Genomic DNA, 55,535 nt, shown 5'->3' with positions numbered 1-55,535 from the left:
GTGGGAGGGGACGAGCCGCAGGTAGCTGGCGACGGACGGCGCGCCCACCGCCAGCAGGGCCGGCAGCCGGGACAGGATGCCCGCGGCGAACGCCTCACCCTCGGCGGTGAGGCCGTACCTGCCGTCGCCGCCGGACATGAGGTTGACGCCGTCGCGCCAGAGGCTCAGGTGGACGTGCGCGCCGTTGCCCACTCCGTCCGCGAGCACCTTCGGCGAGAAGCTCGCGCGCAGGCCGTGGTCCAGGCTGACCGCCCGGATCGTCTCGCGAACCAGGACGGTGGTGTCGGCGGCCCCGACCGGATCCTCCGCCGCGACCGAGACCTCGTACTGCCCCGCGGCGTACTCGGGGTGGATCTGCTCCACCGCGACGCCGGCCGCCGACAGCGCGCCCACCACGTCGAGCAGGTAGCCGGCCCGCTCGGTGAGCCGCGTCATGCCGTACGCCGGGCCGCCGCACGCGGGGACGAAGTCGTCACCGGCACCGACGGAGGCCGCCCACTCGACCTCGAACGACGCCCGGACGGAGAAGCCCGCGGCGGCCAGCCGCTCGACCTCGCGACGGGCCAGGTGGCGGGCGTCCAGGTGATGGGGCACGCCGTCCTGGTCGTACCGGTCCGCGGGGGCCCACGCCCAGCCGGGAAGCGCGGTGAGCACGGCGAGGCGGCCGAGGTCCGGGTGCAGGCGCAGGTCGCCTACGGGGCCTCCGGCGAACCGGCCGCTCATGATGGAGTCGTCGAGCAGGAACGCGTCGAAGACGGGCGAGGCGCCGATGCCCCAGGCCGCCGCGTGTTCGAGCCGTGTGAGGGGCACCGCCTTGACCCTGGTGACGCCGCTGGTGTCCACCCATGTGACGGCGACGGCGGTCACGTCTCTGGCGGCGGGGTCTCCGGCGGCCTCCCGGGCGGAGGCCGCGCGTCGCGCACGTTCCTGCTCGTCCATTCCCCGCTCTCCTGTCACCGTGCCGGTACTGGAGTTATACGCTCGGTCGCAACGTCATTCTCCATCCCGGCCGCGTCGCGCGCATGGTCGGCGTCGAGAACGCCCGTCGCGTCTACCGCTTGGCCAGCTGCGGGTAGAGCGCGTCGAGGCCGGCGGAGAGCCCCGCCCTGACCTGCCGGCTGGTGTCGTCGGCGACGACCTCCCCGACGCCCGCCTCGATGCCGTCGAGTGCGGCCACGGCGACCTGCGCGGGGTCCTGCTTGGGGCCGTCGACATGGGCGGCCATGTCGGTGTCCATGTACCCGACGTGCAGGGCGACGGCCGCGATGCCGAGCGGCGCGAGCTCAAGGCGCAGTGAGTTGGTCAGCGACCACGCCGCGGCCTTGGCCGCGCTGTAGGCGCCGGACTCCGGTATGGAGATCCAGGACAGCACGGACAGCACGTTGAGGACCGCCCCGCCGCCGTTGGCGGCCAGGATGGGCGCGAAGGCACGCGTCATGCCCAGCGTGCCGAAGTAGTGCGTCTCCATCTCCAGCCGGATGTCGGCGAGGTCGCCGTCGAGCAGCCCGGCGCGCGTGGAGGAGCCCGCGTTGTTGATGAGCAGCGTGGCGTCGCCCGCGATGGCAGCGGCGGCGGCGACCGACTCGGGGTCGGTGATGTCGAGCCGGAGCGGCTCCACGCCGGGAAGGTCGACGGCCCCCGGGTCGCGTGCTCCCGCGTAGACCTTCGCCGCGCCGCGTGCCAGCAGGCCCTCGGCCAGATGCCGGCCGAGACCTCGGTTGGCTCCGGTGACCACCGCGACGGAGTCTCTGATGTCCATGGTCTTCCCCCATCTGAATTGGTTTTTCCAACCTAGCCGAGCTAGCTTGGAAATGGCAACCCAGTGGTACGATCGGCACGTGGCCGCTAACGGGAGTCGAAACGGCAGGACGGAGTCACCGTGCTCCATCGCCCGCGCGCTCGAGGTGCTGGGCGAGCGGTGGACCTTCCTGATCCTGCGCGAGGCGCTGTCCGGCCTGACGAGGTTCGCCGACTTCCAGCAGGCCCTCGGCATCGCGCCCGACGTGCTGAGCGACCGGCTGGCCACGCTGGTGAGCGCGGGCGTGCTGGAGAAGCACCCCTACCGCGAGCCCGGCACCCGGGTCCGGTTCAGCTACCACCTGACCCCGGCCGGCGAGGAGCTGCGACTGGTGCTCGGCGCCCTGCAGCAGTGGGGTGACGAGCACAGGCCGCGCGAGCTGGGGCCCACGATGGCGCGGCGCACCGTGGACGGCGGGCGCCCGGTCAGGGTCGCCTTCGTGGACGACACGGGCGTGGCCGTGCCCCTCGACCGCGTCGCCTTCGTCAAGACGGCCGCGTACCCGTCCTGACGGGTACGCGGCCACGCGTGGTCTCGGGTGCCGCTAGGCGGGGGCCGAGGAGGGGACGCGAAGCTCCGTGTCGTCGGCGCTTTCGAGCTCGATGGGGATGAGCGTGACCGGAACGCCGTTGAACACCGCGTTCCCGGAGGGCACGTCGATCACGGACTCGTCGGTCAGCGCGTTGGCGTTGACACCCGCGTGCTCCGCCGCGTGCAGTTGCCGGGTCCTGGCGTGTCCCCACCCGTGGGGCAGGCTCACCACGCCCGGCATGATCGCGTCGTTCGGTTCTAGCGGCACGACCAGCTCGCCGTTGGCCGAGCGTACGATCACCTGCTCGCCGAGCCCGAGCCGCGTCACGTCGTCCGGGTGGATGTGCAGGGTGCACCGGTTGCTGCCGCCGGTCAGCGTCGGCACGTTGTGCAGCCAGCTGTTGAGGGAGCGAAGCTGGCGCCGCCCGATCAGCAGGGTCTCCGGCGGGGGCACGGCCAGCCGTTCGCGCAGCCGTCCCGCCTCCTCGGCCAGCCTCGGCGGGGCCAGCTCCACCCGGCCCGAGGCCGTGGTCAGCAGCTCCTGCAGCCGGGGCTGGTGCGGGCCGAGGTCGATGCCGTGCGGGTTGGCCAGCAGGTCGGCCAGCGACAGGCCGTAGGGGCCGAGCCTCAGCATGGTGTCCAGCATCAGTTCGGGTCCGCTGTCGCCGTCCAGCGAGGCGCGCGCCTCGGCGACGTCCATGCCCTCGAACGGCGAACCGGGGATCTGCGTGGCCCCGGTGAGCATCTGGCCGATGATGAACTCGTCCAGCCCGGCCGGATCGGCGTCCGCTCCCTGACCCGAGACGATCAGGATGAGGCGTGCCATGATCTCGGCCTCCGAGAGCTGCCCGGGCTCCAGCGGCAGGATCGGCGGGGAGAACCTGGTGTAGTTGCGAACCGTCACCGTCAGCAGCAGGAAGTCGTAGTGCGGCATCTGCAGGATGCGCGGCGGCGGCAGGATGACGTTCGCGTGCCGGGTGGTCTCGTTGAGGTACGGGTCCACGCAGACCATGAAATCCAGGCCCGCGAGGGCCCGATCGAGCCGGGGCCCGCCGGGCGCCGACAGCACCAGGTTGCCCGCGATCGACACCAGCGCCCTGACCTGCCCTTCTCCCGGGGTCTCGATCTCGTCGGCGAGGGTCGCCACCGGCAGCTCCCCGATCGACTCCGGCAGCCCCCGCACGCGGCTGTGCCAGTGGCCGGTGCTGTAGGGCTCGGACGGGCGGAAGACGTCGAGGGTGGCGGCCTTGGTGAACATGGCCCCGCCGGGCCGGTCGAAGTTCCCGGTCAGGATGTTGATCACGTCGCCGAGCCACTGCGCCGCGGTGCCGAACTCGACGGTGCTGGCGCCGATGCGAGAGTACACGGCGGCCGTCGGAGCCGCCGCGAGCTCCCGCGCCAGCCGTACGATCTTCTCGGCGGGCACGCCGCACACCGGCGACACGATCTGCGGGGTGAAGTCCTCCGCCAGCCGCCGGAGGTCCTCCAGCCCCTCCACCTCGACGCCGATGGTGGCGAGGTCCTCCGCGAGGAGGGTCTGGACGATGCCGAACAGCAGGAAGGCGTCGGTGCCGGGCCGTACGAACAGGTGCTCGTCGGCGAGGTCGGCGGTACGGGTGCGACGCGGATCTACGACTACCAGCTTGCCGCCGCGCTTGCGCAGCGCCTTGAGCCGGCCGGGGAAGTCGGGGGCGGCGCAGAGCGAGCCGTTGGACTCCGCGGGGTTGGCGCCGATCACCAGCAGGTAGTCGGTGCGGTCCAGGTCGGGCACCGGGATGGCCATCGGGTTGCCGAACATGTAACCGCAGGCGACGTGCTTCGGCATCTGGTCGATGGTGCTGGCGGAGAAGATGTTGCGGGTGCCGAGCGACTGGCTGAGCGGCATCCGGTACATGAAGCCGGCCATGGTGTGGAAGGTCGGATTGCCGAAGTAGGCGGCCACGGCGTCGCGTCCGTGCGCGTCGATGACGCTTTTGAGCCCTTGGTCGACCGTCTGGAAGGCCTCGTCCCAGGAGACCTCGTGCCACTCGCCGTTCTTACGCACCAGCGGGGCCCGCAGCCGGTCGGGGTCCTCGTCCAGGCGGCCGAGGCTCGCCCCCTTGGGACAGATGAAGCCCTTGGAGAAGGGGTCGTCCGGGTCGCCCTTGACCGACGTGACGTGCCCGGTGTCGTCGAGTGTCAGCCGCAGGCCGCAGACGGCGTCGCAGAGGGGACAGGTCCGGTGCACGGTTCTCATCGGCACTCCTGTGATCGTCGAATGGACTCATCATGAGCGGGTGCCGGAGACAAGGGGAACCCCAGCAATTAAGGTCCTAGGGGGTGATACGGGTCCTAGCGCGGGGGGTGACGGAAATCACTTATCAAGATCGATAAATGGTTCCGTCCCTAATCAGCGAACGTTTTCGTGACCAAATATGGCTTTCGTCCCGTACCGTGGGAGGCCGGGGGTTTCTATCGCGATATTGCGGGCAGTGCGGTCTGGTTACAGCTGGCCGATCAACCGTCCGAAAAGGAAGACAGGTGCCCGCCGACGACGCTCGCACTCTCCTGGCACGCCGGGGCGAGAGCGGCCGTCCGGGCTGATGACGACGGGTTTTGAGAGCACGGGAAGAAGGTCGTGATGACGAACGAGGTCACCGAGGGAAAGACCGCGGCGCGGGAGCTCGCGGCGCGGCTGCCCGGGTGGGCGGTCTGGTACGGCCAGCACACCCGGCGATTCTGGGCCATGCCCCGCTCGGCCGCCCCGGCCGGCGTGCGGCTCGCGGAGGCCGAGACCGCCGAGGAGCTGGAGGACGCTGTGCGCCAGATGACGGGCGCCGCCCCGAGGCAGGGAGCCCCCGCGCAGGGAGCGCCCCAGCAGGAGGCCTCGCATTCCGGCCAGGCCCCGATGGGTCCGCAGCACCACCGCGAGCCGGCAAGGCTCTGATCGCGCGACACGCGCCTCGACGCCGCAGGTGGGGCGCCGGGCGAGGCGCGGTCCGGTTTTCCACAGGGGGTGGCGGGGCGGGAGCCGGGGGCGGGGGCGTTCCGTATGCTCGGGCGGTGAGCATGCCGCGCACCCTCGTCCTGTGGGATATCGACCACACTCTCATCAACGCCGCCGGCACGGGCCGCCAGGCGTACGCCGACGCCTTCGAGGTGATCGTCAAGCGGCCTCTGGAGCATGTCGCCGACATGGCAGGCCGCACCGACTGGGCGATCACCGTCGAGACGCTGCGCATGCACGGCATCGAGGCGTCCGGTGACCTGCTCGACTCCTTCGGCGCGGCGCTGGCCGAGGCGTTCACGGCCTACGAGGCGGCCGTCAGGGAGCACGGCCGGGTCCTGCCCGGCGCGCGGGAGGCGCTGGAGGCGCTGTCCCGCCGTGACGACGTCGTCCAGTCCGTCCTCACGGGCAACATCCAGCCGATCGCCATCGGCAAGCTCACCGCCCTCGACCTCGACCGCTTCATCGACTTCGAGGTCGGCGCCTACGGCATGGACCACGAGGAGCGCCCCGAGCTGGTACGGCTGGCGCAGGGCCGGGCGACCGGCAAGTACGGCCAGGCGTTCGGCTCGGCGAGCACCGTCCTGATCGGCGACACCCGTCACGATGTGCATGCGGGCCACCTGGGCGGCGCCCGGGTCGTGGCCGTGGCGACCGGGTCGAGCGACCGCGAGACGCTGAGTGACGCGGGCGCGGAGCTCATACTCGACGATCTTTCCGACACCGGGGCCGTGGTCCGCGCGATCCTCGCGGTCAGTGATTCCTAGCCTGCGGCTTTCGCGGCGAATTTGAGTCATCTTGATCGTTTACATGAGAAAAGTGCCTTTGAGCTGGGAGGATAGGGCTTGTCTAGGGTCCAATCCGCGCCAGTTCAGAAGGCACTTTTCACGTGAAGACTATCGTCTCTCAGCGCAAGATCGTGGTGTCCGCCGACGGTTCGGGGCTCATCTCGCAGGCCGGCGGGCTGCTGCTGTTGGAGACGTTGCGCATCACCGGTCTGCAGCGGGCGCTATCGGATCGGTTGGAGCGGTGGCGGCCGACGCGGGCGGTCCACGATCCCGGCAAGGTCATCGCTGATCTGGCTGTCACTTTGGCGCTGGGCGGGGACTGCCTGGCCGACATCGCGATGCTGCGCGCTCAGCCCGAGTTGTTCGGCCCCGTGGCCTCCGATCCCACCGTCTCGCGGCTGATCGACCGACTGGCCGCCGACCCGATGCGGGCGCTGAAGGCCATCCGCGTAGCCCGTGCCGCCGCCCGTGAGCGGGCCTGGGCCCTGGCCGGGCATGATGCGCCCGGCGCAGAGGGCGAACTGATCCCGCTGGACATCGACGCCACCATCGTCATCGCCCACTCCGACAAACAGCAGGCCACACCAACCTGGAAGAAGACCTTCGGCTTTCACCCGATGACGGCCTTCGCCGACCACGGCCCCGGCGCTGCCGGTGAACCATTGGCCATCATGCTGCGCGCGGGCAATGCCGGGTCCAACACCGCCGCCGACCACATCGACACCACCACTTTGGCCCTGGCCCAGCTTCCCAAGAACCGCCGTCGCCGTGTGCTGATCCGCACCGACTCCGGCGGCGGCACCCATGGGTTCCTCACCTGGCTGACCCGGCCCGGCCGCCGACTGCCCTACTCGATCGGGTTCACCCTCACCGACGACATCGGCGCCGCGATCCTGGCCCTGCCCGCCAGTGCCTGGACGCCGGCCTACGACGCCGACCGGCAGGTGCGGCCCGGCGCCTGGGTCGCCGAGCTCACCGGCATGCTGGATTTGTCGGCCTGGCCGAAGGGGATGCGCCTCATCGTTCGCAAGGAACGCCCGCACCCGGGGGCGCAACTGCGGTTCACCGATATCGATGGGCACCGCTTCACCTGCTTTGTCACCAACACCCCAGCCGGTCAGCTCGCCGATCTGGAGCTACGCCACCGCCGCCGCGCCCGCTGCGAGGACCGTATCCGAGCCGCCAAGGACACCGGCCTGCGCAACCTCCCGCTGCATGACTTCTCCCAGAACCAGATCTGGCTGGAGATCGTCGCGCTGGCCTGCGAACTGCTGGCCTGGATGCAGATGCTCGCCCTGGAGGGGCACGCCCGCCGGTATGAACCCAAACGCCTTCGGCTACGCCTGTTCGCCGTCGCCGCCCGCCTTGTCCGCGGCGGCCGCAGGCTACGACTGCGCCTGCCCGCGCGCTGGCCCTGGGCCGGCCAGCTCACCGCCGCCATCGCCCGGCTACAAGCACTACCCGCACCGACCTGACCACCACAAAACCGCCCCAACAAGCACGAAAGGAGCCCGTCGGGCCCGTGGAACCCCGCCCACCCGGCGCGACAGCCGGGCCACTGGGCTGACCACAACGGCGAATTCAACTCCCAGCCGAACCGCTCAGCCGACCAAACGAAGATCGCGAAAGATCGAGGCTAGAGACTTCGAGGGCCTGTCGCCGGCACCGAAATGACCTTGAATTCGTCAGGCGCGGCGCGTCCGAAATGACCTTGAAATAGCCTCGGGTGATCGATTTCGGTCACCGTTCGAGATGACCTTGAAGCACCCTTCGAGGCGCAGCGCCTAGTGGCTAATTCGTGGCCTTCCGATGGCAGAAATCGTCATATCTATGTCATTGCCGCCACGCCCGGCCTGCCGAGACCATGGAGGGGTGACAGCGCGCCGTGTCGTCTTCGTCCTCTTCCCTGACTTCCAGATCCTCGACCTGACCGGCCCCCACGAGGTCTTCGCCCAGGCCGGGCGGTTGGCGCGCGCGTACGTGATCGAGACGGTCGCGGCGGTGGCGGGCCCGGTCCGGTCGCGGGGCGGGCTGACGATCACGCCGACCACGACGATCGACGCGTGTGAGGGGCCCATCGACACCCTCGTGGCCGTCGGCGGGCGCGGCACGACCGCCGCCTGCGCCGACGACCACCTCATGGAGTGGCTCGCCTCGGCGGCGCGGCGCTCGCGGCGGGTCGCCTCGGTCTGCACCGGGGCCTTCCTCCTCGCGCGGGCCGGTCTCCTCGCGGGAAGGCGGGCCGTGACCCACTGGTCGAGCTGCGACCTCCTCGCCCGCGAGCATCCCGACGTGTCGGTCGAGGCCGATCCGATCTTCGTCCGGGACGGGAAGGTCTGGACGTCGGCGGGGGTCACCGCCGGGATGGACCTGGCCCTCGCGATGGTCGAGGAGGACCACGGCGCCGAGGTGGCCCGCACGATCGCGCGGCAGCTCGTCATGTTCGTCCAGCGGCCCGGCGGCCAGGCGCAGTTCAGCACGCAGCTCGCCGCGCAGCGACCGGCGCGGACGCCGCTGCGCGAGGTGCAGGAGTGGATCGCCGAGCACCTGGCGGCGGACCTCACCGTGCCCGTGCTCGCGGCCCGCGCGGGGATGAGCGAGCGCAACTTCGCCAGGGTCTTCACCGCGCAGGCCGGGCGCACCCCCGCCGCGTACGTGGAGGCCGCCCGCGTCGAGGCCGCCCGGCGGCTGCTGGAGACCACCGGCACGACGGTGGAGGCCATCGCGAGAGCGTGCGGGTTCGGCACGGCCGAGACCATGCACCGCTGTTTCAAGCGGGCTCTCCGGATCACCCCGGGGCAGTACCGCAGCCATTTCGCCGTACGCGGCTCCGACTAGAAGGACCTCGCCATGCGCATCGTCATACCGCTCTTCGCAGGATTCACCGCGCTCGACGCGGCCGGCCCGTACGAGGTGCTCAGGATGGTCCCCGGCGCCGAGGTGGTGTTCGCCGCGTCCGGCACCGGGCCGGTACGGGACGGTGCGGGCACGCTGGCCATCACGGCCGACGCGGCGCTGGACGACATCGATTCATGCGACGTGCTGCTCGTCCCCGGCGGCCCGGGGGCCAGGAAGCTGCTGCACGACGAGTCCATGGCCGGCTGGATCGGGCGCATCGACGCGGCGACGACCTGGACCACGTCCGTATGCACGGGATCCCTGCTGCTCGGGGCCGCCGGCCTGCTCCGGGGCCTGCGGGCCACGACCCACTGGAGCGCCGTCGACCTGCTGGAGTCCTTCGGCGCCACCTACACCGCGGAACGGGTTGTGTTCCAGGGCAAGATCGTGACGGCCGCCGGCGTCTCCTCCGGCATCGACATGGCGCTCGCGCTCGCCGCGCGGCTCACCGACCGGACCACGGCCGAGGCGATCCAGCTCGCGATCGAGTACGACCCGCAGCCGCCCTTCGACGCCGGATCCCCGGCCAAGGCCCCCCAGGCCGCCAAGGACCTGCTCACCTCGGGACGCGTCTGAAGGTCTAACGGCACTGGGCGAGCATCGAGGCCTTGTCGGCCCTCGTGACCGGGAGGTCGTACTTGACCACGACCTGTGCGAAACGGGCGACGTAGGCGCAGCGGATCCTGCGTACCGGCGGGAGCCAGGACGCGGGGCCGGCTCCCCCCTTGGCCTCGTTGACGGGGCCGTAGACGGGGATGAGGTTGAGGGGGTCGTTGGCGATGCGCACGCGTTCGGCCTTCTTCCACCTCGAGGCGCCCATCTGCCATTCGTACGACAGCGGCACCACGTGGTCGACCTGCACGCGGTCGGCGTCGCGCTTGCGCCACTGGATCGTCTTGCCCGTGTAGGGGTCCTCCAGCGTCATCGCGACGACGACGCAGTGCGATCCGCTGCGATATCTGAGGTGCTCGCCGTCGCGCGCCAGCAGGTCGTCGCGGGTGCGACAGCCGTTGCGGGCATACGGGATGCCCTTGGCGGTGTCCGCCCAGTTCTCGCCGAACCGGGCGCGCGTGTAGCCCTGTTTGGAGCCTCGCACCCCGACCCGTACCTTCTTGATCAACCTGATGGCCATCGCCCTGTCGGGATGGGAGGTGATGGGCACCAGCCCCGGCTTGGTGCCGTCCGGGTTCAGCAACGGGCTCGCCCGCTGGACGACCCGCGTGGGGCTGTGGGTGTTCTCGCGCGCGGCGAGGGAGACGATCATTATGGCCCCCGCCACCACGGCAACCGTCCCGCGCGTGCTCAGCGCCGCCTCCCGGGCATGTACGGGTGATGACTCGCTCTATCAATCCCCATAAATATCTTGATTGACACCGAACTGGCCAGGGGCGGACACGGTGACGGTTGGCGCCGGAGCCGGCGATCGTACGCCGGTAAGGTCGTGAGGCGTGACGGACAAGGTGGAACGGCTGGCGGCCCGGCTGAGCGAGTTCGCCCGCGAGCGCGACTGGGAGCAGTTCCACACGCCGAAGAACCTCGCGATGGCTCTGGCGGGCGAGGTCGGCGAGCTGGTCGCCGAGTTCCAGTGGCTGACCCCCGCCGAGGCGGCGAACCTCGACGAGGAGACGCTCGCCCGGGTGCGGTCGGAGCTCGGCGACGTGACGAACTACCTCGTCCGGCTCGCCGACGTGCTTCAGGTGGATGTGGTGGAGGCCGCCCACGCCAAGCTCGACCAGAACGAGCGGCGCTACGACCCGGAGCTCTACCGAGGCTCCGCGAGGAAGGCTCCACCACTGCCCCCGTAGGTTGACACTTGGACGGATGTCAACCTACATTGACAGAACGGTGACGGTGCGCGTCCTTTCCGGCAGGTCAGGACACATGCCCGGAGCTGATGCCCCTGGCTACCCCGGGACCCGGTGCTCGGACCGGGCGAACTGCTCCACGATCGCCTTGCAGAACGCGGGCAGGTCGGCGGGCGAGCGGCTGGTGGTGAGCTGCCCGTCGATCACGACCTCCTCGTCCACGACCTCCGCCCCCGCGTTGCGAAGGTCCGTGCGGATGCTCGGCCAGGAAGTGAGCTTGCGCCCTCGTACGGCGCCGGCCTCCAGCAGCGTCCACGGACCGTGGCAGATCGCCGCGACGGGCTTGCCCGAGGCCACGAAGTCCTTGACGAAGCGGACGGCGTCGCGGTTCATGCGCAGTTGGTCGGGGTTCATGGTGCCGCCGGGCAGGAGCAGCGCGTCGTAGTCGTCGACCGAGGCGTCCGAGACGAGCCGGTCGACGGCGAACGTGCCGGCGGCATTGAGGTCCCACTGGCGGGCCTGGATCTCGCCCGGGTGTATCGACAGCAGCTCGCTCTTCGCGCCCGCTCCGTATAGCGCCCCTCGCGGCTGTTCCAGTTCGACTCGCTCGACGCCATCGGTCGCCAGGATGGCCACCTTCCGGCCCTGAAGTTCGTGAGCCATGCGACTCCTCCTCCGCTGGGTTGGCGTCCACGCCGTGGCGGAGTCCGCGACCCGTCGGCGGCGTGGAGACGGGGCGACCCGCCTCCACTTTCGACGCCCTCTGGAATCAGCTCCCATGCTAGCCCCGGCTGCCTTCGCTCTTGGCTCTGACCAGCGCGAAGGCGTTCAGAGGGAGACGAAGGTCAACCCCCGGTGCTTGAGACGGGGGATGACCGTGCGCAGCGCCCGGAGCGTCTCGGAACGATCGCCGCCCCCGTCATGGCACAGCAGGATGGCCCCCGGCCGGCACGCCAGCATGCTCTGGGCGATGCGGCGGGTGCCGGGGCGGGACCAGTCGCGGGGATCGATGTCCCAATCTATGGGGATCATGCCGTGGTCGTCGGCCGTGTGGACCACCCGGCTCGACCACGAACCACCGGGTGCCCGGAAGAACCTGGCGGCGACCCCCGTGGCGTCCGAGATGCGCCCCTGCGCCTCCACGATCTCGGCGGTGATCCGCTTGGGGGGCAGGCGGTTGAACGGGATCGGATGGTGCATCGTGTGGTTGCACAGCTGGTGCCCGGCCTGGACGATGCGCTCGGCCAGACGGGGGAACCGCTGCACCTGCATGCCGATGAGGGAGAACGTCGCCCGTACGTCGTGCTCCGCGAGAAGGTCGAGCATCTTCGGCGTCCACTCCGGATGCGGACCGTCGTCGATCGTCAGCGCGATGGCGTTCCCCGGCGCGGCGGGGGCCAGGTCGTGCAGGCTGTGCACGGGCTGGTGCCGGGCCCTCAGCCTGACCGGGGTCCACCCGGCGGGCGGAGGGGCGACCGGTGGGTGGACCACCGTGCGCGCCCGCGCCGGCGCGGGGGCCGGCGCCCGCGAGGACGAACGGACTGCATCACCCACCACCAGGGACGCAAGTGTCAAAGCACCCAGAGCCCACAGCGCTCGGCGGCGGCCGACCTCGCTTTCCTCCACAATCTCACGCTACCCAGGTGCCTCGATGATTTGACTGACCGACAGGAGCGATGACGGTAACCATGCGGTATAACCGGCAGAAGCGTCATGGCTACCATGCGGTAATAGTTACGGAACCGATCACGGTAACCACGTCACGCGGCCACGCAGGAGGCCGTACCCGACGAAGGCGACCGCGTCGATCAGGGTGTGCGCGACGATCAGCGGCATCGCCCGCCCCCACCTCTGGTAGAGCCGCCCGAACAGCAGGCCCATCACGAGGTTGCCGATGAAGCCGCCGAAGCCCTGGTAGAGGTGGTAGGAACCCCGGAGCAGCGCCGACACCGCCACCGCCCGCCACGGTCTCCAGCCGAGCCGGGCCAGCCGGTGCAGGAGATAGCCGCTGACGATCACCTCTTCGAGCACGGCGTTCTGGAGGGCGGCCAGGAGCAGGACGGGCACCCGCCACCAGGTGTCGGGAAGCCGGTCGGGCACGACGTCGAGGTTGATGCCCGCGTGGAACGCCGCGAGGTAGAAGGCGAGCCCGGTGCCGCCGACCACGGCCGCCAGCACCGCGCCCCGCAGCAGGTCACGCCCGGGCTCGCGCCGGTCGACCCCGATGGTGCGCAGCGACTCGCCGGACCGGACGAGAAGGTAGGCCACCAGGGCGACGGGCGCGACCGAGACGGCGATGCCGACGAGTTGGAGCGTCAGATCGAGCCAGGGCCGTCCCGGCGCCATCGTGCCGACGAGGACGGCGTGCTGGCCCTTCAACGCCTGGGGAGCGGTCAACGACCCGATGAGTGACACCAGCGACTGGAGGGCGCTGGCCCCGAGCGAGACGGCGAAGACGACGATGATCTCGGCTCCGATGAGCCGGGGAGTGAACGCCCGGGTGTCGACGGCCGGCAGGGGCGGAGAGTCGCGCATGCCCGCAGCGTAGACCGCCACTTAACGGCGCGTCCGAGACTCCCGTTTGACAGCCGGCTGAAAAGAAGATGGTCATGGTCTTGCAAGGAGGTGTTAAGTCGCGTGCAGGCGGGTGCGTCCACACTGTGCGCATGACGACGTATGGAATCACCACGTCCCAGGGCAAGTACACCCGGGTCAGCGAGGACCTGGCCATCGGAGCCACGGTCAGCGTGGTGGTTCCCGCCATGAACGAGGCGGAGAACCTGCCGCACGTGTTCGCGACCCTGCCGCACTGGATCGACGAGGTGGTGCTGGTCGACGGCAACTCCTCCGACGAGACGGTGGCCGTCGCGAGGGCACTGCGCCCGGGTCTGCGCGTCGTCACGCAGACGGGCAGGGGCAAGGGCAATGCCCTCACCGAGGGCTTCGCGGCGGCGACCGGCGACATCATCGTCATGATCGACGCCGACGGGTCCACCGACGGCCGCGAGATCATCCGCTTCGTGTCCGCGCTGGTCGCGGGAGCGGACTTCGCCAAGGGCTCACGATTCGCCTCCGGCGCGGGGTCGGACGACATCAGCCTCACCCGGTCCCTCGGCAACACGCTGCTGACCACGCTGACCAACGTGCTGTACGGCACCCGCTACACCGATCTCTGCTACGGCTACAACGCCTTCTGGGCCCGCCACCTGGACGCGCTGGCCCTCGACTGCGACGGCTTCGAGATCGAGACGCTCATGAACGTACGTGCGGCCCAGGCCGGTCTCGCCATCCACGAGATCCCGAGCCACGAGCACTGCCGGATCCACGGCACCAGCAACCTGCGAGCCGTGCGCGACGGCTGGCGCGTGCTGAAGACCATCCTGCGCGAGCGCGCCCGCCGTACGACCGCCGCCCAGAACCGGCCGGTGGGCACCATCTCGGAGCACGCCGCCGCCTGACCTTCCAGCCGAGCGGACGTGGCCTACCCCACGATGAAAGTGCCGATCACCCCGGTTGTGCTCAGCATGCCGATCACGGTGAGGACGGCGATCGCGACCCCGGCGCTGATCAGCCATCGGCGCCTCGCTGTGCCGGCGTTCAGGCTCGACAAGGCGAGCCAGGCCCACAGGAGCCCTTCCACCAGGAACCACGGCTCGTTGAACAGGAGATCCTGAAGATCGGCCGTGCGATCGTCGATCGTCGTCCAGAACGGCAGATTCAGCTGCATCACGCCGGCCAGGCTCAGGGCCCGCTGAATGCCGTTGATCAGGGCGTGCATGACGCACCCCACCGTCACCGCCCAGCACATGGCCAGCAGGACGCGTCGCCCGTGGGACCGGCGCCATAACGGCAGCGTCGCCACCGGTAGCACCGTGGCGACCAGCAGGATGCCCGCCCCGAACGCGTTGACCATCCGCCACTGCTGATACGACACGGGTGTGCCGAACATGCCGACGGTCCCGCCCAGCGCGTAGTAGGCCCGATAACAGGTGTAGAACAGGCCCCACGCACCCAGCACGATGCTGACGCGGACCCTCTTCGCCGCTGCGCCGGGCAGGCCGGTGACCTGCGCATCTTCCTCCACGACTGCCACGGTTTCCCCCGAACGTGTTCTAGACCGGGCGCCAGTATGGCGAAGCGCGTCTGAGACAGAGCTGAGAGGTGGAGGGCCAACGCCCCAAACGCAAGGCAAAGAGGTGCGAGCGAATTCGAACTCCTCTTCGAAGAGTTGGCCACGGCGCGCGGTATCGGTTGCGAGGCCTTCGAGAAGTTGATATTGCTTGCGCTAGCGAGCCCACCAAAGGGATCAAAGATCATTTTGGTGGGGGGTGGGTCGCTTGGTCAGATCGAGACAGCCGAAGCTGGTGCGCAGGCTGGAGGAGGCATCCAAGGTCGTCAGGGCCACGACCGGCCTGCTCAGGCAGATGTCGGGCCTGCTCCGCCAGCTCGTCATGATGGTCGGCTGGCTGGTGCTGCTGGCCGGTTCCATCCGCCTGCTCGTCGACCCGCCCTCGACCCTCTCGCCTGAGCACTTCGTCGCGCCCGGCGCCGGAGCGGCGGCCGTGCTCCAGGGTCTGATCAGGCTACCGGCGAGGTGGTGGAGGCCCGAGCCGCCCAGCCTCACCGATCTCGTGGACGCGGCAGGGGCCCCCGAGACATGACAAAGGCGGCGAGCGCCACCACCCGCGCAGGGGCGCTCGCCGCGTCCGTTGGCCAGGATCGCAGGGCTTCGCCGCGATGGGCGGGCCCTGCTAGGCCGGGTGAAGTCAGCCGATCTGGAAATAAGGGTTACGAGCCTTGAAAGTGCACTCGCCCACAAACTTGACCGTCTTGCCAGGTGCGATGTTCTTCCACCCGGTCTTGTACTGCTTCGAGCCGTTGCCGATCAAGTTGACGCACCAATAAACCAGACGCGCCTTACCGGTCGCGTTGCCCTTGTTCTGACACTTGCCCCAGACAGTGGTTTTGCCGGTTCCGGGGGCGTTGCAAACCACCTTCGCGGCCCTGACCGTGGACGCACTCGCATCCGCGGCCTGGGCGACGCCGCCGAACGGCGCCAGCACGGCAATCGCACCTGCCGCTACGACCAGCGATCGAGTTACCTTATTCATCGTTGATTTCCCCTCGTAGACGGATTGCGGCGCTTCGCGATCCAGAAAAGCTAAGCGTCGCGTCCGGCGATATCCCGGCGAAACGGAAATCCGGGATATCCACCATCGTGGCACGTGACCCGCCGACCAACCAAGGGATCTTTGTCCGAGGCCCGTCCAAGGCCTGCCATTTGAATTTTGGACAAATGACTCCGCAGGTCACAAAGCTACATGGACGTCCAGGAAAGCCGGGCGCCTGAGCGGGAACCGTGCCTGTCCCTGCGCGTCGATCACCTTCCAGTAGACGCGGCAGGCTCATTCGAAGCCTGCCCCCATCCACCCGAGTGCGCTTCCGGCGGATTAATGGGAGGCACCGGCCGATGCGGTGGTGCCAGGATGCCGGGATGGAGGCGATTCTGCGGGCCGCGGGTGAGGTAGCCGGTGTGGAGCTCTTTGACCCGGTCGATCTGGGTGGAAGCTCCCGCAGTGCGGTGTTGCGGTGCCGTACGGCCGAGGGTGGCAGCGTCATCGTCAAGGCGTTCACCACGGAGCCGGAGGCACTGCGCGCCTTCACGGCGGAGGCTGCCGGGCTGTCGCTGCGGCTGGCGGGTCCTGAGCTGCTGGGTGTGGACGCCTCCGTTCCCCTGGTGGTGATGAACGACCTCGGTGACGCGCCGACACTGGCGGACGTGCTGCTCGGGGACGATCCGAAGGCCGCCGTGGACGGCCTGCTCGCCTGGGCGCGCGGGCTGGGACGGCTGGCCGCCGGATCGGTGCATCGACGTGCGGACCTGGCACGCCTGTGGACCGCGTACGACAAGGGCATGTTGTCCTGGGGCGAGGAGCCGTGGATCGCGCGGAACGCGGCCGACCTGATCACTCTCCTACCGGCGTCCGGCATCGCGGTGCCGCCGGGGCTGCCCGAGGAGCTGGCGCGCATCGGGACGGCCGGCGGGCAGGAGTACCCGGCCTTCACCCCGGGCGACACCTGCCCCGACAACAACCTGCTCACTGTGGACGGGCTGCGGCTGATCGACTTCGAGGGCGCGTGCTTCCAGTCGGTCTTCATGACGGCCGCGTACTGCCGGATGCCCTTCTCCAGTTGCTGGTGCGTCTTCGTCCTGCCACCGGGGCTGGCGGAGGAGATCGAGCAGGCCTATCGTGCGGAGGTCACCGCGATCTACCCGGCACTGGCCGAGGACGCCGTGTGGCACGCCGGGGTACGCCAGGCCATCGCCGTCTGGACGGTGGACGCGACGGTACGCCTGCTCCCACGCACAGCGGACGACAAACCACTGCACCCGACCCGGCGCCCCACCCCGACGATGCGCCAAGTTCTGACCCACCGCTGGGAAATGGCGAGCACCCTGAACGACTTCCCCGCCTTCGCGGAAACGATGCGACTACTCCTGGCGAAGGTGGCGGGCGGGTGGAACGTGTCTCCGCTACCCGGGTACCCCGCGTTCGACGAGGCGGTACGCGATGGCGGCGAGCAGCGCTGACCAGCAGTGACAATGGGTCGATAGGGTGCAAAGCTCTGAACCGGGCGACCGGAACAGCACTCGTGCGCTGAAGAGCCCCTGGCGACTGCCGGGGGCTCTTCAATGTCTCCGCCACCAGGCTAAAAGTCGAACTCGCCCTTCTTCGCGCCATCGAGGAAGGCATCCCACACGCCGGCGCTCACGACGAAAGGCGCCTGCTCGGGAGCCTCGGTATCCCGCAAGCCGACCCTGCCACCGGACAGCGGAGCAACCTCTAGACAGTCGCCACCGTTGGGGCCGCTCTTCGTGGCCTTGCGCCAGGCCGCCTTGCTCAACTCGTCACTCAGGTCCATCGTCTTTCCGCCTCTCTGATCAACTCGGTGGACACATGCTGGGGATGTGCCTGGACTCGAATCGTGTCATAAGTAGCGTGGATGGCTTCAACATCCTCCGGACGGTTGGTAACTTGCCCGTTTAGCGCTGATTCGAGATACACCGTATCCGGACTTCCGGGAAGCTGCGCGATGACGAAGCCACCAAGGACGCCTGTAGTCACTCCAAGCGCCAGCGGAAGCACTTGTATGGTGATCCGGGGCGACGCACAGGCTTCGAGAAGTCGTTGAATTTGGTGACGCATAACTTCCTGCCCGCCGACTGGGCGATGCAGGACGCCTTCATCCAACACCACGCGGAGCATCGGCGGGACGTCGCGAGCGAGGACAATTTGTCGTTCCAATCGTGCCGCTACGAATTGCTCTAGCTCGCGGTCTTGTATGCCGGCCTTTCCGCGCAGGATCGCCCGAGCGTACTCCTCGGTTTGCAGAAGCCCTGGCACCACTAGCGGTTGCCAGGTGTGCAGGGTATGCGCCTCTTGTTCGACGCCCAGCCATCCACGAAACCAGTGTGGGCTCACCTCACCGCTGAGGTTCGCCCATAGACGGACGAGCTCTCCTCCAGCTCCGAGGGCGTCGTCGCAGCGTTGAGCGAGATCACGACTCGGCGTTCGCTGACCTCGCTCGATGAAGCCCAACAGGCTCCGGCTGAACCGCGTTGTCGCAGCCAGCCGGTCTTGCGTGAAATTAGCCTTTTTTCGGTACTTGCGAAGTTCGAAGCCGAAAAGGTCCAGAGGCCTTGAGGCCGAATTGCGCTCGAAAGGAACGCCCATTTCAACTCCGTCCGACGAGAGGTGGCTACACCGGCACAGAAATGACACACGCATGGCACGAACTGTCGCGGCAGTGTGCCTGGACTTTCGATGCACAAGTTAGCCGGACGGCGGCAATCTGTGAAGCGAAACAGAAAGCAAGAACACTACGAAAAGTGGCCTGCTCATAGCCAGAATCAAAGGTTATGTCCGAACAAGGGAGGCAAAGCGTGACCTTTGACACGATATTGATGCATCATCCGGCAGGCAGTCCGCCGGTCCGGCCGGAACAGGCTTGTCACCGATTGGTGAGTCAGGCAGTCCGTTGGGGCGTCAGCGACGAATACTTCCGGGCTCGGGGTGTCTCGTTCAGCAGACGCCGGCCTCATCGAGACGGGGCGGCGGCATGAGGAGGCGCGATACCGAGGCGCGAGCGCGCGGACGGCACCGGCGAGGGGTGCCGTGCGCGCAGGCCGAGCCTCAACGGTGGGACATGCCCAAACAGACCGCCGCCCGGCGACTGGACCAGATCGAGCCCGCGTGGGCCATTTGGTACGGCGTGGGCACGCGACGGTTCTACGCCGTCGCCACCTGGCCCGCGCCCGAACCCCTGATCGTCCATGCGCGCACCGCCGACGACCTCCGTGACCTGATACGCGAGGCCGAGTGCACCGTCCCGGTAAGAACCCCGAAGCACCAGCCCGAGGAGCCCTGAATGCCAGAAACGCCGGACGGTCCCCGTACCGTCGGCTGGGACGTGCCGGACGATCTGTCGATGGTGGGTAAGACCAGAGGCATGGTGAAGGACATTCTCACCACCTGGGCCTTCGAGAACCTCGCGGATGACGTCGTCCTGGTGGTCGGGGAACTGCTGGCCAACGCGATCACCTATGGACGGCCCCCGGTCAGGCTTTCCATGTCCGCAGGAGCGGACGGGCTCTGTGTCGAGGTCACCGACCACGGTCCCGAACGGCCTCACCACCTGCACCTCGGCATCGAAGCCATCCACGGCCGCGGCCTGACCATCGTCGAAGCCCTCGCCAACCGATCAGGCGTCACCCTGCTCCCCGACGTGCCTGGCAAGACCGTCTGGGCCCGCTGGCGCCTCCCACCCTCCCGCTAAGTGATCAGGAATTCGGGTCTTGAGTCGTCCAGTTCGGTGCGTGATACCGGGTCGGCGCCCCACAGAACGTCAGGCAGTGCGCCCGTCCGTGTCGGGCTGTCCCGCGAACCGTCACTGGACTACTTGTCTGGTTCAGATCGACGCTGAAGGCTTTCGACCAGCCGCCAGACGCTGGTGGACGGATTCTTCAACGGATCGCCAGCGTCAGGATCGAGTTTCCGCGCTCTACGGCACGCGACATCGGTCCCGTCTGCGAAGTCAGAGAACTTGGTATTGCTTTCGCTCCAAGAAGGGACGAGCTCTTTTAGTCTCTTTTTTGCGTCGTCGGCTTTTTGGAACGGCCTGGCACAGTCGACATGATGAAGGATCAGCCAGAATTCAAAGCATGGCGTGGACAGTCCGAGATCAACTGGGCCGCGCTTCGCTTCACGCATCATCTCAGCCGTGAGTGTTTCATCCAGCTCGGTATCTAAGACACACCATACGGCATCATACTCATCTGAAACCCGACTGACCGCTTCGTGGACCACGGCAAGGTGGTCCCCTTTGGGTTCATCCACATCGATTTGCGGGCCCCGCCGCGACCGCATGCCGGCGAAGTAGTCTTTCTCGGTCTTTCCCTCACAAAGGATCAAGAAGCTGGGTCGTTCCTCCCTTACGGCGCGTCTGTTTCGCGTGAGGTTCGTTTCAATGCTGACTCTCCTGGTCCTGCGCTCGCGAGGAGCCATCGTCCCCTTCTCCCCGCGTTGACAGAGCCGCGGCAAAGATCTCGTCATTGACGATCGGAACAGCACCATAGCGCCCGGCCAGGTATCTCCGCTCCCGGTTCTCATCCCGGCGAGGCTTGAAGTCGGACAATGGGAACAATTCTGTCAAGCCAGATTCGTTCTTTTCGGTGAACCAAATATGGTCGCGGTGCAGCACCTCCCTGCCCTGGATCCGGCCGAGCAGCGTGGCGTCATGGCTAGTGAAGATGAGCTGGGCACCGAGGGGATTGGTGGACGGGTCAGTGAACAACCGGATCAGCTGCGCTGACAGGTACGGATGCAGACTCGAATCGAGCTCGTCCACGACCAGGAGGCTCCCCCGGTCGAGCGACCGAAAGACAGGGAGGCCTACCTCGTAAAGAGCGCGCGTCCCCAGAGACTGATCCCGCAACCCTAAGGCGAACGTGCCTTTTTCGCCTCTGTGCTTGAAGACCAGATACTTGCGGCGTTGCACCAGAGATCCCTCAGGTACCCGCAGACGCGCGTACCGCTCGGCAACCTCGGCATCTGTCTCCTCAAGCACCTCCGCCGACTCGATTCCAGTGTCCGCGGCCTGCAGCAGCGTCGTGAGGCGATCAAGGTAGCCGAAACGGTCTACGGCAGCCGCCGTAGCGGTGGCGCCACGAGGGGGGTAGGTCACCATGGGCTTGCGATCGAGGACACTGGTGAACCAGTCGTAGACCGGCCGGACGAGCCCCTGCTTCGATCTGGCCGCCACGGACAGGAACAACACGTTCGACTCCGTGATCTCTTCCACCTGCCGCATGGAATCTGGAGAATGCTCCCCATACGAGTACTCATCCAGGCTTCGTTGGAAGATCTTGCGTTTCCGCTTCTGCGGATAGCTGTACATCCACTCCTCGACCACTTGGGCGTCATCGACCGAGAAGCCGTATGTGTACTGAATTCCCTCCAGAAGCAGATCGACCACGAACGTGGACGGCTCTTCACGTACGTTGGCATCCAGGGCAAACGGTTGACGATGGATCCCGGCGCCCGGCTCGCTCTCCCGCAGGGAGCCGTGCACCAGATCTCGCATGTAAACCATCGCGTCGATGACGTTGGACTTACCCGACGCATTGGGACCGAAGAGCCCGACCACGGGAACGGCTTCCCAATCGACGTCGGATGGACCATCGGCGCTATAGCTCGGTGTGAGCAACAGCTGTTGCTCACTGCGAAGCGATCGATGGTTGGCCACGCGGAAACTTAGCAACATCAGCCTGCTGCCCCCTCTCATACAGGGTTTCTACCCTCGTTTGCGTGGAAGAACCGCACGGACGAGCAGTGGCAACGGTACGCGACCGTCCATCCGATGCACTGGCAGAACCCCGATAACTCGCGAAAACTCAATCAGCGAACCCGACAAACTTCTCATTCACTGATAAACCTCCAAGTGTGCCGCCTTACGCGCACTTCCCCATGGAAGTCACCGCCCGGCACGCAGGCATGGAAAACCGAGTTCGTATTGGTCTGGCTAGCTGGAGTAGGTGGAGGGTTCATGAGCGACAGCGTTGACCGTCTCAGGAAGACCGGAGTGGTCCTGTCGACCGACGAGTACGGCGAGGAGTTCGGGGCAGCCTTCGAGGCGGCCACGGGGCCGCTGTGGAAGCTGGAGCGCGCGCAGAATTTCTATGAGCCTGACGTGGCGAGCTGGCGGGCCATGATGGACGGCGACTGGGGCGCGGCCTTGGCGCTGGCGGCCGAGATGGGCGCGGCGTTGAAGGACTTCTACACGGTCCGGCCCCCCGTCCACCGCGTGAGGATCGTGGAGCGACCGCCGACCCCGTACGTGCAGTGGGAAATGCACGTGCTGGCGGCCAGGGTAGGCGCGGGAGAGCGGGTCAGAGTGCTGCCGGCGGAGGCCGTGCGCGATATGGACCCACTGCCTGAGCTGTTGGTCTTGTCGGACTCACTGCTGTACGAGGTGCTGTACGACGAAGTCGGCGGGCACCTCGGCGGGCGGAGGGTCTCCGACCCCGCGGTGGTAGGGCCATGGCTGGAGCTGGTCAGGGATCTCTACGAGCGCGGCGAGGAGCTACTCGCCTTCCATGAGCGAGAGATCGCGCCGCTGCCCCCGCCCCGGATCACCGACGAGATGCGCGCCGTGCTTCCCGAGTACGGCTCCCATACCGAGACGTTCAAGGGCTAGCGCGCGGGGATACCACTTCTTCTCCGCCCTCTGACACACCCGAGAAGCCCCGCCGGAGCCGCCGGTTCCTTACCGAGAAGCAGCTCATCCGAGCGGTCGGGCTGCGGTCACGGAGACCGAGCCGTCATCTGCCAGGGAAATCGCCAGATATTTTTCGAATATGCGAGGGCTATGCCGCTTTTAACTGGCATATGGGTGTGGTTTAGTCAAGGGGAGGGCATGCTGTGTTAAACGGTCGCATGTGCGTGGCCTGGTGGCGAGGAGGGGCTGATGCAGCCCACGTTGATCGACCTCACGGATGGCGTGTCCCCCCGCGCGCGGATGCGCCTGGCGGGTGACCTGCGAGCGCCGGGCGAGCTCAGCGTGGCCGATCTGCGGGCCATGCCGCAACGGCAGGCGGAGGCGACGTTCCTCTGCCGTACCTCGGGGGTCCGGCGGCACCACTTCACAGGTCCGCTGCTGGTGGACGTGGCCCGCATGGCCGAGCCGACCTTCGATGCCTCCGGGCGCAAGGATCGGCTGCGGTTCCTGGTTTCGGTGCTGGGGGGCGACGGTCACCATGCGGTGCTGTCGTGGGGGGAGATCGATCCCGAGTTCGGCAACGCGGAGGTGCTCGTGGCCGTCCAGATGGACGGCCGGGACCTGGACGAGCAGGGGCCGCACCTCGTGGTGCCGGGCGATCGGTGCGGGGGGCGGCACATCAGCCGCATCGTCGAGATCCGCGTCTGCGCCGACGCGCACATGTGGAGCGACCGCCACTTCTGACGCCGAGCCTCTAGGACGTCGGGTCATATGGATATCCGCCCACCCGGCAAGGGATTGACGGCTGAGCCGTGTGTCGCCCACCCAACCCTTCACCTCACCGGACGGCAGGTGAACCACCTCGGCCGACCAAGGTGTAGGACGCTCGCGACCTCAGCCGACCAAGGTCTGCGACGTTCTGCCTCGCCCGTTGTGATACGCAGCGGCTAAGGGTTGGGCATGGCGTGCGGAAAGGATCCAGAGGAGAGCGGGTTCCCATCCGCCGCACTGGTGGAGACCACGATCTGGGTGGGCAGCACACGCATCACCCGTCAACCGGGTCACGGGCGGGCACAGAAGTCACCCACCCAAATACCGACCCCCCGACGCCGCGTCCCGGCAGGTGTAAGCGACCTGCAAGCGGTGCGTTCTATCAATTCATGTACGAGGGGAGAAACGTCTTTACAGGGAGACCCGCGATGACCGGACCAGACCGCTCAATGGAATCCGCACCGAAAAGGTTCGACTGGCGCAGGCCGCCCGCCTGGTTCGGGCTTCTCATAATCCCGGTCGCGGTGCTCGCGGCCTTTGCCCTGACGGAGAAACACGGCCCCGTGCTCGGCGTGCTCGCGGGCATCGTGTATGCGTCCCTCGCGCTCGTGCCGCTGGCCTTGGACCAGGTCACCAGTTGGTCGAAGGCACACCCATTTCTCGACAGCCTCATCCTGCTCCCGCTTCTCTTCTTCGCACTCGCGTACCTCACCCAGCTGCCGCTGATCGCCTGTATGTGGATTGCCGCTGCATGTGCGGTGCCGTGGCTCGCCCTCACCACCTTCCTGAGAAAGCGGCGGCAGGCCCGATCGGCGTGAGGTCACGAATAGGCCGCGAGCCTCGCGGCGCGTGAACAAGCATTCCGCGCGATGCATCACATTAGATATGCATCGAGCATGTGACGTGACTCGAAATTCAGCTCTCGCCTGGTTGGGCCATCCCGCGACGATCGCGGCCGTGATCGTCCTGCTGCTGAACGACCATTTCCTCAAATACGCATGGCCGGGTGTGATCACCGGAAAGCTGAGCGACGTCGCGGGCATGCTGGTCGCCCCGCCGCTGCTCGCGCTGCTGGTGCTCACGTTGGGCGGCGCTCGCATGGACCCACACGCCGACCGCGTCGCTTTGACATCGCTGCTGGCCACGGGGGTCGGATTCGGTTTCGCCAAGGTCAGTGCGGTCGGCGCCTCTCTGGCTTCCCAGGCGTGGTCCCTCATCGCCGGACCGTCCGAGGTCCTCGCCGACGCCACCGACCTCGTCGCGCTCCCGGCGCTCGGCTTCGCCTGGTGGGTGTGGCGGCGCACTCGACACACCGCGGTCACCCTGCGGGCGGCGGGAACGGCACGAGTGCTGATCGTGGTCCCCATCACGATGTTCGCCGTCGTCGCCACCGCGGCTCCCCTTTACTTCGACGCCAGGGCCGTCGGCGTGCAGGATGGCGTGATCGTCGTCGACACCAGTGCGGGGCTGTCGATCAGCCGGGACGGCGGCACCACCTGGAAATGGGCCGACGCGGAGGCGCCGCTACCGGGTTCCCCCACGATCCGGCCCGACACGCCCGGCCCTGCCCTGGAAGACGGAGCCGCGACGTGGCCCGTCTTCCGGTATCCGAAGCTCCGCAAGAAGGCGTGCGTACCGGGTCGGCCGGAGCATTGCTACCGCGTAGACCCTCCCGCCCTGCACCTGAGCGAGACCTTCGACGGCGGCAGGACGTGGACGACCGCGTGGCAGGCGCCCTCAGAGATGCGGCAACAGCTCATGAAGGCCTGCTCTCCGGACTACCACCATCTGTCCTCGGGCGCGGTCACTGTGCTCGCCCGGCCGGGGGGGCATGTCGTGGTGGTCGCGAACGGATGCGACGGAATCGTGGTCCGTGACATCTTTGGGGCCTGGCACCGGTTCACGTTCACGGTCAATCTGGAGCCCCCGCCCCCAGAGGCGTCCCGGCCGTTCATCAAGCAAGCGCTCCCCGCGCCGGAGGTGGCAGAAGGAACCCACTTCGTGCGCGACTCATTGATCATCGCCGGGGTGGCGGCAGGACTGGTGTGCCTGGCTGTCGCCGTGATCGGCGTCCGACGCCGGGCCCGGCGCATGTCTCCGCCGTAGCGTTGACGTCAGGATGTCTCAGGGCGCGAGGCCGCGGAACAGGTCGTCCCAGTCCGTGAGGAAGCGTTCGAGGCCGTACCGGGCGAGGGTGGCGGCACGTCCCGCCTTTCCGGCCTGGCGTGCGCGCGGCGGGTCGTCCGCGAAGGCTCGTAGCGCGTCGACCAGCGTGGCCGGGCGCGTCGACACCACCCCGGCCTCCGGTGGCACGGCCTCGACGGCCTCGGTGGTCGCGAGCGCGACGACCGGCAGGCCGAGGAGCATCGCCTCGATCAGGGACAGCCCGAGCGAGGTCCACCGGTAGGGATGCAGGTAGACCCTGCGCCGCGCCAGCTCGGCGTGCATCGCGGACTGCGGCAGGTCCTCGTGGACGGCGACCCGGCCGGCCGTACCCGGCCCGGTGGGAAGGCCGGCCGTGCCCAGGTCGGCGGGGAGGCTGGTCACCTTCATGCCGAAGACGTCGAGCGGGACGGCCGCCGCGAAGCCGGGCAGCAGGTCGGTGCCGGCCACCCGCCGGCGGCGGACGGGCTCGTTGACGACGACGCCCGCGCGTGCCAGCTCGCCTGTGTAGCGGTAACCGGGGTCGACGACCCCGTGCTCGATCACGTGGACGGGGGCCAGGCCCGAATCCCAGAACAGCGCGTTGAAGTGGGTGACGTGCACCAGGGGGATGTCGTCGCGGCCCGCCAGCGGATGCCGGGTGTGCGGGACGTCTCCGGCCGGGGTGTTGTGCTCGACGTAGACCGCAGGCACGTCCCGGCCGGGGCGGCGGCCGGTCCAGCGCTCCGCCAGCTCGATCTCGGGTGGCCGCTGCAGCACGACCACGTCGAACTCCTCGCAGGCGAGGCGTTCGCACGGCACCTCGCGCACGGTGTCGGGCCAGGGGTACGTCCTCGCGCGGCCACGGCCGTCGGGACAGCGGCCGGGCGTTAGCGGCACGACGTAGTCGTGGGCGCCCTGGACGAACGCGGTGGCCCACGACCCGTGCACGTGCCAGAACAGGATCCTCATCGAAGTCCTCGAACCTGGAGGTCATCAGCAGCGGGAGGGAAGCCGGGCGAGCGACGCGAACACAGGGCCATCTCCACGGCGAGGCCCAGATCGGCGGCGACCTCCCAGGCCGCGACCACCTCCGCGGGCAGCGTCTGGGCCGTCGGCACGAGGATGCCCCGCGCCCCGGCGGCGCGGGCGGCCTCCATGTCACGGCCGATGTCCCCGATCACGACGCAGTCTTCGGGGCGGACGCCCAGGGTGGCCGCGGCGCGCAGGACCAGGCCGGGCGCCGGCTTGCGGCACGCGCATCCGTCCGCCTCCTCGTGCGGGCACACCGCCCAGACGTCGAACGGGCCGAGAAGCTCCTCCACGCGCGCGTTGACACCCGCGAGCGCGGCCGGGGCGATCAGGCCCCTGGCGACACCCGACTGGTTGCTGACCACGCCGATCGGCACTGCGGCCTCGCGGAGCCGGTCGAGCGCCTCGCGGGCTCCTGGCACGGCCTCGACGCGCGCGGGCTCGGCGTTGTACGGCACGTCCTCGATCAGCGTGCCGTCACGGTCGAACAGCACCGCGGCCGGCGGGTGATCCATGCTCGACAAGCGACACCTCCGCGGGTCGTTCCCCCACGCCTTGGCTACCCGGGCCGTTGGGCGACAAAACCCCGCCATCCATTACTTAGCGTGACAAAGTTCAAGATTCCCGCCTCTCTACCTCGACTTATACGCAAAGCCGCGTTTGGGAGTCGCTGCTCTCGGTAACCAGACTCCCGCGGCCCTACGGAGGTAAGCCGATGCGGTTTCTGGGGATCAACGCCATATTTCATGATCCGGCAGCGGCCTTGGTCGTGGACGGAGAGGTCGTAGCGGCCGCGGAGGAGGAGCGGTTCAGCCGCCGCAAGCATGGCAAGCGCCCGGTGCCCTTCTCGGCGTGGGAACTGCCCGAACAGGCGGCCGCGTGGTGCCTCGCGCAGGCAGGCCTGCGACCCGAGGACCTGGACGGCGTCGCGTACTCCTACGACCCGGAGCTGGTACGGCTCGACCTGGAGAGCCCCGCCGAGCACGGCCTGGACGAGAACTGGGAAGAGCTCCGCACGACCTACGCGCGCCGCGCCCCGGCGTTCCTCGCCACCGCGCTGCCGGGCCTGGACTCCGCGCAGGTGCGCTACGTGCCCCACCACGTGGCCCACGCCGCGTCGGCCGGGCTGGCCGCGCCGTACCGCGACTCCGCCGTGCTGGTGTGCGACGGCCGGGGCGAGGCCGAGTCGCACCTTGCCGGGCACTACCGGGACGGCGAGCTGACCGTCCTCGCCGCACAGGAGCTTCCGCATTCGCTCGGCCTGATGTACGAGGAGGTTACCGCGCACCTCGGCTTCCTGCGGTCCAGCGACGAGTACAAGGTGATGGCGCTCGCGGCGTACGGCGAGCCACGCCACCTCGGCGAGCTGCGTGAACTCATCTACACGACCGGCGACGGCGGCTTCCGCGTGGAGCCGGTCGACTGGGGCGGCTACGCCAAGGCGCTGACCAGGGACGACCACGCGACGCGGGACCGCTGGACCGCCGACCACGCCGACCTCGCCGCCAGCGTCCAGGCCCGCCTGGAGGAGGTGCTCCTGGAGCTCGCCGGTTGGCTGCACGAGCGTACGAACGAGCGGTGCCTCACGATGGCCGGCGGGGTCGCGCTCAACTGCGTGGCCAACACCCGGCTGCTGCACGATGGACCGTTCGACGGGATCTGGGTGCAGCCGGCGGCGGGCGACGCGGGCACCGCGCTCGGCGGCGCGCTGTACCTGTCGCACCTGCACGGGGAGCCGGTGGCGCCGATGACCGGCGCCGACCTCGGCCGGGGATGGAGCGACGAGGAGCTGGCCGCGTGGCTCACGTCCGCGAGGGTCCCCTGCACACGGCCCGCCGACCTGGCGGGGGCGGTGGCCGCCGAGCTGGCCGCCGACCGCGTCGTCGCGTGGTTCCAGGGACGGTCGGAGTACGGCCCGCGCGCGCTCGGGCACCGCTCACTGCTCGCCCATCCCGGCCCCGCCGCCAACACCGAGCGGCTCAACGACGTGAAGGGGCGCGAGCAGTTCCGCCCGATCGCGCCGATGGTGCTCGCCGAGCGGGCCCATGAGATCTTCGAGCGCGGCCCGCTGCCGAGCCCGTACATGCTGTTCGTCCACGACGTACGGCCAGAATGGCGCGAGCGCATCCCCGCGGTGCTGCACACCGACGGGACGGCGCGCGTCCAGACCGTGGACCGGGCCACCGATCCGCTGCTCGCCCGGCTGCTCGACGCGTTCGGCGCCCGCACCGGGCTCCCTGTGCTGGTCAACACCAGCCTCAACACCGCGAGCCGGCCCATGGTGGACGACCCGCGCGACGCCCTTGAGTGCTTCGGCTCCTCGCCGGTGGACGTGCTGGCCATCGGACCGTACCTGGTGCGCCGGGAGGAGGTGTTCGCCTCATGATCACCGTCGTGATCCCCACCATCGGGCGGCGGAGCCTCAACCGGACCCTGGACGCGCTCGACCCGGACCTCGACGTCATCGTGGTGGACGACCGGCCCCGGTTCCACCCGTCGCTCAAGGTTCCGGGCGGCGTACGGGTGCTGCGCACCGGCGGTCAGGGGCCCGCCGCCGCGAGGAACCTCGGCTGGCGGGCCGCGGGGACGCCATGGATCGCCTTCCTGGACGACGACGTGGTGCCGTCGCCCGGATGGAAGGAAGCGCTGCTCACCGACCTCGCCGACCTCCCCGAGGACGTCGCCGGGTGCCAGGGGCGGCTGAAGGTGCGGCTGCCCGCCGGGCGACGGCCCACCGACGCCGAGCGGAACACGGCCGGCCTGATGTGGGCGGGCTGGGCCACGGCGGACATGGCCTACCGGCGTTCCGCGCTGGAGAGCGTCGGCGGCTTCGACGAGCGCTTCCCGCACGCCTACCGCGAGGACGCCGACCTCGCGCTGCGGCTGCTCAAGGCGGGCCACGGGCTCGCCAAGGGAAGGCGCGTCACCAGCCATCCCGTGCGCGACGACGGCTTCTGGACCAGCGTGCGCGCCCAGCGCGGCAACGCCGACGACGCGCTGATGCGGCGGGTCCACGGGACGGGCTGGCGGGCCGCCGTGGGAGGCGTTCCCGGGCGCCTGTCACAGCATGCCGTGACCACCGCGCTGGGGCTCGCGTCGTTCGCGCTGCTCACGGCCGCCGGCCTCCGCGGGGACACCGCCCAGCGCACCCGGCGCCTTCCCGTTCTCGGCGCCGCCGCCGGGGTGGGCTGGCTCGTGCTCACCGCCGAGTTCGTCTGGGCTCGGCTCGCTCCCGGACCCCGTACTCCCGAGGAGATCCTGCGGATGGCCGTCACCAGCGTGATCATCCCACCCGCCGCCTGCGCGCACCGCCTCCGCGGAGAACTGCGGGTGCGCCGGTGACCGGCACCACACCAGGGGACGGCCCCGCGCCGGGGGCCAGGGCCGTCCGAAGGGCCAAGACCGCTCGGCGGAAGGCGGGGACCGTTCTGGTGGCCAGGCTCGACAACGCGGGCGACGTCCTGCTGGCCGGGCCGGCGATACGCGCGGTCGCGGCGGAGGCCAGGGAGGTGGTGCTGCTCACCGGCCCGCACGGCGGCGCCGCCGCCCAGCTGCTGCCCGGCGTCGACCGGGTGCTCGAATGGCGTGCCCCGTGGATCGACCCCGACCCGGTGCCGCTCGAACGGCCGCACGTGGACCGGCTCGTCTCCCTGGTCGAGAGGACCGCTCCCGATCTGGCCCTGATCTTCACGTCCTTTCACCAGTCGTCGCTGCCACTGGCCCTGCTGCTGCGCCTCGCGGGCGTCCCCAGGATCGCCGCGATCAGCGAGGACTACCCCGGGTCGCTGCTCGACGTCAGGCACATCGTGGACGAGGCCGTCGACGTGCCGGAGGCCGTGCGCATGCTCGACCTGGCACGTGCGGCGGGGTTCGAGCTGCCCGCCGGCGACGACGGCGCGCTCGCCGTGCGCCGGCCCCTGCCCTCGGTGCACCAGTTCACCGGTCCGCCCGGCTATGTCGTCGTCCACCCCGGCACCTCGGCGCCCGCGCGGGCGTGGCCGGCCGAGCTGCACGCCAAGACCGTACGGGACCTCGTGCTCGCGGGCGCGCGCGTGCTCGTGACCGGCGACCCGGACGAGCAGGCGCTGACCGCCCAGGTCGCCGGGGCGTACGGCGCCGACCTCGGCGGGGTCACCACCTTTCCCGAGCTCGCGGCCGTGCTCGCCGGGGCGGCGGTGGTCGTGGTCGCCAACACCGGTCCCGCGCACCTGGCCGCGGCGGTCGGCACGCCCGTGATCAGCCTGTTCGCGCCGGTCGTGCCCGCGGAGCGCTGGGCGCCGTACCGCGTGCCGGTCGTGCTGATGGGCGACCAGCAGGCCCCCTGCAAGGGGAGCAGGGCCCGCGTGTGCCCCGTACCCGGCCATCCCTGCCTGTCGACGGTCACCAGCGAGCAGGTGGTCGACACGGTCTTCGCCCTGATGTCCCATGCGGCCGGGGCGCGACCGCGGGCCACGACCGGGGTCGCGAACGGATCCGCGGGCGAGCCGAGCGACGCGGGCAGTTCGAGCGGCGTCAAGGAGGGAGCGCGATGAGGATCGCCCTGGTGTCCGAGCACGCCAACCCGCTGGCCGCGGTCGGCGGGGTGGACGCGGGCGGGCAGAACGTCCACGTCGCCGGCCTGGCCGCCGCTCTCGCCACGCTCGGGCACGAGATCACGGTCTACACCCGGCGCACCGGCAAGGACGAGCCGGGCACGGCCTCTCTGGCGCCGGGCGTGACCGTCGAGCACGTGCCCGCCGGGCCGCCCGTGCCGGTGCCCAAGGACCAACTGCTGCCCCACATGCCCGCCTTCGCCGCATACCTGGCGCGGCGCTGGAAGGCGGAACGGCCCGACGTGGCGCACGCCCACTTCTGGATGAGCGGGATGGCGACGCTCACCGCGGCCGACGAGCTGGGCATACCGGTCGTCCAGACGTTCCACGCGCTCGGCACAGTCAAGCGGCGCTGGCAGGGCACGGCCGACACCAGCCCCCCGAGCCGCGTCGCCATCGAGTACGACATCGGGCAGCGCGCGTCGGCGATCATCGCCACCTGCACCGACGAGGTCAAGGAGCTCACCGCGATGGGCGTGCCGGTCGACCGCGTCGCGGTCGTGCCCTGCGGCGTCGACCTCGGGCTGTTCCGCCCGGACGGCCCCATCATGCGGCACGCCGACCAGAACGGATATGTGCGGATCCTCAGCATCGGCAGGCTCGTCCCCCGCAAGGGCGTCGACACGATCATCGAGGCGCTGCGGCAGGTGCCCGGGGCCCAGCTGATCGTCGCGGGGGGCGAGCCCGGTGACGAGGAGGCGCTGCGGCTGGGCAGGCTGGCCACCGCGTCCGGGCTCGACGAACGGGTGCGCCTCGTCGGCAGCGTCGACCGCGCGGACGTGCCCGCGCTGATGCGATCGGTGCAGGTCGTGGTCACCACGCCGTGGTACGAGCCGTTCGGCATGGTGCCGCTGGAGGCCATGGCCTGCGGGGTCTCCGTCGTCGCGTCCGCGGTCGGCGGCCACCTGGACACGGTGGCCGGGTGCGGCGTCCTGGTGCCCCCGCGACGCCCACGGGTGCTCGCGGAGGTGCTGCGCGACCTGCTGGCCCGCCCCGACACGCGTACCTCGCTCGCCACCGCCGGGGTGCGGCGCGCGCGGTCGAGGTACGGCTGGCCGCACGTGGCCGCCCAGACGGAATCGGTGTACCGCAGCCTGATCGGCGACCACAGTCTCGCCACGGCGGGGGGTTGAGCCATGCACCCACATCTCTCGCGCCTGAGCGCCGCGCTGTCCGCCGTGAACGCCGACACCCCGAAGATCTACGTCTGGGGCCGCAAGCTGGCGAAGGTGCTGTCCGGCGGCGGGCGGCTGCTCGCCTGCGGCAACGGCGGCTCGGCTGCCGAGGCGCAGCACCTGACGGCCGAGCTGGTGGGCCGGTTCCGCACCGACCGCTGCCCGTACGCGGCCATTCCCCTGCACTCCGACACCTCGACGTCGACCGCGATCGCCAACGACTTCGGCGCCGACGAGGTGTACGCCCGCCAGGTACGCGCGCACGGGCGGCCAGGCGACGTCCTGTTCTGCCTGTCCACCAGCGGGGCCAGCACGAACGTCCTCGCGGCGGCCGACGCGGGCAGGGCGGGCGGGCTCATCACCTGGGCGCTGACCGGTCCGGCTCCAAACCCTCTGGCCGGGCTGTGCGACGAGGCGCTCTCGGTCCCCTCGCCGGACAACGCGACCGTCCAGGAGGTCCACCTCGCGGTGATCCACATGCTCTGCGACGTGCTCGACGGGTCCGGGGAATGACGGCCGCGCCGATCGTCGTCGTCGGCGACTCGCTGCTCGACGTGGACATCGAGGGCGACGCGGACCGGCTGTGCCCGGACGCGCCGGTCCCTGTGGTGCTCGGGCGCTCGGAGCACCGCCGTCCCGGAGGCGCGGGCCTCGCCGCCCTCCTCGCGGCGCGCGAGGGCGCGGAGGTCGTGCTGATCACGGCACTCGGCGAGGACTCCTCCGGGCAGCGGCTGCGCGCCCTGCTGTCGGGCTTCGCCGAGGTCGTACGGCTGCCGCTCCGCGGTACGACGTCACGCAAGACGCGGGTCCGCGCGCGCGGGCAGACGCTGCTCAGGATCGACACGGGCGACGGGCGGGCCTGGCGTGGGCCCGAGGGCGACCGTGCGGCCCGCGCGCTGCGGAACGCGGGCGCGGTGCTGGTGTCCGACTACGGGCGCGGCACCGGCGAGACCGTACGCCACCTGCTGACCGGCCTCACCGTGCCGATGGTCTGGGACCCGCACCCGTCGGGCGCGCTACCCGTGCCGGGCTGTGCGCTGGTCACACCGAGCGAGGCGGAGGCGGCCGTGCTGTGCGCGCGTCCCTGCGCCGATCCCGAGCCCGCCTCCCGCCAGCTCGTACGTGAACTGCACGCGGGCGCGGTCGCGGTCACGCTGGGCATGCGCGGCGCGGTGCTGTCCAGCCGGGGCGGCCGCACCGCGCGGGTGCCGCCACCCGCCCCCGTCATCGGGCGCGACTCCTGCGGGGCAGGTGACCGGTTCGCCGCCGCGGCCGCGCTGGCCCTGCGCGACGGGGCGTCGATCCAGGACGCGGTGACGGTCGCGGTGGTCGAGGCGACGCGGTTCGTCCAGGCCGGCGGGGCGGCGGCCATCCGGCTGCCCGAGCCCGCGCTGGGCGACCGGCCGCGTACGGCCGCGGAGCTGGCCGCCCTGGTACGGGCGACGGGCGGCAGGCTGATCGCCACGGGCGGATGCTTCGACCTGCTCCACGCCGGGCACGTCAGCCTGTTGCGGCAGGCCAGGGCCCTCGGCGACGCGCTCATCGTCTGCGTGAACGCCGACGACTCCGTGCGCCGTCTCAAGGGACCGGGCCGTCCGGTCGTCGCCGAACGCGACCGGGTGGAGATACTGCGGGCGCTCGGCTGCGTGGACGCGGTGGTGGTCTTCACGCAGGACACCCCTTCCGAGCTCATCGAGCGCCTTCGCCCGGATGTGTGGGTGAAGGGCGGCGACTACACGGGACGGGAACTGCCCGAGGCCGAGGCGGTGCGCCGCAGCGGCGGCGAGATCGTCGTCCTGCCCAGCGTGCCCGGCCACTCCACGACCGGCCTCATCGCCGCCGCGCAGGAGGTGATGTGAGCCCTTCCTGAGATCATCACGGCCCCATTGAAGCCCCCTTCAACCGAGGAGCAGCATCGATGATCGGAAACATCCTGGTCACCGGCGGGGCGTCGGGCCTGGGGAGGGCCACGGTCACCGCCATCGGCAAGGCGGGCGGGCGGCCACTGGTGATCGACGTCGATCCGCCCGAGAACGGCGTGGACCACGTGGTGGCCGACCTCGCCGACCGCGAACGGGCGGAACGCGCCGTACAGGAGCTGGGCGACCGGGCGGGCGGCCTCGACGGCGTGGTGACGGCGGCCGGGATCGACATCTGCGGGCCGCTGTCGGCGGTGCCCGCGGCCGACTGGGAACGGGTGATCCGGGTCAACCTGCTCGGCACCGCGTCGGTGGTGCGCGCCGCCCTGCCGTACCTGCGGCGCTCGGGAGGCCGCGTCGTTACGTGCGCGTCCACGCTCGGCCTGCGTGCGGTCGGGGACGCCACGGCCTACTGCGCCGCGAAGTTCGGCGTCGTCGGGTTCACCAGGGCGCTGGCCGCCGAGCTCGCGGGTGAGGTGGGGGTCACGCTGCTGGTGCCGGGGGGCATGCGGACGAGCTTCTTCGACGGCCGCGACGAGCGCTACAAGCCTGGCCCGGACGCGCACCTGAACCAGCCGGAGGACGTGGCCGCGACCGTGGTGTTCGCGCTCGGCCAGCCCAGGGGCTGCGAGATCCGCGAACTCGTCGTCTGCCCCTCCACCGAGACGTCATGGCCGTGACCCCGCCGATGCCTGTGCTGCTGGTGTTGCGGGGGCTGGGGCTGGGCGACCTGCTGACGGCGGTTCCCGCGCTGCGGGCGCTGCGGCGTGCCCATCCCGATCACCGGATCGTACTGGCCGCGCCGGCCGCCCTCGCGGACCTGGTCTCGCTGATCGGCGCCGTCGACGAACTGGTCGACGTCACGGGCCCGGGACCGGTGCCCGCCGACCGGCCCGCCATCGCGGTGAACCTGCACGGGCGCGGCCCGGAGAGCATCGTCGCGCTGAGCCGCGTCCGTCCCGGACGGCTGCTCACGCACGCCCACCCGGAGTTCCCCGGCATCGAGGGCCCGCCCTGGCGCCAGAAGACGCACGAGGTGCGGCGGTGGTGCGACCTCGTGGAGTGGTACGACATCGCCGCCGACCCGGCCGACCTCCACCTCACCACCGACCCGGCGCAGTGCGTGCCACCCAGAGTGGCGGGCGGGTATGTGATCGTTCATCCGGGGGCGGCGTCGCGGGCGCGGTGCTGGCCCGCCGAGCGGTTCGCGGAGGTGGCCGCCGCGCTGGCCCATGCCGGCCACCGGGTGCTGGTCACCGGGAACGCGGCCGAGCGGTCGCTCGCCTTCCGCGTGGGCACGCTCGCCGGGCTGCCCGTCGAGAACGTGCTCGCGGGGCGTACGGACCTGCGGGAGCTGGCGGGGCTCGTCGCCGGCGCGCGCCTGGTCATCTGCGGGGACACGGGCATCGCCCACCTGGCGACGGCCTGCGCCACACCGTCGGTGGTGCTGTTCGGGCCGGTCTCGCCCGACCGGTGGGGGCCACCGTCCACAGGAAGGCATGTGGCCCTGTGGGCCGGGCGGACCGGCGACCCCCATGGCAACCGGCCCGATCCGGGCCTGCTGGAGATCGGCACCGACGCGGTACTGGATGCCGCCGTGAACCTGATGGGGGTGAGCGTTCCATGACGGCACGCCGAGTGGTGGTCACCGGAGGCGCGGGATTCCTCGGCTCGCACCTGTGCGAGCGCCTGCTGGCCGAGGGCGCCTCCGTGATCTGCATGGACAACTTCCTCACCGGCACGCCCGCCAACGTGGAGCACCTGATGGGCCGCCCACGGTTCCGCATCGTCGAGTGCGACCTCACGGGGTTCGTGCACGTGCCGGGCGAGGTGGACCTGGTGCTGCACTTCGCCTCGGCCGCGTCGCCGACCGACTACCTGCGCCATCCGATCGCCACGCTCAAGGTCGGCAGCCTCGGCACGCTGCACGCGCTCGGCCTCGCCCGCGAGAAGGACGCCCGCTTCGTGCTCGCCTCCACCAGCGAGGTGTACGGGGACCCGCTGGAGCACCCGCAGCGCGAGACGTACTGGGGGAACGTCAACCCGGTGGGGCCGCGCAGCGTGTACGACGAGGCGAAACGGTTCGCCGAGTCCCTGACGACGGCCTACCGCAACTCCCATGATGTGGACACGGCCATCGTGCGGATCTTCAACACGTACGGCCCGCGCATGCGGCCCCACGACGGGCGGGCGATCCCGACGTTCGTCCGCCAGGCCCTCGGCGGGGAGCCCATCACGGTCACGGGGGACGGCAGCCAGACCCGGTCGATCTGCTACGTGGACGACACCGTGCAGGGCGTGCTCACCCTGGCAGACAGCGGTTTCGAGGGACCCGTCAACATCGGCAACCCCTCGGAGCTGTCCATGCTGGAGCTCGCCACGATGGTCCGCGACCTGACGGGCTCGTCGTCGCCGATCATGTTCGTCGACAGGCCGGTGGACGATCCGGGCGTCCGCCGCCCTGACACGTCCCTGGCCGCGCGCCGGCTCGGCTGGCGGCCCGAGATCGACGTGACCACCGGGCTCCTGCGAACCATCTCGTGGTTCGAGCGCGAGCTGCTGGAGACGAGCGCGTCCTGATCCGCGTCGGATGAACCCTGCCCCTACTCCTCGGCGACGGGGCGCAGGCCGTCCATCACGAAACGCAACAGTCGCTCCCCTTGCTGAGGAGACGTCTGTTCGCCGGCCCACGCGACCGCGTTCACAAGAGTGAACAGATCAAAAGCCGTGGCGTCATCGCGCAGGAGCCCGGATTCCTGGGCGCGGGCGAGGAGTCCTGCTCCGGCCGCCGTGACCGCCTGGCAGGCGGCGTGCAGCGCGGAGTCCTCGTCCTCCATGCCCTGCATCAGCGACGTCGCCAGACCTCGATAGACGGTCGTATGCGCCACGGCGGCCCGCGCCCAGATGGTCAGGGCTTCTTTCGGCGACGCATGATCGAGCAGCTCACGTCCGGTGTCGCTCAATGACCGCATGCGCTCGCACATCAGGGCCTCAAGGAGCGCCTGCCGGGTAGGGAAATGACCATACAGCGTGCCGATCGCCACGCCCGCACGCCGTGCGATGTCCTCCAGCGACGCTTCCGTGCCGCGTTCGGAGAAAACCGCCGCCGCCTCCGCGAGCAGCCGTTCGCGGTTTCGACGCGCGTCGGCGCGCAGTCGGCGACGCGGCGCTACTTCGTCCATGCCCATTCACGCCACCTTGCAAAGTCGAGGCTGCCTCGGATAAATTCCGAGGCAGCCTCAGCTTACTGGTCCCGCACACTGAAAGGCCACCCATGGACATCGCTGACAAGACCCGCAAGACCATCCTTGTGACGGGGGCGACCGGACGCCAGGGCGGCGCCACCGCCGCCCACCTCCTCGCCGGCGGCTGGCCGGTCCGCGCCCTCGTACGCGACCCGGAAACCCCCGCAGCGCAGGCCCTGGGCCGAGCAGGCGCCGAACTGTTCACCGGCGATCTCGACGACCACGGTTCACTCGCCGCGGCGACGGCCGGCACCTATGGGGTCTTCGGCGTCACACCCGATGACGACGACGCGGAGCGCGAGATTCGCCGCGGCCACGCCCTCGCCGAAGCCGCTGCGGCGGCCGGCATCGCCCATGTGGTGTTCGCCTCCGTCGGCGGCGCCGAACGCGGAACCGGAATCTCCTACTGGGAGAGCAAATGGCAGATCGAGCAGCACATCCATGCGCTCAGCCTGCCCGCGACGATCCTGCGTCCAGTCCGCTTCATGGAGAACCACACCATCCCGAGACTGCCTCTGGGCGGCATCGTCGACGGCGTCCTGACCCATCTGTTCGACCCGGACGTGCCGGTTCAGCTCATCGCCGCCGACGACATCGGCGCCTTCGCCGCCCTCGCCTTCACCCGCCCGGCGGCCTACCTCGGCGAGGCGATCGAGATCGCCGGCGACGAACTGACCCCGCTTCAGACGGTCAGCCTGATCAGCGACGTCCTTGAGCGGGAGATCACCTACCGGCAGGTCCCGGTCGATGCCGTCGGGCTGGGCGAAGATGCCGCACGCGCCTTCGCGAACGAGCGGGGTCTATGGCAGGCCGACATCCCGGCGCTGCGCGAACGGCACCCCGCCCTCCTGGACTTCGCCACGTGGCTGAAGCGCGGTGGAGCAGCGCAGATCGAGAAGCTCTTCACCGGAGCAACCGCCGCGGCCAACACCTGAACTTGCCCGGGGCGCCCGCGCTCGTCACCTTCACGCGAAACGGACGATACGGCCGACGCCTTCAGCCGACGTGGACTTGGGGCCTTCGGTCGGCGCGGGGCTCGGCTCTGCGGAGGATCTCCCTGGTGAGCTGGGGGACGTCGCCTCCGCCGAGGATGAGATAGCCGAGCAGGGCGAGCACGGGGTTGCCCTCGGCCCAGTGGAAGTAGATCTGCGGGGTGAGACCGGTCATGTCCCGCAGGTGGAGGAGGATGGCGGCGATCGCGTTCGGCACCGAAGGGCTGCGGGTGGTCAGGAAGCGGCAGCCCTCCCGCTCCTCCCCCTTCACCTCCAGCGTGCTGCTGAACTCCGAGGCGTCGCCGATCGTCACCTCCAGGAACAGCACGGGCATGTCCGGCGGGAGGCGGTGCAGCCTGCGGGCGCGCCTCTCCTTCGCGTGGTAGTCGATGCGACCGCGCTCGTCCGGGTTGGTGGACACCAGGACGAGCTGCCCCGACGCCGCCACCTCCTGGACGAACGCCCGCGCCCGCTGGTCCAGCCTGACCTCCTCCACCCGCAGTTCGAGCGACCGGGTGGCCCGGGAGACGAAGGAGGTGAGGATGATCGTGCCGATGAAGAACGAGGCGATCTTGATGCCTTCGGGGCGCTCGAAGATGTTGGCGATCGCGGTGTAGGCGATGACCAGAGTGATCACGCCGAAGTGGACGAACCCCCGCCGATCATCCCGGCGATGGGCCGAGATCGTCACGGCCAGCGCGGCGGAGAGGATCACGACGAGCACGCCCGTCGCGTACGCGCCGCCCTGGGCGTCGACGTCGGCCCTGAAGATGATCGTGATGGCGAACGCCACCGCGGTGAAGACCAGGACGAGCGGGCGGGTGGCCGCCGCCCAGTGCGGCGCCATGCCGTACCTCGGCAGGTAGCGCGGCACGACCGTCAGCAGGCCCGCCATGGCCGACGCCCCCGCGAACCACAGGATGGTGATCGTGCTGATGTCGTAGAAGCTGCCGAAGCCCTCGCCCAGGTAGGCGTGGGCCAGGTAGGCGAGGGCGCGTCCGTTGGCCTTGCCGCCGCGCGCGAACTCCTTGGCGGGAATCAGCACGGCCGTTGTGAAGCTGCTGGCGATCAGGAAGAAGCTCATGATCGACGCCGCGGTGGTGAGCAGGCGTCTCGCCCCCATGATCCTGCCCACGGGGTGCTCGGGGTCGTCGTTCCGCTCGCCCCTGATCAGCGGCATCACGGCCACACCGGTCTCGAAGCCCGACAGTCCGAGCGCCAGCTTGGGGAAGACGAGCAGCGCCACGCCGATCATGACGAGCGGGCTGGAGTAGTGCGTCGTCAGCAGCGCCTCCCAGTGCAGCACCGGGCCGGGGTTGGCGACCAGGTGCTGGAGAGCCACCGCGACGACCACCAGGTTGAGGGTCAGGTAGACGGTGACCAGGCCCACCGCGATGCCGATGGCCTCGCCGAACCCCGCGAGGAACACCGCCCCGAGCAGGGCGACGAGCGCCAGCGTGACCCCGATCCTGTGACCGTGCAGGACGCTCGGCGCTATGGGGTTCTCGATGACGTGCGCGGTGGCGTCGGCGGCCGAGAGGGTGATGGTGATGATGAAGTCGGTCGCGAGGAAGCCGAGCAGCACGAGCACGAGGATCTTCCCCGGCCAGCCGGGCAGGTGGCGCTGGAGCATGGCGATGCTGCCCTGCCCATGCGGGCTCTCCTCTGCGACGCGGCGGTAGACCGGCAGCGCGCCGAACAGCGTGACCGCCACCAGCACCAGCGTGGCGATGGGTGACAGCAGGCCGGCGGCCAGGAAGGCGATGCCCGGCTGGTATCCGAGGGTGGAGAAGTAGTCCACCCCGGTGAGGCACATGACGCGCCACCAGGGATGCTGCTTGGTGGGCGTCGCGTGCGCGTCCTTGGCAGGCGGCCCCTCCAGCAACCACCGCGCCAGAGGCCGCCACCACCGCTCCCGCCTCCTCTCCTCCCCGTCACCCCCATCCCCCGAACCTCCGCCCCCAGGACCCCCGTCCGCGGGACCTCCATTCCCGTGGCCGCCGTTCCTGGTGTTTCCAGGGGCTTCGGAGCCGGGGGTGCTGTTCTCCGTGCCACCCTGTGCCGGGGCTCCGTTCCCGGAGTCTCCGTTCCCGGCCGTGTCGGGGCCCGTACCCAATACCGTCACTCCCCGTCGCAGATCCGCTCGGCCGTTGAAAGTTTCAGCACCTCTCATGCCGGAGGCTCGTGGCCTCGGATTGATACCCCCAGGTGAGCCCGGGTTTACCCGGTCGGCGGCACCGATTGGAACAACGGCCGTGAGGTCGCTCTGATGGTGGTTTCGTATGGATTCATCTACGTTTCGCCCAGATCCATATCCGAAGGCCGGCCGTCCTGGTCCGGTTTACCGCGCGTTAGAAATCGAAGCGCTTCGATAAATCACTCGTGAAGGGGAGAGTCATGCGCCATATCGCCAAATCCCCGGTGCGTCGGCTGGTGGTCATGGGATCGGCGGCGATCACGCTGGCCGCCGCGGTCACGGCCGTATCGGCCGGAGCCGAGGCCGCCGCCGCCGGCTGCCGGGTGGACTACACGGTCTCCTCCCAGTGGGCCGGAGGCTTCACCGGCAACGTCAGCGTGACGAACCTCGGTGACGCGATCGACGGCTGGAGGCTCGTGTGGAACTTCACCGCGGGCCAGCAGGTCACCCAGGCCTGGAGCGCCACCGTGACCCAGAGCGGTACGCAGGTGACCGCGGCCGACGCCCGCTACAACGCCGCGCTCGCCACCGGCGCGAGCACCTCGTTCGGCTTCAACGGCTCGTGGAACAACTCCAGCAACCCGGTGCCCGGTTCGTTCGCGCTCAACGGCGTCACCTGCACGGGTTCGACCGGACCGACACCCACCGTCACGCCGACGGTGACCCCCACGGCGACGCCCACCGTAACGCCGACTGTGACCCCGACTGTGACGCCGACGACCACCCCCACGGCCCCGCCCGCCAACGCGCGCCAGGCGGAGCGGCTCAACCGGGGGCTCATCAGCGCGAGGTCGGGCAGCGGCAACTTCGTCACCTGGCGCCTGCTGGGCACCGATCCGGCGAGCGTGGCCTTCAACCTCTATCGGGGCTCCACCAAGCTGAACTCCTCGCCGATCACCGGGTCCACGAACTACTTCGACAGCGGCGCCGCGGCGGACGCCTCGTACACCGTGCGGCCGGTCGTCGGGGGCACCGAGCAGGCCGCGTCGGAGCCGTCACTGCGGTTCGGCGGCGGCGACTACCTCGACGTGCGCATACAGCCCCCGCCCGGAGGCACGTCACCCGACGGCGTCGCGTACACCTACAGCGCCAACGACGCCAGCGTGGGCGATCTCGACGGCGACGGCCAGTACGAGTTCGTGCTGAAGTGGGACCCGTCGAACTCCAAGGACAACTCCCAGTCCGGCTACACCGGCAACGTCTACGTGGACGCCTACCGCCTCAACGGCACCCGCCTGTGGCGTATCGACCTCGGGCGCAACATCCGCGCCGGGGCTCACTACACGCAGTTCCAGGTGTACGACTACGACGGCGACGGCAGGGCCGAGGTCGCGATGAAGACCGCGGACGGCACCGTCGACGGCACAGGCAGGGTCATCGGCAGCTCCTCGGCCGACTACCGCAACAGCTCCGGCTACATCCTGTCCGGGCCTGAGTACCTGACGATGTTCAACGGCCAGACCGGCGCCGCGATGTCCACGGTGAACTACGACCCGCCACGTGGCACCGTGTCATCCTGGGGCGACAGCTACGGCAACCGTGTCGACCGGTTCCTGGCCGCCACGGCGTACCTGGACGGCACCAGACCCAGCCTGGTCATGGCGCGCGGCTACTACACCCGCACGGTGCTCGCGGCATGGGACTTCAGGAACGGCACGCTGACCAAGCGATGGACGTTCGACTCCAGCAGCTCGGGCAACAGCGCGTACGCGGGCCAGGGCAACCACAACCTGTCCGTCGCGGACGTGGACGGGGACCACAAGGACGAGATCATCTACGGCGCCATGTGCGTGGACGACACCGGCAGGGGCCTGTGGAACACCGGCAACGGCCACGGCGACGCCCTGCACGTCGGCGACCTCGACCCGTCGCGAGCCGGTCTTGAGGTGTTCAAGGTCGACGAGGACGGCACCAAGCCCAGCTCGTGGATGGCGGACGCCCGTACCGGGCAGGTCCTGTGGACGACCCCGCCGAACGGCGACAACGGGCGCGGCGTTTCCGACGACATCTGGTCCGGCAGCGCGGGCGCCGAGTCGTGGTCCGCCGCGGCCGACGGCCTGCTGAACACCAAGGGCGCCAACGTGGGGCGCAAGCCGTCCTCGATGAACTTCCTCGCCTGGTGGGACGCCGACCCGGTGCGCGAGCTGCTCGACCGCACCCAGGTCGACAAGTACACGACCAGCGGCGAGAGCCGCCTTCTCACGGCCTCCGGGGTCCACTCCAACAACGGCACCAAGGCGACGCCGTCGCTGTCGGCCGACCTGTTCGGCGACTGGCGCGAGGAGATCGTCTGGCCGACCACCGACAACACGGCACTGCGCATCTACACGACGACGGCGGTGACCGACCGGCGCATCGTCACCCTGATGCACGACACCCAGTACCGCGAAGCCATCGCCTGGCAGAACACCGCCTACAACCAGCCCCCACACCCGAGCTTCTTCATCGGCAATGGCATGCCGACTCCCCCGATCCCAAACATCTACGTCCCCTGACGACAAACCGCCGGCTCAGAGGGTGAAGTCGGGGGAGCCGCCGGTCAGGTAGAAGGTGGTGCCGTGGGCTTTGGCTTCGAGGGCGGCGTGGAGGCGGCGGATGAGGTAGGAGGGCATCAGGGCTCTGGCCTCGTCCTCGTCGAAGAAGCCGCACTCGTCCAGCTCCTCCTCCTGGAGGACGAGCCCTTCGGCGCCCGGCAGGCTGCCGCAGTCGAACAGGAAGTGCACCAGGGGCAGCGGGCGCTCGGAGAACGGCGGCACCCAGTGCACGCCCAGCAGCCTGCCGACCGGCAGGGTCAGCCCGAGCTCCTCGGTGATCTCACGCGCGCACGCCTCGTCCGGAGTCTCGTCCTCGTCCACGTGACCGCCCGGCCAGAGCCAGTGGGCCCGGTAGTTCGGCTTGACGAGCAGCACGCGGCCGGACGGATCGGTGATGAGCGCCCCCGCTCCCGCGAGGCTCTTGTTGATCCGCTCGTAGAAGACGTCAGACGAGATCGCAGCCATGATCAGACCGTAGCGCCGAGCAGTCCCCTAAGGGCTGACCCGTAGACCTCAAGGCGGACGGCCCGCTCGCGCCCTACCTCCTCCGCACTACCCACATCTAGGTTTCACGGCGGATGTAATCGAATATCCGGACTTCTACCTTTAGAAACAAGGGAGACGCGGTGGTGTTCGGCCTGGCGCCGGAGGCACGCCGAGATCGTGTACGGCTCGCGCCACATCTGGAAGGTCGCGCCTGAGGGGGAGCGGCCATCCAGAAGAGGAGGATCGCCTTTGAGGGAGGGCGGCCTCCACGGGGGAGGCGCGAGCCGTGCGCATCTCCGCCAAGCCGAAACCGGCCGTACGCACAGGACAACCAGCGGACATCAGGGACAAAGAACCCCGTAACCGTTCAGAAACGGCCAAACAGTAAAATATTCGATCATGGCGGCCGAGCGGATACCTGGACGAGTTTGGATCATCTGGGCCATAGGCGTCTTCGCCTACGCCGTCGCCGTATTCCACCGCCAGTCCCTCGGCGTAGCCGGCATCGAAGCGGGCCTGCGGCTCGGCGTCGGGGCGACCGGGCTGTCGATGCTCGCCATGCTCCAGCTCCTGGTCTACGCCGGCATGCAGATCCCCGTCGGGATGCTCGTCGACCGGCTCGGCTCCAAGCGGATGCTGCTCATCGGGGCGGGCGTCATGGCCTGCGGTCAGCTCGTCTTCGCCGTGTCCGGCGGGCTGCTCGACGCCATCGCCGGCCGGATCCTGGTGGGCTGCGGCGACGCCATGACGTTCATCAGCGTCATCCGGCTCGTCAACGTGTGGTTCCCGGAGCGGCGCAACCCGCTGATCGTCCAGCTCACGGGCCTGCTCGGCCAGCTCGGCGCGGTCGCCTCCGCCGTACCGCTGATCCAGGGCCTGCACCACTACGGCTGGACGCCGACCTTTCTCACCGCCGCGGCCGTCGGCGGGCTGTCCCTGGCACTCGTGGCGGTGCTGCTGCGCGACGCGCGCCCGGCGGAGGCCGCCGAGCGTCCGCGCCTTCGCGAGGCGTGGGCCGAGCCCGGGACCCGCCTCGGCATGTGGACCCACGCCGCCACCCAGTCGTCCTCCGCCGCGTTCCTGCTGCTGTGGGGGTACCCGTTCCTGGTCGAGGGCCAAGGGCTGCGCCCCGCGACGGCGGGCGTGCTGCTGACCACGCTCACCATTCTTGGCATGGTGTGCGGGCCGGTGCTCGGCTACCTCGCCGGACGCCACCCCTTCCATCGATCGCGCATGGTGCTGATCGTCATCGGCTCGACCGCCATGGCCTGGACCGCCGTGCTGCTGTGGCCGGGGCAGGCACCGCTCTGGCTGCTCGCGGTGCTGGTCGTCGTGCTCGCGGGGAACGGCCCCGGGTCCATGATCGGCTTCGACTTCGCCCGGACGTTCAACCCGTCCGCGCGCATCGGCGTGGCCACCGGCATCGTCAACGGCGGCGGCTTCACCGCCACCATGTCGGTGATCGCCTTCATCGGCATCGCGCTGGACCTCCGCGGCGGCGTCGGCCTCGACGCCTACCGCTGGGCGTTCGCCGTGCAGTATCCCGTCTGGATCCTCGGCGCCGTCCAGGTACTGCGCTACCGGGGCAAGGCCCGCAGGCTGATCGCCAAGCTCAGCGAGGACCTCGAAGAGGCCCGCGACACGGCGGAGCCGTCACGTCCCTGCGCGAGCCCCACCTGAGAGCTCGGTGAAGGCCTCGGGGAAGTGCCCGGTGCCGATCAGGCCGCCGCGGGCGCGCACCCTGCGCAGGAGGTCTTCCCTGGTCGACACCGCCAGCTCGGGGTCGTGGTCGTGGGCGTAGGTGATCGCCGGGTTGGCGAGCTGGACGGGATGGAGCACCACGTCGCCCGTCAACGTCAGCGGCCCGATCTCGACCACCTGGTGGCCCGGGGTGTGCCCGGGGGCGAGCTGGACGCGGACACCGGGGATGACCTCGGCGTCGCCCTTCACGGCGTCGACCAGCCCGGTCAGCGGGCGGAGCACCCGTTCGAGGATGGGGTTGGGACCGGTGCTCTCGATCCAGTCGATCTCGGCCCGCTGGAGGACGTGCCGGGCATTGGGGAAGGCCGGGACGCCGCCGACGACCGCGCCACCGGCGTGGTCGCTGTGCAGGTGGGTGAGCACGACGGTGCCGATGTCGGCCGGCGCGACGCCCCGCGCGGCGAGCTCGCCGATCAGGCCCCCCGGCACCGGCGCCCAGCTGGAGGCGGGCGAGTCGGACCCGCCGATGCCGGTGTCGACGAGCACCGTGCGCCCCGTGCGGTCGCGCAGCAGGTAGCAGCGGAAGTGCAGTACCCAGTCGTCACCGGGGACCCCGGCCCAGTCGCCGGGTGAGCCCCCGGAAAGGATCTCGCGCAGCGGTTGCCTGAGGTCGCCCCCCATCGGGCCCACCGCGTCGCACAGCGGGATCACCTCGACCCCGGCGATCGACCTGGGCGCGTACGACATCGAACTCCCTCAATCGGTCGGCAGTGCCGCCCAGACTAGCGATCGGGGCTTGCGCGTGGATCGCCCGATGCTGTTATGTTTGATATGGCGCTCCAGCGCGGCCGGCTCGGCCCCGCGCATGTTCCAGAGCAGCTTCTCTCCCGCCGCCCGCTGAGGGCACGTTCTTTCCCGCCGCCCGCCAAGGGCAGGCATCTCGCACCGATCATCTCCACGCCACCGTTCGGGCATCGCTCCTGACGGGTCGCCGTGGGACCGTCGCGCGCGCCTTCACCGGCCGTCTCAGCGGCATGCGGCCTTCATCTTCCAAGGACGGACCATGACCGTAACCACCGAAGCACCATCAACGAACACCGAACCCGCGCAGAAACGGCCACCGCGCCGGCGCGCGACCACCGACCACCCGATCGAGCAGGTCTCCGGGCTGGTCGACGTCCGGGACAAGGGCGCGTTCATCAGGACGAGCGGCTACCTTCCCGGCGAGAACGACGTCCGCCTGCCCCTGTCACAGGTCAAGGAGCTCGGCCTGCGCCCGGGCGACCTCGTGCTGGGGAGCACGCGCAAGCCGTACGACAGGCTGGCGGGCCTGGTGTCCGTCAACGGGCGGCTGCCCGGCCAGGCCAGGCCGCACTTCGCCGGGCTGACCCCCATCCATCCCCGTCAACGCCTGGTCCTCGAAACGGAGTCCCCGATCACCCGCCTGATCGACCTGCTCACGCCGGTCGGCAAGGGCCAGCGCGGCCTGATCGTCGCGCCGCCCAAGGCCGGGAAGACCATGGTGCTCAAGGCGATCGCGGACGCCGTCACGACCAACCACCCCGGCGTCCACCTGATGATCGTCCTGGTGGGCGAACGGCCCGAGGAGGTCACCGACTTCCGCGAGTCCGTCCACGGCGAGGTGATCGCCTCGACGTTCGACCGGCCCGAGCGCGACCACACGGCGATCGCCGAGCTGGCGGTCGAGCGGGCCAAGCGGCTCGTCGAGCACGGCACGGACGTCGTGATGCTCCTGGACTCGCTGACCCGGCTCGGCAGGGCGTACAACGTCATCGCCCCGAACGGCGGCAAGACCCTCACGGGCGGCATCGACGCCCAGGCCGTCCACCTGCCGAAACGCCTCTTCGGCGCTGCCCGCGCGGCACGGGAGGGCGGCTCGCTGACGATCATCGCGACCGCGCTCGCCGAGACCGGCTCGCGGATGGACGACTACTTCTTCGAGGAGTTCAAGGGCACGGGCAACATGGAGCTGCGGCTCAGCCGCGCGCTCGCCGAGCACCGCCTGTTCCCCGCCGTCGACGTGGCCGCCTCCAGCACCCGCCGCGAGGAGCTGCTGCTCGCCGACGGCGAGCGCGAGGTCATCTGGCGGCTCCGGCGCGTGCTCTCGGGCCTCGACCGCGAGCAGGCCCTCACCGTCCTGCTCGACCGCCTCCGCGAGACCCCGACGAATGCGGCCTTCCTGCGGCAGGTGGCCACCTCGTGATCTCAGGTCAGTACGCCACCCCGACCGCCTGCTTCACCGTCGCGGGGTCGTCCACCATCGCGAGCATCGCGTGCGCCAGGTCTGCGCGCGAGATCGTGTAGCCGCGCGGCACGTTGCCCCCGACCACCCGGCGGTAGTTGCCGGTCAGCGGCTTGTCGGTCAGGCGGGGCGGGCGCACGACGGTCCACTCCGCAGCGCTGCGCCGCACCTCCTCCTCCATCGCCCCGAGGTCGGCGTACACGTCGCGCAGGGCCCTGCGCAGCAGCGGCAGCGCCATCGCGCGGTACCACAGGGCCTCTCCCTCGGGCACCGGGCCGACCGGCACCGCGCTGAGGACCGCGATCCTGCGGACGTCGTTCGCGTCCATCGCCCGCAGGATCGACCGCAGCGCCATCGAGGCGATGCCCGCCTCCTTCCTGCTGTTCGCCCCGAGCGCCGAGATGACGGCCTCCCGGCCGGCGAGCGCGGGGCGCAGCGCGTCGGGGCTGGTGACGTCGGCGGTCACCACCTCCAGCGCGGAGTGACTGATGGGCAGGCGCGCCGGATCGCGCACCACGGCCGCGACCTGGTGACCCGCGTCGAGCGCCTGCCGGACGACTTCTCTTCCCGTACCGCCGGTGGCTCCGAAGACGGTGAGCTTCATGAGACATCCCCCAAAAGTTGGTGAGTACTCACTCACATCATAGGATGAGTACCCGCCCTCCGCGCGGGCAAAGCCTGGGACCGGTGAAAGGACCGAACTCTTCGATGCCCCGTCAGCGCACCGCCGCCGGCGCTCGCACACGGCACCGCATCCTTGCGGCCGCCGAGCAGCTCATGCGCACCCTGGGCCTGGCCCGCGTGACCACCAAGGAGATCGCCCGTGCGGCCGGGTGCTCGGAGGCGGCCCTCTACCGGCACTTCTCCGGCAAGGAGGAGCTCTTCATCGCCGTCCTGCAGGAGCGGCTGCCCGCGCTCGGCTCCCTGATCGCGGAGCTGTCGGCGGATCCGGGCGACCGTACGGCCGAGCAGTGCCTCGCCGACATCGCCCACAACGCCACGCTGTTCTACGAGGCGAGCATGCCGATCGGCTCCTCGCTCTTCGCCGAGCCCGCGCTGCTCCAGCGCCACCGCGAGGGGCTGCGCAAGCTGGGCGCCGGCCCGCACAAGCCGCTGGACGCGCTCGCCGGCTTCCTGCGCGTACTTCGCGCCGACGGCCGCATCCGCGCGGACGCCGACCCTGAGTCGGCCGCCGCACTGCTTCTCGGGGCCTGTTACCAGCGGGCCTTCCTGCGGCACTTCATGGGCGAGGAGGGCTCGCCGAAGAGCATCGGCGACTTCGCCGCCGGCCTCGCCCGCACCGTCCTCACCGGCATCGCCTGAGATCTCCGGACGTCACCCCGCCCGGCCGGCCAGCGCGGTGTCTCCGTAGTCCTTCAGAGCGGAGGTGCGGCGGGGAAGGCGCCGCAGCAGCCCGCCCGCGGCGGCCGGCACCACCCAGAGGTGGCTCAGCTGGTTGCGCGCCCAGATGGCGGGGCCGCTGCCGGGGACGAGCTGGGCGGCTCCCCTGCCGGCCTTCCGCAGGCCCTCGTCCACCGCCGCCCGGTGCTCGTCCTCGTACCGGGCGAACGCGCGGCGGTGATCGCCCCCTGCGGCGTGGAGCTCGCCCGCGAGCACGTACGCCCCGGCCATCGCCAGGGTGGTGCCGTGGCCGGACAGCAGCGCGGGGCAGTGCGCGGCGTCACCCGCCAGCGAGACCCGGCCGCGCGACCACGGGGCCATGCGGATCTGGCTGACCGAGTCGAAGTAGAAGTCGGGAGCGGCGCTCACCTGGGCTAGAAGCTCGGGCACCCGCCATGCACGGTCGCCGAAGGCCTCGGCCAGCAGCCGCTTCTGCGCCGAGATGTCGCGGTGGTCGTGACCCCCGACGTTCGGAGCGCGGAACACGAAGATCGCGGTGGCCCGGTCGAGGTAGCTGTAGACCCCCGCCATCTTCCCTGGCGCGTTGTACAGCACGACCTGGTCACCGGTGCCGTAGTCCCTGCTCACGTCGGCGGCGGCGACGTAGTAGCCGAGGTGGTGGACGAACCGGGACTCCTCGCCGAAGGCCAGCCTCCTGACGATCGAGTGCAGGCCGTCGGCGCCGATCACGAGGTCGAACCGCCGGGTCTCGCCGCGCTCGAACGCGACCGTCACGCCGTCGTCGTCCTGCTCCATCGTCGTGATCGAGTCGTCGAAGACGTACTCGACGTCGTCCCTGGTGGCGTCGTGCAGGATCTTCACCAGGTCGCCGCGCGGGAGTTCGAGGTCGTCGGTGGGGATGGCCCGGCGCAGGGCCTGGGCGTCGACGTGGCCCGCTCGCCTGCCTGCCGCGTCGACGAACGTGAGCTCCGACATCTCGACGCCCGCCTCCCGCAGTGCCGGCAGGACACCCATGCGCCGGGCGACCTCGACGGCCCGGCCCCGGACGTCGATGGGGTACCCGCCTTCGCGGGGCTCCGGGGCGCGCTCGACCACGACGGGCCGGAACCCGTAACGGGCCAGCCAGTACGCCAGCGTCGGCCCGGCGACGCTCGCCCCGGAGATCAGGACGTCGCGGTTCTTCGTCATCATGGCCTCTCCCCACCTCAGACACTGACCGCCGGTCAGTGGTGTCACTGTAGGACGCTGACCGACGGTCAGGCAAGGGCTATGCTGTGGCCCGTGAGTGAGAAGCCCGTCCCCGACACCCGGGCGAGGATCCTGGAGACCGCCATCTCCCTGTTCCGCAGGCAGGGCTACCAGCGCACCTCGGTTCGCGAGATCGCCGAGCAACTGGGCCTGACCAAGACCGCGGTCCTGTACCACTTCTCCACCAAGGCCGACATCCTCACCGCACTGGCCAGGCCGCTCCTGGACGATCTCGACGCGAGCCTGGCCGAGATCGCCGATCCCGGCCGTCCGGAGACGCGGTGGAAGGTCATCGAGGGGGTGCTCGACGTCTACCTGGCCCACCGGCACACCCTGCAGATGGTGCTCGTGGACCTGTCGCTGCTCACGCGGGAGCCCATCTTCCACCGCTTCGTCGAGACCATGACCAGGGCGAACCACCTGGTGGCCGGGCCGCGTCCCGATCTGGCCGGCAGGGTGCGCGCCGCGCAGGCCATCGCGATGCTGAGCGATCCGGTCATCCTGCTGGCCGACGCCCCCACCGGGCCGCTCCGGCGCGAGGTGCTGGCCGGTGTACGCCGCCTGTTCGCCGACTCTCCGACCAAGACAGAACCCGAGACAGAACCCGAGACGGCGCCGCGCCGGCGAGCGGGGAGCGGCAGGCCCAGCGCGCTGAGCCCCGAGATGATCGGCACCGCGCGCCGGATGCACGCGAGCGGCTCGCACACCATGGCCGAGATCGCGGCCACCCTCGGCGTCTCCCGCGCGACGCTCTACCGGCACCTCTCACCGTGACATCGAGATATTGAGACGCTTTCTGAGACGGGATTATGAGACACTGTGGTCGGCGAGCCACGTCCCGTGGAAGCCCGCGGGGACGCGGCGCGGCAGCCGTACGGAGGCGACGAAGTCGAGCCCGGCGGCGTCCAGGACGAGCAGCTCCGAGCCCTCCGTGTCGTTGACGATCGACATCAGCCACCCCCCGTCCTCCGCCCGCGCGCCGGAGGACGGCACGAACACCGCATCGCCCGGCCGCGCGCCGAGGTCCCGCACGCGCGACGTGCCGGTCTCGGTGTCGTACTTCACCACCGCCTCCTCGGTGACCGTGTAGAGGAACCTGCTCGACCGGCCGAGCCGCTCCTCGTCGAACGTGGGGAACTCCACGGCGCGGTCGTCGAGCTGCTCCTCCTTCACCGCGCCGCTCGCGGGGTCGAGCACCCACCGGTGGAGCACGGCGCCGCCCGTCCCGGCGGCGGGGACGGCGCTGCCGCCGATGCGGGGCCAGATGCGGGCGAAAGCGCCGGACGAGTAGCGCACCGCGTCGAGCACCACCCGGCCCGAGGCGTCCTCACGGGCGTTGCCGACGTGGAAGACGTAACAGGGGTCGACGTCGAACCAGGTCACCCGCCCCGCGCGGTCCATCACGCCGAGCCGGGCGCCGTAGGAGTCGTCCCACTGGAACGGCAGGCCGCCTCCCATGAGCTCCTTGTCGAAGACGACGGGCAGGTCCAGCCACACGACGTGGTTCTCGGTGATCGCGAAGTCGTGCACCATCGTCGGGCCGGGGACGTCGATGACGCGGCTCTCCACCAGCTCCCCCGCGGCGGACAGGCGGTGGTAGGTCAGATAGGGCGCGAAGACGCCGTAGCCGAAGAAGTGCAGCTCTCCGGTCGCCGGGTCGCGCTTCGGGTGCGCCGTCATCGCGGTGGTGAGCCTGCCGCCGAAGTCGCAGGGCCCCACGGTCTCCAGCTCGGGCGTCAGCTCGTACGGCAGGCCGCTCTCGACCAGGGCGAGGATCTTGCCGGCGTGGCGCATGACGCTGGTGTTGGCGGTGACGGCCGTCCGGTCGGGGCCGTCGGCGCCGACGTAGGGCGCGCCGTCGGTGAACTTGCGGGTGCGCACCCACCGGTTGCGGTACCACTCGGCGCGGCCGTCGCGCAGGCGGACCCCGTGGATCATGCCGTCGCCGGCGAACCAGTGACCGGGATCCTGGCCGGGGAGCGGGTTCGGCCCGTTGCGGAAGTAGCGGCCGGTGAGCTCGGCAGGAAGGGTGCCGGTGACCGGCAGGTCGACGGCGCCGATCTCGTCGGGGACGGGGGCGAGGTGGCCCGACAGGTAGGAAGGTGTGGCGATGGACATGACGCTCTCCAGACGTATAGGTGGTTTCCACGAAGAAGCAGCTCAAGCGGCGTAGCGAGCGGCGACGGCCTTGGGGTAGCGGACGGTGAACAGCGCGGGCGCCACGAAGGTGACGATCTTGATCGTGACCACGGCGGCGGTCGCGTGCGGCGCGTTGTGGAGCAGGAGGGCCAGCGAGACGGCCGCGACGACGAAGGCCACGCCCCACGCCGAGGTGATGACCGCGTTGACCCGGTAGAACAGCGGCGTCTCCTGCACCTCCCGGGTGGTCATGCTCCGGGCGATGCCGAGGGTGAACGGCCGGCGGATGGCCAGGGATCCCCAGGCGGTCAGCGCCAGCCAGGCGTTCACCAGGGCCGGGCCGTACGGCATCAGCGGGGACTCGGGGGCGACCAGGGAGATCACCGTGACGACCGTGAAGAACACCGCCGCGCTGGACTCGATCACCATCTGGTCCCACCGCCTGCCCGACCTGCGGTCGGCGGCGATGACCACCAGTGCGATCACGAGCCCGGCGACCGCGCCGTAGCGCCATTCGTCGCCGGTGGCGATGACGGCGTACACGATCCACGGGAGGAAACCGAGGAGGCTGCGGATCATTGTCAGGACCTTTTCGACGTTCCAATGTAGACATGTCGAAAGTAGAAGGTCCGCTGGTGACCTGTCAACTGTGGAATGTAGGATCGCCTCATGAGCCTTCGACACGCACTGCTCGGCATGCTCGCCCAGGGCCCGGCCAGCGGCTACGACCTGCTGAAGATCTTCGAGATCTCCCTGGCCAACGTGTGGCCGGCCACGCAGAGCCAGGTCTACGCCGAGCTTTCCCGCCTCGCCGACGCCGGGCTCGTCAAGGTCGCGGCGCAGGGCCCGCGCGGCCGCAAGGAGTACGCCATCGACGAGACGGGCCTGGCCGAGCTGCGCCACTGGCTGACGGAGGTCGAGCCCAGTCATGCCGGGCGCAGCGACATGCTGCTGCGTGTCTTCTTCCTCGGCCAGGTCGACCAGGAGCAGGCACGCGCCTACCTGCGGCGACGGGCCGAGTTCGGGGCCGAGCAACACGAGAGGCTAGCCGCTTTGAAGGGGGTGGTGTCCGGCGGGGACGACGATCTGTCGGTCTACGGCCGGCTCGCCCTTGAGTGGGGGCTCAGGTTCAGCGCCCTGCAGCGCGAGTGGGCCGAGTGGGCCGAAGGCCAGCTCCAGCAAGACCAGGGGAAACCACCGGAGTAGGCATCGCGGGCCCCTTCGCGACCAGGGGCGCGGCCGTGGCATCATGTTACTCACGAGTAGCCCAAAGCCGGAAGCTACCCGGCAGCGAGGAGCCAACCGTGCCTTCGTCCCGTGACGTCGTGTTCGTCGACGGCGTACGCACACCTTTCGGCAAGTCGGGCCCCAAGGGCCTGTACGCCGAGACGCGCGCCGACGACCTGGTCGTCCGCGTCATCCGTGAACTGATGCGGCGCAACCCGACCCTGCCGCCCGAGCGTGTCGACGAGGTGGCCATCGCCGCCACCACCCAGATCGGCGACCAGGGCCTGACCATCGGCCGCTCGGCCGCGGTGCTGGCCGGGCTCCCGAAGTCCGTGCCCGGCTACGCCATCGACCGCATGTGCGCGGGCGCGATGACGGCGGTCACCAGCGTGGCGGGCGGCATCGCCTTCGGCGCCTACGACGTCGCCATCGCGGGCGGCGTCGAGCACATGGGCCGCCACCCCATGGGCGAGGGCGTCGACCCCAACCCGCGCTTCCTGTCCGAGAAGCTGGTCGACGGCTCCGCGCTGATCATGGGCATGACCGCGGAGAACCTCCACGACCGCTACCCGGCGATCAGCAAGGCGCGTGCCGACGCCTACGCCGTCGCCTCCCAGGAGAAGGTCGCCAAGGCCTACGCGAACAACAGGATCCAGCCCGACCTGGTGCCGATGGCCACCCGCAAGGCCGCGGAGGGCTGGGGCCTCGCCACCGAGGACGAGCCGCCGCGGCCCGGCACCACCATCGAGGGCCTCGCCTCGCTCAAGACGCCCTTCCGCCCGCACGGCCACGTCACCGCCGGCAACTCCGCGGGCATCAACGACGGCGCCACCGGCAGCATCCTCGCCGCCGCCGACACCGCCGCCGAGCTCGGCCTGACGCCCAAGATGAGGCTGGTCTCCTACGGCTTCGCCGGCGTCGACCCCGAGGTCATGGGGGTCGGCCCCATCCCCTCCACCGAGCGGGCGCTGCGCCTGGCCGGGCTGTCCGTCGGCGACATCGGCCTGTTCGAGATCAACGAGGCCTTCGCCGTGCAGGTGCTGGCCTTCCTCGAACACTTCGGCATCGCCGACGACGACCCGAGGGTCAACCCGTACGGCGGCGCGATCGCGTTCGGCCACCCGCTCGCCTCCTCGGGCGTACGGCTGATGACTCAGCTCGCCCGCGAGTTCGGCGAGCGCCCCGACGTGCGCTACGGCATCACCACGATGTGCGTCGGCATGGGCATGGGCGGCACGGTTGTCTGGGAGAACCTCGCCTGGGAGGGCGCCAAGTGAGCGACATCACCAAGATCTTCGCCGACGAGGTCGTGACCGGCGCGCTCGTACGCGACGTCCGGCTGCCCGGCGGCGCGGGCACGATGGCCCTGATCACGCTGGACAACGGCTTCGACCACACCAAGCCGAGCACCTTCGGCCCGCGCGGCCTCGCCGAGCTGGACAAGGCCCTGGACGCCATCTGCGACCGCACCGATCTCGCGGCGGTCGGCGTCACCGGCAAGCCCTTCATCTTCGCCGTCGGCGCCGACCTCAAGGGCGCGTCGCTCGTACGCGACCGCGAGCAGGCAGAGGGCCTCGGCCGGCTGGGGCACGAGGTGTTCCGGCGGCTCGGAGAGCTGGAGATCCCGTCGTTCGCTTTCGTGAACGGCGCGGCGATGGGCGGCGGCCTGGAAGTGGCGCTGCACTGCACCTACCGCACGATCTCGTCGGGCGTCCCCGCGGTCGCGCTCCCCGAGTGCTTCCTCGGCCTGGTGCCCGGCTGGGGCGGCACGCAGCTGCTCCCCCGGCTGATCGGCCCGGCGAACGCGCTGAAGCTGATCATCGAGAACCCGCTGTCCCAGAACCGCATGCTCAAGGGCACCGAGGCGTTCAAGCTCGGTGTGGCGGACGCGGTGTTCGAGCCCGCCGACTTCCTTGAGGAGTCCCT

57 protein-coding genes (2 of these 57 running past the window's edge) are annotated in these 55,535 nt (G+C 70.0%); 34 read left to right on the top strand and 23 right to left on the bottom strand.

Annotated elements, in window-relative coordinates:
- Both OG589_RS38570 and OG589_RS38565 read right to left on the bottom strand, forming a co-directional pair.
- Positions 1-939 carry the 5' portion of a hypothetical protein gene (locus tag OG589_RS38570; RefSeq protein WP_405143472.1) on the bottom strand. The gene continues 417 nt to the left of window position 1, outside the view, so the window shows 939 of its 1,356 coding nt (coding positions 1-939); the start codon lies at positions 937-939; its stop codon lies beyond the left edge, outside the window.
- A 112-nt stretch (positions 940-1,051) separates the two neighbouring features.
- Positions 1,052-1,759: an SDR family oxidoreductase gene (locus tag OG589_RS38565; protein WP_405143471.1), complete on the bottom strand. Its 708-nt coding sequence runs from the start codon at positions 1,757-1,759 to the stop codon at positions 1,052-1,054.
- 79 nt (positions 1,760-1,838) lie between these two features.
- On the opposite strand from OG589_RS38565, the gene OG589_RS38560 reads away from it, so the two are divergent.
- Entirely contained in the window at positions 1,839-2,309 is a 471-nt protein-coding gene (locus tag OG589_RS38560) for a winged helix-turn-helix transcriptional regulator (protein WP_405143470.1), read from the top strand.
- A gap of 33 nt (positions 2,310-2,342) precedes the next feature.
- Here OG589_RS38560 and OG589_RS38555 read toward each other — a convergent pair whose 3' ends face one another.
- Positions 2,343-4,565 (bottom strand): molybdopterin-dependent oxidoreductase, encoded by a 2,223-nt coding sequence (locus tag OG589_RS38555; RefSeq protein WP_405143469.1) that lies wholly within the window; start codon positions 4,563-4,565, stop codon positions 2,343-2,345.
- 384 nt (positions 4,566-4,949) lie between these two features.
- Here OG589_RS38555 and OG589_RS38550 point away from each other — a divergent pair, with 384 nt between their 5' ends.
- From OG589_RS38550 to OG589_RS38530, 5 genes are all read left to right on the top strand, one after another.
- Positions 4,950-5,255 (top strand): hypothetical protein, encoded by a 306-nt coding sequence (locus OG589_RS38550; RefSeq protein WP_405143468.1) that lies wholly within the window; start codon positions 4,950-4,952, stop codon positions 5,253-5,255.
- Positions 5,256-5,377: 122 nt separating this feature from the next.
- Entirely contained in the window at positions 5,378-6,082 is a 705-nt protein-coding gene (locus tag OG589_RS38545) for an HAD family hydrolase (RefSeq protein WP_405152212.1), read from the top strand.
- A 122-nt stretch (positions 6,083-6,204) separates the two neighbouring features.
- On the top strand, positions 6,205-7,578 hold the full coding sequence (locus OG589_RS38540; RefSeq protein ID WP_405142476.1) for an IS1380 family transposase: 1,374 nt from the start codon (positions 6,205-6,207) through the stop codon (positions 7,576-7,578).
- Between the two features lie 397 nt (positions 7,579-7,975).
- The gene (locus tag OG589_RS38535; protein ID WP_405143466.1) at positions 7,976-8,941 is read left to right on the top strand and encodes a GlxA family transcriptional regulator; all 966 of its coding nucleotides are present in this window, start codon (positions 7,976-7,978) and stop codon (positions 8,939-8,941) included.
- A gap of 12 nt (positions 8,942-8,953) precedes the next feature.
- Positions 8,954-9,577, top strand: a complete 624-nt coding sequence (locus OG589_RS38530) for a DJ-1/PfpI family protein (RefSeq protein WP_405143464.1) — start codon at positions 8,954-8,956, stop codon at positions 9,575-9,577.
- A gap of 4 nt (positions 9,578-9,581) precedes the next feature.
- Here OG589_RS38530 and OG589_RS38525 read toward each other — a convergent pair whose 3' ends face one another.
- A complete protein-coding gene (locus OG589_RS38525; protein WP_405143462.1) occupies positions 9,582-10,280 on the bottom strand; it encodes an HNH endonuclease family protein in 699 nt (232 codons plus the stop codon).
- 169 nt (positions 10,281-10,449) lie between these two features.
- On the opposite strand from OG589_RS38525, the gene OG589_RS38520 reads away from it, so the two are divergent.
- Positions 10,450-10,806 (top strand): nucleotide pyrophosphohydrolase, encoded by a 357-nt coding sequence (locus OG589_RS38520; protein ID WP_405143460.1) that lies wholly within the window; start codon positions 10,450-10,452, stop codon positions 10,804-10,806.
- Positions 10,807-10,905: 99 nt separating this feature from the next.
- Here the strand turns inward: OG589_RS38520 and OG589_RS38515 are convergent, their stop codons facing one another.
- From OG589_RS38515 to OG589_RS38505, 3 genes are all read right to left on the bottom strand, one after another.
- The gene (locus OG589_RS38515; protein ID WP_405143458.1) at positions 10,906-11,469 is read right to left on the bottom strand and encodes a type 1 glutamine amidotransferase domain-containing protein; all 564 of its coding nucleotides are present in this window, start codon (positions 11,467-11,469) and stop codon (positions 10,906-10,908) included.
- Positions 11,470-11,634: 165 nt separating this feature from the next.
- The gene (locus tag OG589_RS38510; RefSeq protein ID WP_405143456.1) at positions 11,635-12,360 is read right to left on the bottom strand and encodes a polysaccharide deacetylase family protein; all 726 of its coding nucleotides are present in this window, start codon (positions 12,358-12,360) and stop codon (positions 11,635-11,637) included.
- 192 nt (positions 12,361-12,552) lie between these two features.
- A complete protein-coding gene (locus OG589_RS38505; RefSeq protein WP_405143454.1) occupies positions 12,553-13,341 on the bottom strand; it encodes a CPBP family intramembrane glutamic endopeptidase in 789 nt (262 codons plus the stop codon).
- 131 nt (positions 13,342-13,472) lie between these two features.
- On the opposite strand from OG589_RS38505, the gene OG589_RS38500 reads away from it, so the two are divergent.
- Entirely contained in the window at positions 13,473-14,264 is a 792-nt protein-coding gene (locus tag OG589_RS38500; RefSeq protein ID WP_405143452.1) for a glycosyltransferase family 2 protein, read from the top strand.
- Positions 14,265-14,287: 23 nt separating this feature from the next.
- On the opposite strand, the gene OG589_RS38495 is transcribed toward OG589_RS38500, so the two are convergent.
- The gene (locus tag OG589_RS38495) at positions 14,288-14,899 is read right to left on the bottom strand and encodes a hypothetical protein (RefSeq protein ID WP_405143450.1); all 612 of its coding nucleotides are present in this window, start codon (positions 14,897-14,899) and stop codon (positions 14,288-14,290) included.
- Positions 14,900-15,143: 244 nt separating this feature from the next.
- Between OG589_RS38495 and OG589_RS38490 the strand changes: the two genes are divergently transcribed.
- The gene (locus OG589_RS38490; RefSeq protein ID WP_405143448.1) at positions 15,144-15,467 is read left to right on the top strand and encodes a hypothetical protein; all 324 of its coding nucleotides are present in this window, start codon (positions 15,144-15,146) and stop codon (positions 15,465-15,467) included.
- A gap of 105 nt (positions 15,468-15,572) precedes the next feature.
- Here OG589_RS38490 and OG589_RS38485 read toward each other — a convergent pair whose 3' ends face one another.
- Positions 15,573-15,917: a hypothetical protein gene (locus OG589_RS38485; protein WP_405143447.1), complete on the bottom strand. Its 345-nt coding sequence runs from the start codon at positions 15,915-15,917 to the stop codon at positions 15,573-15,575.
- A 383-nt stretch (positions 15,918-16,300) separates the two neighbouring features.
- Between OG589_RS38485 and OG589_RS38480 the strand changes: the two genes are divergently transcribed.
- Positions 16,301-17,398 carry a hypothetical protein gene (locus OG589_RS38480; RefSeq protein ID WP_405143445.1) on the top strand — a complete coding sequence of 366 codons (1,098 nt, stop codon included), beginning with the start codon at positions 16,301-16,303 and terminating at the stop codon, positions 17,396-17,398.
- Between the two features lie 119 nt (positions 17,399-17,517).
- Here the strand turns inward: OG589_RS38480 and OG589_RS38475 are convergent, their stop codons facing one another.
- Both OG589_RS38475 and OG589_RS38470 read right to left on the bottom strand, forming a co-directional pair.
- On the bottom strand, positions 17,518-17,730 hold the full coding sequence (locus OG589_RS38475; protein WP_405143443.1) for a DUF397 domain-containing protein: 213 nt from the start codon (positions 17,728-17,730) through the stop codon (positions 17,518-17,520).
- A complete protein-coding gene (locus OG589_RS38470) occupies positions 17,721-18,542 on the bottom strand; it encodes a Scr1 family TA system antitoxin-like transcriptional regulator (protein ID WP_405143441.1) in 822 nt (273 codons plus the stop codon). The genes OG589_RS38475 and OG589_RS38470 overlap by 10 nt, the downstream gene beginning before the upstream one ends.
- Positions 18,543-19,014: 472 nt before the next feature.
- On the opposite strand from OG589_RS38470, the gene OG589_RS38465 reads away from it, so the two are divergent.
- Positions 19,015-19,236, top strand: coding sequence for a hypothetical protein (locus tag OG589_RS38465; protein ID WP_405143440.1), 222 nt, complete (start codon positions 19,015-19,017; stop codon positions 19,234-19,236).
- Entirely contained in the window at positions 19,237-19,644 is a 408-nt protein-coding gene (locus OG589_RS38460; protein ID WP_405143438.1) for an ATP-binding protein, read from the top strand. It begins immediately after the preceding gene.
- Positions 19,645-19,763: 119 nt separating this feature from the next.
- On the opposite strand, the gene OG589_RS38455 is transcribed toward OG589_RS38460, so the two are convergent.
- Both OG589_RS38455 and OG589_RS38450 read right to left on the bottom strand, forming a co-directional pair.
- A complete protein-coding gene (locus tag OG589_RS38455; protein ID WP_405143437.1) occupies positions 19,764-20,279 on the bottom strand; it encodes an RloB family protein in 516 nt (171 codons plus the stop codon).
- 52 nt (positions 20,280-20,331) lie between these two features.
- Positions 20,332-21,612: an ATP/GTP-binding protein gene (locus tag OG589_RS38450; protein ID WP_405143435.1), complete on the bottom strand. Its 1,281-nt coding sequence runs from the start codon at positions 21,610-21,612 to the stop codon at positions 20,332-20,334.
- A gap of 300 nt (positions 21,613-21,912) precedes the next feature.
- Between OG589_RS38450 and OG589_RS38445 the strand changes: the two genes are divergently transcribed.
- The 4 genes from OG589_RS38445 (at position 21,913) to OG589_RS38430 (ending at position 25,461) form a co-directional block, all read left to right on the top strand.
- Positions 21,913-22,563 carry a DUF6879 family protein gene (locus tag OG589_RS38445; protein ID WP_405143434.1) on the top strand — a complete coding sequence of 217 codons (651 nt, stop codon included), beginning with the start codon at positions 21,913-21,915 and terminating at the stop codon, positions 22,561-22,563.
- Positions 22,564-22,833: 270 nt separating this feature from the next.
- Complete coding sequence (locus tag OG589_RS38440) at positions 22,834-23,328, top strand: molybdopterin-dependent oxidoreductase (protein WP_405143432.1); 495 nt, start codon at positions 22,834-22,836, stop codon at positions 23,326-23,328.
- Positions 23,329-23,783: 455 nt separating this feature from the next.
- Positions 23,784-24,173: a hypothetical protein gene (locus OG589_RS38435; RefSeq protein ID WP_405143431.1), complete on the top strand. Its 390-nt coding sequence runs from the start codon at positions 23,784-23,786 to the stop codon at positions 24,171-24,173.
- Positions 24,174-24,258: 85 nt separating this feature from the next.
- Positions 24,259-25,461 carry a hypothetical protein gene (locus OG589_RS38430; protein WP_405143429.1) on the top strand — a complete coding sequence of 401 codons (1,203 nt, stop codon included), beginning with the start codon at positions 24,259-24,261 and terminating at the stop codon, positions 25,459-25,461.
- 18 nt (positions 25,462-25,479) lie between these two features.
- Here OG589_RS38430 and OG589_RS38425 read toward each other — a convergent pair whose 3' ends face one another.
- Both OG589_RS38425 and OG589_RS38420 read right to left on the bottom strand, forming a co-directional pair.
- On the bottom strand, positions 25,480-26,469 hold the full coding sequence (locus tag OG589_RS38425; protein ID WP_405143427.1) for a glycosyltransferase: 990 nt from the start codon (positions 26,467-26,469) through the stop codon (positions 25,480-25,482).
- Complete coding sequence (locus OG589_RS38420; RefSeq protein ID WP_405143425.1) at positions 26,466-27,044, bottom strand: D-glycero-alpha-D-manno-heptose-1,7-bisphosphate 7-phosphatase; 579 nt, start codon at positions 27,042-27,044, stop codon at positions 26,466-26,468. Before OG589_RS38420 ends, OG589_RS38425 begins: the two co-directional genes overlap by 4 nt.
- 200 nt (positions 27,045-27,244) lie before the next feature.
- Between OG589_RS38420 and OG589_RS38415 the strand changes: the two genes are divergently transcribed.
- The 9 genes from OG589_RS38415 (at position 27,245) to OG589_RS38375 (ending at position 36,795) form a co-directional block, all read left to right on the top strand.
- Positions 27,245-28,915 (top strand): carbamoyltransferase, encoded by a 1,671-nt coding sequence (locus tag OG589_RS38415; protein WP_405143424.1) that lies wholly within the window; start codon positions 27,245-27,247, stop codon positions 28,913-28,915.
- A complete protein-coding gene (locus tag OG589_RS38410; protein ID WP_405143422.1) occupies positions 28,912-29,871 on the top strand; it encodes a glycosyltransferase family 2 protein in 960 nt (319 codons plus the stop codon). The genes OG589_RS38415 and OG589_RS38410 overlap by 4 nt, the downstream gene beginning before the upstream one ends.
- A gap of 86 nt (positions 29,872-29,957) precedes the next feature.
- Complete coding sequence (locus OG589_RS38405; protein ID WP_405152211.1) at positions 29,958-31,061, top strand: glycosyltransferase family 9 protein; 1,104 nt, start codon at positions 29,958-29,960, stop codon at positions 31,059-31,061.
- The gene (locus OG589_RS38400; protein WP_405143420.1) at positions 31,058-32,254 is read left to right on the top strand and encodes a glycosyltransferase; all 1,197 of its coding nucleotides are present in this window, start codon (positions 31,058-31,060) and stop codon (positions 32,252-32,254) included. Before OG589_RS38405 ends, OG589_RS38400 begins: the two co-directional genes overlap by 4 nt.
- 3 nt (positions 32,255-32,257) lie before the next feature.
- Entirely contained in the window at positions 32,258-32,809 is a 552-nt protein-coding gene (locus OG589_RS38395) for an SIS domain-containing protein (RefSeq protein ID WP_405143419.1), read from the top strand.
- Positions 32,806-34,155 (top strand): D-glycero-beta-D-manno-heptose 1-phosphate adenylyltransferase, encoded by a 1,350-nt coding sequence (gene rfaE2, locus OG589_RS38390; RefSeq protein WP_405143417.1) that lies wholly within the window; start codon positions 32,806-32,808, stop codon positions 34,153-34,155. The genes OG589_RS38395 and rfaE2 overlap by 4 nt, the downstream gene beginning before the upstream one ends.
- Before the next feature lie 59 nt (positions 34,156-34,214).
- Entirely contained in the window at positions 34,215-34,895 is a 681-nt protein-coding gene (locus OG589_RS38385) for an SDR family oxidoreductase (RefSeq protein WP_405143415.1), read from the top strand.
- Positions 34,886-35,842 carry a glycosyltransferase family 9 protein gene (locus OG589_RS38380; RefSeq protein WP_405143413.1) on the top strand — a complete coding sequence of 319 codons (957 nt, stop codon included), beginning with the start codon at positions 34,886-34,888 and terminating at the stop codon, positions 35,840-35,842. The genes OG589_RS38385 and OG589_RS38380 overlap by 10 nt, the downstream gene beginning before the upstream one ends.
- The gene (locus OG589_RS38375; protein WP_405143411.1) at positions 35,839-36,795 is read left to right on the top strand and encodes a UDP-glucuronic acid decarboxylase family protein; all 957 of its coding nucleotides are present in this window, start codon (positions 35,839-35,841) and stop codon (positions 36,793-36,795) included. The genes OG589_RS38380 and OG589_RS38375 overlap by 4 nt, the downstream gene beginning before the upstream one ends.
- Positions 36,796-36,818: 23 nt before the next feature.
- On the opposite strand, the gene OG589_RS38370 is transcribed toward OG589_RS38375, so the two are convergent.
- Positions 36,819-37,403, bottom strand: coding sequence for a TetR/AcrR family transcriptional regulator (locus OG589_RS38370; protein WP_405143409.1), 585 nt, complete (start codon positions 37,401-37,403; stop codon positions 36,819-36,821).
- Between the two features lie 86 nt (positions 37,404-37,489).
- Here OG589_RS38370 and OG589_RS38365 point away from each other — a divergent pair, with 86 nt between their 5' ends.
- Positions 37,490-38,395 carry an NmrA/HSCARG family protein gene (locus OG589_RS38365; protein ID WP_405143408.1) on the top strand — a complete coding sequence of 302 codons (906 nt, stop codon included), beginning with the start codon at positions 37,490-37,492 and terminating at the stop codon, positions 38,393-38,395.
- A gap of 61 nt (positions 38,396-38,456) precedes the next feature.
- Here OG589_RS38365 and OG589_RS38360 read toward each other — a convergent pair whose 3' ends face one another.
- Positions 38,457-40,337 carry an amino acid transporter gene (locus tag OG589_RS38360; protein ID WP_405143407.1) on the bottom strand — a complete coding sequence of 627 codons (1,881 nt, stop codon included), beginning with the start codon at positions 40,335-40,337 and terminating at the stop codon, positions 38,457-38,459.
- Positions 40,338-40,849: 512 nt separating this feature from the next.
- On the opposite strand from OG589_RS38360, the gene OG589_RS38355 reads away from it, so the two are divergent.
- Positions 40,850-43,144, top strand: a complete 2,295-nt coding sequence (locus OG589_RS38355) for a cellulose binding domain-containing protein (protein ID WP_405143406.1) — start codon at positions 40,850-40,852, stop codon at positions 43,142-43,144.
- A 15-nt stretch (positions 43,145-43,159) separates the two neighbouring features.
- On the opposite strand, the gene OG589_RS38350 is transcribed toward OG589_RS38355, so the two are convergent.
- Positions 43,160-43,648, bottom strand: coding sequence for an NUDIX domain-containing protein (locus OG589_RS38350; protein ID WP_405143405.1), 489 nt, complete (start codon positions 43,646-43,648; stop codon positions 43,160-43,162).
- Between the two features lie 420 nt (positions 43,649-44,068).
- Here OG589_RS38350 and OG589_RS38345 point away from each other — a divergent pair, with 420 nt between their 5' ends.
- Positions 44,069-45,349, top strand: a complete 1,281-nt coding sequence (locus OG589_RS38345) for a nitrate/nitrite transporter (RefSeq protein ID WP_405143403.1) — start codon at positions 44,069-44,071, stop codon at positions 45,347-45,349.
- On the opposite strand, the gene OG589_RS38340 is transcribed toward OG589_RS38345, so the two are convergent.
- Positions 45,323-46,117 carry an MBL fold metallo-hydrolase gene (locus tag OG589_RS38340; protein WP_405143401.1) on the bottom strand — a complete coding sequence of 265 codons (795 nt, stop codon included), beginning with the start codon at positions 46,115-46,117 and terminating at the stop codon, positions 45,323-45,325. The two genes, OG589_RS38345 and OG589_RS38340, sit on opposite strands and share 27 nt — an antisense overlap.
- Before the next feature lie 316 nt (positions 46,118-46,433).
- Here OG589_RS38340 and rho point away from each other — a divergent pair, with 316 nt between their 5' ends.
- Positions 46,434-47,594, top strand: coding sequence for a transcription termination factor Rho (gene rho / locus OG589_RS38335; protein ID WP_405143399.1), 1,161 nt, complete (start codon positions 46,434-46,436; stop codon positions 47,592-47,594).
- A gap of 7 nt (positions 47,595-47,601) precedes the next feature.
- Here rho and OG589_RS38330 read toward each other — a convergent pair whose 3' ends face one another.
- Entirely contained in the window at positions 47,602-48,237 is a 636-nt protein-coding gene (locus OG589_RS38330; RefSeq protein ID WP_405143397.1) for an NAD(P)-dependent oxidoreductase, read from the bottom strand.
- Between the two features lie 104 nt (positions 48,238-48,341).
- On the opposite strand from OG589_RS38330, the gene OG589_RS38325 reads away from it, so the two are divergent.
- Positions 48,342-48,956 carry a TetR/AcrR family transcriptional regulator gene (locus OG589_RS38325; RefSeq protein ID WP_405143395.1) on the top strand — a complete coding sequence of 205 codons (615 nt, stop codon included), beginning with the start codon at positions 48,342-48,344 and terminating at the stop codon, positions 48,954-48,956.
- A 12-nt stretch (positions 48,957-48,968) separates the two neighbouring features.
- Here OG589_RS38325 and OG589_RS38320 read toward each other — a convergent pair whose 3' ends face one another.
- Entirely contained in the window at positions 48,969-50,186 is a 1,218-nt protein-coding gene (locus OG589_RS38320) for an FAD-dependent monooxygenase (RefSeq protein ID WP_405143394.1), read from the bottom strand.
- A 90-nt stretch (positions 50,187-50,276) separates the two neighbouring features.
- Between OG589_RS38320 and OG589_RS38315 the strand changes: the two genes are divergently transcribed.
- Positions 50,277-51,017 (top strand): TetR family transcriptional regulator, encoded by a 741-nt coding sequence (locus tag OG589_RS38315; protein ID WP_405143392.1) that lies wholly within the window; start codon positions 50,277-50,279, stop codon positions 51,015-51,017.
- A gap of 33 nt (positions 51,018-51,050) precedes the next feature.
- Here the strand turns inward: OG589_RS38315 and OG589_RS38310 are convergent, their stop codons facing one another.
- Together OG589_RS38310 and OG589_RS38305 are read right to left on the bottom strand one after the other, a co-directional pair.
- Complete coding sequence (locus OG589_RS38310; RefSeq protein WP_405143390.1) at positions 51,051-52,361, bottom strand: carotenoid oxygenase family protein; 1,311 nt, start codon at positions 52,359-52,361, stop codon at positions 51,051-51,053.
- Between the two features lie 42 nt (positions 52,362-52,403).
- Positions 52,404-52,961, bottom strand: coding sequence for a hypothetical protein (locus tag OG589_RS38305; RefSeq protein WP_405143389.1), 558 nt, complete (start codon positions 52,959-52,961; stop codon positions 52,404-52,406).
- A 90-nt stretch (positions 52,962-53,051) separates the two neighbouring features.
- Between OG589_RS38305 and OG589_RS38300 the strand changes: the two genes are divergently transcribed.
- From OG589_RS38300 to OG589_RS38290, 3 genes are all read left to right on the top strand, one after another.
- Positions 53,052-53,588, top strand: a complete 537-nt coding sequence (locus tag OG589_RS38300) for a PadR family transcriptional regulator (protein WP_405143388.1) — start codon at positions 53,052-53,054, stop codon at positions 53,586-53,588.
- 98 nt (positions 53,589-53,686) lie between these two features.
- The gene (locus OG589_RS38295) at positions 53,687-54,886 is read left to right on the top strand and encodes a thiolase family protein (protein WP_405143387.1); all 1,200 of its coding nucleotides are present in this window, start codon (positions 53,687-53,689) and stop codon (positions 54,884-54,886) included.
- Positions 54,883-55,535, top strand: partial view of a 3-hydroxyacyl-CoA dehydrogenase NAD-binding domain-containing protein gene (locus OG589_RS38290; RefSeq protein WP_405143386.1) — the start only. 1,441 nt of this gene lie beyond the right edge of the window; 653 of the gene's 2,094 nt are visible here — the first part of the coding sequence; the start codon lies at positions 54,883-54,885; the stop codon falls past the right edge of the window. Before OG589_RS38295 ends, OG589_RS38290 begins: the two co-directional genes overlap by 4 nt.

It is taken from the genome of Sphaerisporangium sp. NBC_01403, assembly GCF_045040145.1.
In the GTDB taxonomy this organism is placed as follows: Bacteria; Actinomycetota; Actinomycetes; order Streptosporangiales; family Streptosporangiaceae; genus Sphaerisporangium; species Sphaerisporangium viridialbum.
Note: the sequence above shows the minus strand (reverse complement) of the source record. Positions and strands in the feature narration are given on the sequence as shown.

Excerpts from the sequence above, each read along its gene's own strand:
- OG589_RS38300 (WP_405143388.1), top strand. The coding sequence starts at position 53,052 with ATGAGCCTTCGACACGCACTGCTCGGCATGCTCGCCCAGGGCCCGGCC.
- OG589_RS38445 (WP_405143434.1), top strand. The coding sequence starts at position 21,913 with ATGAGCGACAGCGTTGACCGTCTCAGGAAGACCGGAGTGGTCCTGTCG.
- OG589_RS38485 (WP_405143447.1), bottom strand. The coding sequence starts at position 15,917 with ATGAATAAGGTAACTCGATCGCTGGTCGTAGCGGCAGGTGCGATTGCC.
- rho (WP_405143399.1), top strand. The coding sequence starts at position 46,434 with ATGACCGTAACCACCGAAGCACCATCAACGAACACCGAACCCGCGCAG.
- OG589_RS38440 (WP_405143432.1), top strand. The coding sequence starts at position 22,834 with ATGCAGCCCACGTTGATCGACCTCACGGATGGCGTGTCCCCCCGCGCG.
- OG589_RS38470 (WP_405143441.1), bottom strand. The coding sequence starts at position 18,542 with ATGGGCGTTCCTTTCGAGCGCAATTCGGCCTCAAGGCCTCTGGACCTT.
- OG589_RS38480 (WP_405143445.1), top strand. The coding sequence starts at position 16,301 with ATGGAGGCGATTCTGCGGGCCGCGGGTGAGGTAGCCGGTGTGGAGCTC.
- OG589_RS38340 (WP_405143401.1), bottom strand. The coding sequence starts at position 46,117 with ATGTCGTACGCGCCCAGGTCGATCGCCGGGGTCGAGGTGATCCCGCTG.
- OG589_RS38325 (WP_405143395.1), top strand. The coding sequence starts at position 48,342 with ATGCCCCGTCAGCGCACCGCCGCCGGCGCTCGCACACGGCACCGCATC.
- OG589_RS38435 (WP_405143431.1), top strand. The coding sequence starts at position 23,784 with ATGACCGGACCAGACCGCTCAATGGAATCCGCACCGAAAAGGTTCGAC.
- OG589_RS38365 (WP_405143408.1), top strand. The coding sequence starts at position 37,490 with ATGGACATCGCTGACAAGACCCGCAAGACCATCCTTGTGACGGGGGCG.
- OG589_RS38395 (WP_405143419.1), top strand. The coding sequence starts at position 32,258 with ATGCACCCACATCTCTCGCGCCTGAGCGCCGCGCTGTCCGCCGTGAAC.
- OG589_RS38420 (WP_405143425.1), bottom strand. The coding sequence starts at position 27,044 with ATGGATCACCCGCCGGCCGCGGTGCTGTTCGACCGTGACGGCACGCTG.
- OG589_RS38505 (WP_405143454.1), bottom strand. The coding sequence starts at position 13,341 with ATGCGCGACTCTCCGCCCCTGCCGGCCGTCGACACCCGGGCGTTCACT.
- OG589_RS38530 (WP_405143464.1), top strand. The coding sequence starts at position 8,954 with ATGCGCATCGTCATACCGCTCTTCGCAGGATTCACCGCGCTCGACGCG.
- OG589_RS38385 (WP_405143415.1), top strand. The coding sequence starts at position 34,215 with ATGATCGGAAACATCCTGGTCACCGGCGGGGCGTCGGGCCTGGGGAGG.
- OG589_RS38375 (WP_405143411.1), top strand. The coding sequence starts at position 35,839 with ATGACGGCACGCCGAGTGGTGGTCACCGGAGGCGCGGGATTCCTCGGC.
- OG589_RS38310 (WP_405143390.1), bottom strand. The coding sequence starts at position 52,361 with ATGTCCATCGCCACACCTTCCTACCTGTCGGGCCACCTCGCCCCCGTC.
- OG589_RS38460 (WP_405143438.1), top strand. The coding sequence starts at position 19,237 with ATGCCAGAAACGCCGGACGGTCCCCGTACCGTCGGCTGGGACGTGCCG.
- OG589_RS38465 (WP_405143440.1), top strand. The coding sequence starts at position 19,015 with ATGCCCAAACAGACCGCCGCCCGGCGACTGGACCAGATCGAGCCCGCG.
- OG589_RS38355 (WP_405143406.1), top strand. The coding sequence starts at position 40,850 with ATGCGCCATATCGCCAAATCCCCGGTGCGTCGGCTGGTGGTCATGGGA.
- OG589_RS38515 (WP_405143458.1), bottom strand. The coding sequence starts at position 11,469 with ATGGCTCACGAACTTCAGGGCCGGAAGGTGGCCATCCTGGCGACCGAT.
- OG589_RS38330 (WP_405143397.1), bottom strand. The coding sequence starts at position 48,237 with ATGAAGCTCACCGTCTTCGGAGCCACCGGCGGTACGGGAAGAGAAGTC.
- OG589_RS38305 (WP_405143389.1), bottom strand. The coding sequence starts at position 52,961 with ATGATCCGCAGCCTCCTCGGTTTCCTCCCGTGGATCGTGTACGCCGTC.
- OG589_RS38550 (WP_405143468.1), top strand. The coding sequence starts at position 4,950 with ATGACGAACGAGGTCACCGAGGGAAAGACCGCGGCGCGGGAGCTCGCG.
- OG589_RS38350 (WP_405143405.1), bottom strand. The coding sequence starts at position 43,648 with ATGGCTGCGATCTCGTCTGACGTCTTCTACGAGCGGATCAACAAGAGC.
- OG589_RS38500 (WP_405143452.1), top strand. The coding sequence starts at position 13,473 with ATGACGACGTATGGAATCACCACGTCCCAGGGCAAGTACACCCGGGTC.
- OG589_RS38380 (WP_405143413.1), top strand. The coding sequence starts at position 34,886 with ATGGCCGTGACCCCGCCGATGCCTGTGCTGCTGGTGTTGCGGGGGCTG.
- OG589_RS38425 (WP_405143427.1), bottom strand. The coding sequence starts at position 26,469 with ATGAGGATCCTGTTCTGGCACGTGCACGGGTCGTGGGCCACCGCGTTC.
- OG589_RS38555 (WP_405143469.1), bottom strand. The coding sequence starts at position 4,565 with ATGAGAACCGTGCACCGGACCTGTCCCCTCTGCGACGCCGTCTGCGGC.
- OG589_RS38370 (WP_405143409.1), bottom strand. The coding sequence starts at position 37,403 with ATGGGCATGGACGAAGTAGCGCCGCGTCGCCGACTGCGCGCCGACGCG.
- OG589_RS38475 (WP_405143443.1), bottom strand. The coding sequence starts at position 17,730 with ATGGACCTGAGTGACGAGTTGAGCAAGGCGGCCTGGCGCAAGGCCACG.
- OG589_RS38400 (WP_405143420.1), top strand. The coding sequence starts at position 31,058 with ATGAGGATCGCCCTGGTGTCCGAGCACGCCAACCCGCTGGCCGCGGTC.
- OG589_RS38320 (WP_405143394.1), bottom strand. The coding sequence starts at position 50,186 with ATGATGACGAAGAACCGCGACGTCCTGATCTCCGGGGCGAGCGTCGCC.
- OG589_RS38345 (WP_405143403.1), top strand. The coding sequence starts at position 44,069 with ATGGCGGCCGAGCGGATACCTGGACGAGTTTGGATCATCTGGGCCATA.
- OG589_RS38410 (WP_405143422.1), top strand. The coding sequence starts at position 28,912 with ATGATCACCGTCGTGATCCCCACCATCGGGCGGCGGAGCCTCAACCGG.
- OG589_RS38545 (WP_405152212.1), top strand. The coding sequence starts at position 5,378 with ATGCCGCGCACCCTCGTCCTGTGGGATATCGACCACACTCTCATCAAC.
- OG589_RS38565 (WP_405143471.1), bottom strand. The coding sequence starts at position 1,759 with ATGGACATCAGAGACTCCGTCGCGGTGGTCACCGGAGCCAACCGAGGT.
- rfaE2 (WP_405143417.1), top strand. The coding sequence starts at position 32,806 with ATGACGGCCGCGCCGATCGTCGTCGTCGGCGACTCGCTGCTCGACGTG.
- OG589_RS38415 (WP_405143424.1), top strand. The coding sequence starts at position 27,245 with ATGCGGTTTCTGGGGATCAACGCCATATTTCATGATCCGGCAGCGGCC.